Origin of the sequence: Enterobacter sp. BIDMC 26, from assembly GCF_000534435.1 — a bacterium.
Classification (GTDB): domain Bacteria; phylum Pseudomonadota; class Gammaproteobacteria; order Enterobacterales; family Enterobacteriaceae; genus Enterobacter; species Enterobacter ludwigii.
The window spans coordinates 2,548,422-2,606,092 of record NZ_KI973182.1; the positions used below are offsets into that span (position 1 = coordinate 2,548,422).

At 55.7% G+C, this 57,671-nt stretch carries 55 protein-coding genes (1 of these 55 only partly in view); 23 read left to right on the forward strand and 32 right to left on the reverse strand.

Translation table 11 applies throughout. From position 1 onward, the window contains the following. Positions 1-106 precede the first annotated feature (106 nt). From L462_RS11455 to xapA, 3 genes are all read right to left on the reverse strand, one after another. On the reverse strand, positions 107-994 hold the full coding sequence (locus L462_RS11455; protein WP_020883096.1) for a LysR family transcriptional regulator: 888 nt from the start codon (positions 992-994) through the stop codon (positions 107-109). Positions 995-1,062: 68 nt separating this feature from the next. Next, complete coding sequence (locus tag L462_RS11450) at positions 1,063-2,319, reverse strand: nucleoside permease (protein WP_032678653.1); 1,257 nt, start codon at positions 2,317-2,319, stop codon at positions 1,063-1,065. Between the two features lie 51 nt (positions 2,320-2,370). Then, a complete protein-coding gene (xapA, locus tag L462_RS11445; RefSeq protein ID WP_014171078.1) occupies positions 2,371-3,195 on the reverse strand; it encodes a xanthosine phosphorylase in 825 nt (274 codons plus the stop codon). 207 nt (positions 3,196-3,402) lie between these two features. Here xapA and L462_RS11440 point away from each other — a divergent pair, with 207 nt between their 5' ends. Then, the gene (locus tag L462_RS11440) at positions 3,403-3,744 is read left to right on the forward strand and encodes a FlxA-like family protein (protein WP_020883093.1); all 342 of its coding nucleotides are present in this window, start codon (positions 3,403-3,405) and stop codon (positions 3,742-3,744) included. Here the strand turns inward: L462_RS11440 and L462_RS11435 are convergent. After that, the gene (locus tag L462_RS11435) at positions 3,741-4,676 is read right to left on the reverse strand and encodes a LysR family transcriptional regulator (RefSeq protein WP_020883092.1); all 936 of its coding nucleotides are present in this window, start codon (positions 4,674-4,676) and stop codon (positions 3,741-3,743) included. The genes L462_RS11440 and L462_RS11435 overlap by 4 nt on opposite strands. Positions 4,677-4,765: 89 nt before the next feature. Here L462_RS11435 and L462_RS11430 point away from each other — a divergent pair, with 89 nt between their 5' ends. Further along, entirely contained in the window at positions 4,766-5,761 is a 996-nt protein-coding gene (locus L462_RS11430) for a bile acid:sodium symporter family protein (RefSeq protein ID WP_014171081.1), read from the forward strand. Here the strand turns inward: L462_RS11430 and L462_RS11425 are convergent. The 3 genes from L462_RS11425 to zipA all read right to left on the reverse strand — a co-directional run bounded on the left by L462_RS11425 (position 5,758) and on the right by zipA (position 9,046). Further along, a complete protein-coding gene (locus L462_RS11425) occupies positions 5,758-5,973 on the reverse strand; it encodes a DUF3820 family protein (RefSeq protein ID WP_014171082.1) in 216 nt (71 codons plus the stop codon). The genes L462_RS11430 and L462_RS11425 overlap by 4 nt on opposite strands. 1 nt (position 5,974) lies before the next feature. Beyond that, entirely contained in the window at positions 5,975-7,990 is a 2,016-nt protein-coding gene (gene ligA / locus L462_RS11420; RefSeq protein WP_032678654.1) for an NAD-dependent DNA ligase LigA, read from the reverse strand. Positions 7,991-8,059: 69 nt separating this feature from the next. Then, positions 8,060-9,046 carry a cell division protein ZipA gene (gene zipA, locus L462_RS11415; protein WP_020883089.1) on the reverse strand — a complete coding sequence of 329 codons (987 nt, stop codon included), beginning with the start codon at positions 9,044-9,046 and terminating at the stop codon, positions 8,060-8,062. A 230-nt stretch (positions 9,047-9,276) separates the two neighbouring features. Here zipA and cysZ point away from each other — a divergent pair, with 230 nt between their 5' ends. From cysZ to crr, 5 genes are all read left to right on the forward strand, one after another. Beyond that, positions 9,277-10,038, forward strand: coding sequence for a sulfate transporter CysZ (cysZ, locus tag L462_RS11410; RefSeq protein ID WP_032678655.1), 762 nt, complete (start codon positions 9,277-9,279; stop codon positions 10,036-10,038). Between the two features lie 163 nt (positions 10,039-10,201). Then, positions 10,202-11,173 carry a cysteine synthase A gene (gene cysK, locus L462_RS11405; protein ID WP_020883087.1) on the forward strand — a complete coding sequence of 324 codons (972 nt, stop codon included), beginning with the start codon at positions 10,202-10,204 and terminating at the stop codon, positions 11,171-11,173. Between the two features lie 317 nt (positions 11,174-11,490). Then, positions 11,491-11,748 carry a phosphocarrier protein Hpr gene (gene ptsH / locus L462_RS11400; RefSeq protein ID WP_000487600.1) on the forward strand — a complete coding sequence of 86 codons (258 nt, stop codon included), beginning with the start codon at positions 11,491-11,493 and terminating at the stop codon, positions 11,746-11,748. A 44-nt stretch (positions 11,749-11,792) separates the two neighbouring features. Beyond that, a complete protein-coding gene (gene ptsI / locus L462_RS11395) occupies positions 11,793-13,520 on the forward strand; it encodes a phosphoenolpyruvate-protein phosphotransferase PtsI (RefSeq protein ID WP_014171087.1) in 1,728 nt (575 codons plus the stop codon). A gap of 40 nt (positions 13,521-13,560) precedes the next feature. Next, entirely contained in the window at positions 13,561-14,070 is a 510-nt protein-coding gene (crr, locus tag L462_RS11390; protein WP_003861316.1) for a PTS glucose transporter subunit IIA, read from the forward strand. Between the two features lie 44 nt (positions 14,071-14,114). Here crr and pdxK read toward each other — a convergent pair whose 3' ends face one another. From pdxK to L462_RS11340, 10 genes are all read right to left on the reverse strand, one after another. Continuing rightward, positions 14,115-14,951: a pyridoxine/pyridoxal/pyridoxamine kinase gene (pdxK, locus tag L462_RS11385; RefSeq protein WP_014171088.1), complete on the reverse strand. Its 837-nt coding sequence runs from the start codon at positions 14,949-14,951 to the stop codon at positions 14,115-14,117. A 5-nt stretch (positions 14,952-14,956) separates the two neighbouring features. Then, a complete protein-coding gene (cysM, locus tag L462_RS11380) occupies positions 14,957-15,868 on the reverse strand; it encodes a cysteine synthase CysM (RefSeq protein WP_014171089.1) in 912 nt (303 codons plus the stop codon). Positions 15,869-15,980: 112 nt separating this feature from the next. Beyond that, entirely contained in the window at positions 15,981-17,075 is a 1,095-nt protein-coding gene (cysA, locus tag L462_RS11375) for a sulfate/thiosulfate ABC transporter ATP-binding protein CysA (protein ID WP_014171090.1), read from the reverse strand. Next, positions 17,065-17,940, reverse strand: a complete 876-nt coding sequence (gene cysW, locus L462_RS11370; protein WP_020883085.1) for a sulfate/thiosulfate ABC transporter permease CysW — start codon at positions 17,938-17,940, stop codon at positions 17,065-17,067. The genes cysA and cysW overlap by 11 nt, the downstream gene beginning before the upstream one ends. After that, on the reverse strand, positions 17,940-18,773 hold the full coding sequence (cysT, locus tag L462_RS11365) for a sulfate/thiosulfate ABC transporter permease CysT (RefSeq protein ID WP_020883084.1): 834 nt from the start codon (positions 18,771-18,773) through the stop codon (positions 17,940-17,942). Before cysT ends, cysW begins: the two co-directional genes overlap by 1 nt. Continuing rightward, positions 18,773-19,786 (reverse strand): thiosulfate/sulfate ABC transporter substrate-binding protein CysP, encoded by a 1,014-nt coding sequence (cysP, locus tag L462_RS11360; RefSeq protein WP_014171093.1) that lies wholly within the window; start codon positions 19,784-19,786, stop codon positions 18,773-18,775. The genes cysT and cysP overlap by 1 nt, the downstream gene beginning before the upstream one ends. A 175-nt stretch (positions 19,787-19,961) precedes the next feature. Further along, positions 19,962-20,861: a Dyp-type peroxidase gene (locus tag L462_RS11355; protein ID WP_020883082.1), complete on the reverse strand. Its 900-nt coding sequence runs from the start codon at positions 20,859-20,861 to the stop codon at positions 19,962-19,964. Between the two features lie 92 nt (positions 20,862-20,953). Next, positions 20,954-21,529: an RpoE-regulated lipoprotein gene (locus tag L462_RS11350; protein WP_020883081.1), complete on the reverse strand. Its 576-nt coding sequence runs from the start codon at positions 21,527-21,529 to the stop codon at positions 20,954-20,956. Positions 21,530-21,592: 63 nt separating this feature from the next. Then, on the reverse strand, positions 21,593-22,042 hold the full coding sequence (locus L462_RS11345) for a DUF2919 domain-containing protein (protein ID WP_032678656.1): 450 nt from the start codon (positions 22,040-22,042) through the stop codon (positions 21,593-21,595). After that, complete coding sequence (locus L462_RS11340; RefSeq protein WP_020883079.1) at positions 22,029-22,454, reverse strand: GNAT family acetyltransferase; 426 nt, start codon at positions 22,452-22,454, stop codon at positions 22,029-22,031. The genes L462_RS11345 and L462_RS11340 overlap by 14 nt, the downstream gene beginning before the upstream one ends. Positions 22,455-22,666: 212 nt before the next feature. Here L462_RS11340 and amiA point away from each other — a divergent pair, with 212 nt between their 5' ends. Together amiA and hemF are read left to right on the forward strand one after the other, a co-directional pair. Continuing rightward, positions 22,667-23,542 (forward strand): N-acetylmuramoyl-L-alanine amidase AmiA, encoded by an 876-nt coding sequence (gene amiA, locus L462_RS11335; RefSeq protein ID WP_014171098.1) that lies wholly within the window; start codon positions 22,667-22,669, stop codon positions 23,540-23,542. Then, entirely contained in the window at positions 23,542-24,441 is a 900-nt protein-coding gene (hemF, locus tag L462_RS11330) for an oxygen-dependent coproporphyrinogen oxidase (RefSeq protein ID WP_025203494.1), read from the forward strand. Before amiA ends, hemF begins: the two co-directional genes overlap by 1 nt. 18 nt (positions 24,442-24,459) lie before the next feature. On the opposite strand, the gene maeB is transcribed toward hemF, so the two are convergent. Continuing rightward, positions 24,460-26,739, reverse strand: coding sequence for an NADP-dependent oxaloacetate-decarboxylating malate dehydrogenase (gene maeB / locus L462_RS11325; protein WP_014171100.1), 2,280 nt, complete (start codon positions 26,737-26,739; stop codon positions 24,460-24,462). A gap of 290 nt (positions 26,740-27,029) precedes the next feature. Here maeB and tal point away from each other — a divergent pair, with 290 nt between their 5' ends. Together tal and tkt are read left to right on the forward strand one after the other, a co-directional pair. Then, positions 27,030-27,980: a transaldolase gene (gene tal, locus L462_RS11320; protein WP_014171101.1), complete on the forward strand. Its 951-nt coding sequence runs from the start codon at positions 27,030-27,032 to the stop codon at positions 27,978-27,980. A 19-nt stretch (positions 27,981-27,999) separates the two neighbouring features. Then, positions 28,000-29,988 carry a transketolase gene (tkt, locus tag L462_RS11315; protein WP_032678657.1) on the forward strand — a complete coding sequence of 663 codons (1,989 nt, stop codon included), beginning with the start codon at positions 28,000-28,002 and terminating at the stop codon, positions 29,986-29,988. On the opposite strand, the gene L462_RS11310 is transcribed toward tkt, so the two are convergent. The 3 genes from L462_RS11310 to aegA form a co-directional block, all read right to left on the reverse strand. Continuing rightward, on the reverse strand, positions 29,985-31,028 hold the full coding sequence (locus tag L462_RS11310) for a DUF1176 domain-containing protein (RefSeq protein WP_032678658.1): 1,044 nt from the start codon (positions 31,026-31,028) through the stop codon (positions 29,985-29,987). The two genes, tkt and L462_RS11310, sit on opposite strands and share 4 nt — an antisense overlap. 108 nt (positions 31,029-31,136) lie before the next feature. Next, entirely contained in the window at positions 31,137-31,727 is a 591-nt protein-coding gene (gene nudK, locus L462_RS11305) for a GDP-mannose pyrophosphatase NudK (RefSeq protein WP_020883075.1), read from the reverse strand. A gap of 67 nt (positions 31,728-31,794) precedes the next feature. Further along, the gene (gene aegA, locus L462_RS11300; protein WP_032678659.1) at positions 31,795-33,771 is read right to left on the reverse strand and encodes a formate-dependent uric acid utilization protein AegA; all 1,977 of its coding nucleotides are present in this window, start codon (positions 33,769-33,771) and stop codon (positions 31,795-31,797) included. A 152-nt stretch (positions 33,772-33,923) separates the two neighbouring features. On the opposite strand from aegA, the gene narQ reads away from it, so the two are divergent. Then, on the forward strand, positions 33,924-35,618 hold the full coding sequence (gene narQ / locus L462_RS11295) for a nitrate/nitrite two-component system sensor histidine kinase NarQ (protein ID WP_032678660.1): 1,695 nt from the start codon (positions 33,924-33,926) through the stop codon (positions 35,616-35,618). Positions 35,619-35,760: 142 nt separating this feature from the next. After that, entirely contained in the window at positions 35,761-38,874 is a 3,114-nt protein-coding gene (acrD, locus tag L462_RS11290; RefSeq protein ID WP_020883072.1) for a multidrug efflux RND transporter permease AcrD, read from the forward strand. A 109-nt stretch (positions 38,875-38,983) separates the two neighbouring features. On the opposite strand, the gene ypfM is transcribed toward acrD, so the two are convergent. Further along, complete coding sequence (gene ypfM, locus L462_RS25140; RefSeq protein WP_015572204.1) at positions 38,984-39,043, reverse strand: protein YpfM; 60 nt, start codon at positions 39,041-39,043, stop codon at positions 38,984-38,986. A gap of 387 nt (positions 39,044-39,430) precedes the next feature. On the opposite strand from ypfM, the gene L462_RS11285 reads away from it, so the two are divergent. Genes L462_RS11285 through L462_RS11275 form a run of 3 tightly spaced genes read left to right on the forward strand, consistent with a single transcriptional unit; the run spans position 39,431 to position 41,141 of the window. Continuing rightward, positions 39,431-39,781 carry an ArsC family reductase gene (locus L462_RS11285; RefSeq protein WP_014171109.1) on the forward strand — a complete coding sequence of 117 codons (351 nt, stop codon included), beginning with the start codon at positions 39,431-39,433 and terminating at the stop codon, positions 39,779-39,781. Between the two features lie 10 nt (positions 39,782-39,791). After that, positions 39,792-40,919 carry a succinyl-diaminopimelate desuccinylase gene (gene dapE / locus L462_RS11280; RefSeq protein ID WP_014171110.1) on the forward strand — a complete coding sequence of 376 codons (1,128 nt, stop codon included), beginning with the start codon at positions 39,792-39,794 and terminating at the stop codon, positions 40,917-40,919. Between the two features lie 24 nt (positions 40,920-40,943). Then, positions 40,944-41,141, forward strand: coding sequence for a YpfN family protein (locus tag L462_RS11275; protein ID WP_014171111.1), 198 nt, complete (start codon positions 40,944-40,946; stop codon positions 41,139-41,141). A 36-nt stretch (positions 41,142-41,177) separates the two neighbouring features. On the opposite strand, the gene ypfH is transcribed toward L462_RS11275, so the two are convergent. The 6 genes from ypfH to dapA all read right to left on the reverse strand — a co-directional run bounded on the left by ypfH (position 41,178) and on the right by dapA (position 47,661). Beyond that, complete coding sequence (gene ypfH / locus L462_RS11270; protein ID WP_032678661.1) at positions 41,178-41,873, reverse strand: esterase; 696 nt, start codon at positions 41,871-41,873, stop codon at positions 41,178-41,180. A 73-nt stretch (positions 41,874-41,946) separates the two neighbouring features. Next, positions 41,947-43,920: a tRNA(Met) cytidine acetyltransferase TmcA gene (locus tag L462_RS11265; protein WP_032678662.1), complete on the reverse strand. Its 1,974-nt coding sequence runs from the start codon at positions 43,918-43,920 to the stop codon at positions 41,947-41,949. Continuing rightward, entirely contained in the window at positions 43,920-44,789 is an 870-nt protein-coding gene (locus L462_RS11260) for a KPN_02809 family neutral zinc metallopeptidase (protein ID WP_020883068.1), read from the reverse strand. The genes L462_RS11265 and L462_RS11260 overlap by 1 nt, the downstream gene beginning before the upstream one ends. Positions 44,790-44,908: 119 nt before the next feature. Next, complete coding sequence (gene purC, locus L462_RS11255) at positions 44,909-45,622, reverse strand: phosphoribosylaminoimidazolesuccinocarboxamide synthase (protein WP_008501631.1); 714 nt, start codon at positions 45,620-45,622, stop codon at positions 44,909-44,911. Between the two features lie 109 nt (positions 45,623-45,731). Beyond that, positions 45,732-46,766 carry an outer membrane protein assembly factor BamC gene (gene bamC / locus L462_RS11250; RefSeq protein ID WP_020883067.1) on the reverse strand — a complete coding sequence of 345 codons (1,035 nt, stop codon included), beginning with the start codon at positions 46,764-46,766 and terminating at the stop codon, positions 45,732-45,734. A 16-nt stretch (positions 46,767-46,782) separates the two neighbouring features. After that, entirely contained in the window at positions 46,783-47,661 is an 879-nt protein-coding gene (gene dapA / locus L462_RS11245) for a 4-hydroxy-tetrahydrodipicolinate synthase (protein WP_032678663.1), read from the reverse strand. A gap of 145 nt (positions 47,662-47,806) precedes the next feature. Between dapA and L462_RS11240 the strand changes: the two genes are divergently transcribed. Both L462_RS11240 and bcp read left to right on the forward strand, forming a co-directional pair. Further along, complete coding sequence (locus L462_RS11240) at positions 47,807-48,376, forward strand: glycine cleavage system transcriptional repressor (protein WP_014171118.1); 570 nt, start codon at positions 47,807-47,809, stop codon at positions 48,374-48,376. Further along, positions 48,376-48,846, forward strand: coding sequence for a thioredoxin-dependent thiol peroxidase (bcp, locus tag L462_RS11235; protein WP_014171119.1), 471 nt, complete (start codon positions 48,376-48,378; stop codon positions 48,844-48,846). Before L462_RS11240 ends, bcp begins: the two co-directional genes overlap by 1 nt. 121 nt (positions 48,847-48,967) lie before the next feature. Here bcp and L462_RS11230 read toward each other — a convergent pair whose 3' ends face one another. Next, the gene (locus tag L462_RS11230; RefSeq protein ID WP_014171120.1) at positions 48,968-50,032 is read right to left on the reverse strand and encodes an AI-2E family transporter; all 1,065 of its coding nucleotides are present in this window, start codon (positions 50,030-50,032) and stop codon (positions 48,968-48,970) included. A 221-nt stretch (positions 50,033-50,253) separates the two neighbouring features. Here L462_RS11230 and bepA point away from each other — a divergent pair, with 221 nt between their 5' ends. Next, positions 50,254-51,717, forward strand: a complete 1,464-nt coding sequence (gene bepA, locus L462_RS11225; RefSeq protein ID WP_020883065.1) for a beta-barrel assembly-enhancing protease — start codon at positions 50,254-50,256, stop codon at positions 51,715-51,717. Positions 51,718-51,735: 18 nt separating this feature from the next. Then, on the forward strand, positions 51,736-52,092 hold the full coding sequence (gene arsC / locus L462_RS11220) for an arsenate reductase (glutaredoxin) (protein WP_014171122.1): 357 nt from the start codon (positions 51,736-51,738) through the stop codon (positions 52,090-52,092). Here arsC and L462_RS11215 read toward each other — a convergent pair. Then, complete coding sequence (locus L462_RS11215) at positions 52,089-52,913, reverse strand: homeodomain-like domain protein (protein WP_032678664.1); 825 nt, start codon at positions 52,911-52,913, stop codon at positions 52,089-52,091. The two genes, arsC and L462_RS11215, sit on opposite strands and share 4 nt — an antisense overlap. A gap of 145 nt (positions 52,914-53,058) precedes the next feature. Here L462_RS11215 and celB point away from each other — a divergent pair, with 145 nt between their 5' ends. Genes celB through L462_RS11200 form a run of 3 tightly spaced genes read left to right on the forward strand, consistent with a single transcriptional unit; the run spans position 53,059 to position 56,759 of the window. Further along, the gene (gene celB, locus L462_RS11210) at positions 53,059-54,378 is read left to right on the forward strand and encodes a PTS cellobiose transporter subunit IIC (protein WP_014171124.1); all 1,320 of its coding nucleotides are present in this window, start codon (positions 53,059-53,061) and stop codon (positions 54,376-54,378) included. Positions 54,379-54,381: 3 nt separating this feature from the next. Then, positions 54,382-55,341, forward strand: coding sequence for a N(4)-(beta-N-acetylglucosaminyl)-L-asparaginase (locus L462_RS11205; RefSeq protein ID WP_025203486.1), 960 nt, complete (start codon positions 54,382-54,384; stop codon positions 55,339-55,341). Beyond that, a complete protein-coding gene (locus L462_RS11200; RefSeq protein WP_032678665.1) occupies positions 55,338-56,759 on the forward strand; it encodes a leucyl aminopeptidase family protein in 1,422 nt (473 codons plus the stop codon). The genes L462_RS11205 and L462_RS11200 overlap by 4 nt, the downstream gene beginning before the upstream one ends. Positions 56,760-56,815: 56 nt before the next feature. Here the strand turns inward: L462_RS11200 and L462_RS11195 are convergent, their stop codons facing one another. Together L462_RS11195 and uraA are read right to left on the reverse strand one after the other, a co-directional pair. Further along, positions 56,816-57,517 carry a DnaA inactivator Hda gene (locus tag L462_RS11195; RefSeq protein WP_212479862.1) on the reverse strand — a complete coding sequence of 234 codons (702 nt, stop codon included), beginning with the start codon at positions 57,515-57,517 and terminating at the stop codon, positions 56,816-56,818. 95 nt (positions 57,518-57,612) lie between these two features. Continuing rightward, on the reverse strand, positions 57,613-57,671 hold the 3' portion of the coding sequence (gene uraA, locus L462_RS11190) for a uracil permease (protein WP_014171128.1). The gene runs 1,231 nt beyond the window's last position; only the last 59 of its 1,290 coding nucleotides appear in the window; its start codon lies beyond the right edge, outside the window; the stop codon is at positions 57,613-57,615.

Below are 57,671 nucleotides of genomic sequence, written 5' to 3' on the forward strand. Positions count from 1 at the left end.
CGTTTACGGCGACGGCCCGAAGGGCGAGCGAAGCGAGTCATCCTGCACGACCCACCAATGCAAAAAAGCGCCCTAAAGGCGCTTTTTTGCTATCTGCGGTATAACATCACTCTTCCGTCAACGTTGCTATCAACGACTTAATCGCCGGTGTCGCCTGCTTCTCGTCATACACCACATACAAATCTGCCGGTATACGTACCTGTAATGGACGAAATACCACACCGGGCCACTGCATTTGCGCATAGCTGTCAGCAGCTAACGTAATCCCCATTCCCATACTGATCATTGCCAGCACCGTCTGCGGTTCATCGGCTTCACGCACTATCATCGGTGAAAAACCGGCCTGCTGACACACTCGCTGTAAGAACGACCAGTCAGAATGCGCAGACGGCATAGTTACAAAGTACTCATTCTGCAGTTCGGTGAGCGCAATTGCGCTTTCCCCCACCAGCCGGTGATCCTCCGGCAGTGCAACCAGAAATGCCGCATCCCGTAAGCGGATACTGGTAAACCCTGCGGTGGGCTCGGTAGCCATTCGCCAGATCCCGACATCCAGCTCCCGGCGCTCTAGCAGCGCCATTTGCATTACCGGCGACTTTTCGCGAAAGACGACATCAACGTTCGGATGCTCTTTCAAAAATGTGCGCATGACCGTGCGCACTTCGCTCCACATGGCGGTACCGACAATGCCCAGCGCAATCCGCCCCGCCTCACCCCGTCCAATTTGTTCGACCCGCGCCAGTGCCTGGTTTGCACTGGCAAGCAGTCGACGGGACTCTTCCATCAATACTTTACCCGCATGGGTCAAGGCGACGCTTCGTGAGTGGCGAATAAACAGTAAGGTACCGAGCTGACTTTCCAGCTCTTTTATATGCAGGCTCAACGGCGGCTGCGACATATTGAGACGGGCCGCAGCCCGTCCAAAATGAAGTTCCTCAGCGACGGCCAGAAAATAGCGCAGCAGCTTAAGGTCGGTTCGGTAGACGCGTTCCATCAACACATATCCTGGCGATAACACTTATGCTCCCACCTTAAAGCCTTTCACCGCCTGCCGGGAAAACTTTAATGCGCAACTGTGCGCAACCCGCTGTTTTGACTGGTGTGGCGATAGTTAAAGCTGAAATAAAACACCACGGCGAGCACCAACGCATACGCCGCAAATACCAGCCAGATGGTCTGCCAGTCTTTCACCCCGTCCACGGAGAAATAATCTACCGCCGCGCCGCTCAATACCGATCCGAAATAAGCACCGATACCGTTAACGGTCGTCATAAACAGCCCTTGCGCGCTGGCGCGGATATCAGCGCTTACCTCCTGTTCGACAAACACCGAGCCGGAGATGTTGAAGAAGTCGAACGCGCAACCATAGACCAGCATTGACAGCATCAACAGCCCGACGCCTGTTGCGGAAGGATCGCCATACGCAAAGAGTCCAAACCGCAGCATCCAGGCCACCATGCTCATCAGCATCACGGTTTTTATGCCAAAACGTCGGAGGAAGAAAGGAATGGTCAGGATGAACAGCACCTCTGACATCTGCGAGACGGAGAGCAAAATAGAAGGATATTTAACGATAAAGCTTTCCGCATACGCCGGATTACGCGCAAAATCATGCAGAAAGGGGCTACCGAAAGTATTGGTGATTTGCAGCACGGCGCCCAGCAGCATCGCAAACAAAAAGAACACCGCCATTCGGGGCTGTTTAAACAGGACGAACGCATTCAGGCCAAGTTTGCTTGTCAGCGACGATGAGGTTTTATTCTTCACCACCGGAATGGCCGGTAACGTCAGTGAATAGAGCGCCAGTACCAGCGATGCGGCAGCAGCAATGTAGAGTTGAATGTTGGTTAACTCTGCACCCATCAGGCTTATGGCCCACATCGCCACAATGAAGCCTACCGTGCCATAGACCCGCACCGTTGGAAAATGGGTCACCGTGTCCAGCCCTGCCTGCTCAAGACAGGAGTAGGAAAGGGTATTCGAAAGCGCAATGGTTGGCATAAAGGCCATGGCATTAACCAGCATGACCCAGAACATCAGCCCCGGTTCATTGACCTGCGCGGCATAGCAAAGCGCAACGGCACAGACGAGATGGCAAATCACATATGCACGATCTGCCCGCAGCCACTTATCGGCAATAATGCCCACCAGCGAGGGCATCACGATCGCGGCAAGCCCCTTCGAGCTGTAGACCATACCCACGTCAGAGCCGGAAAAACCCAGGGTGTTAATCATGTAAGCGCCGAGAGTAACGAGCCAGCTTCCCCAGATAAAATATTGCATAAAGGACATCATCTTTAAGCGCGTCGTGATGTTCATACCCGATTCCTTATAGCAGAGTGGCCCTCACGGGCCACGGTGTTGTTTCGCTCAGGCAAGCTGGCGCAGAAAACCGCAGATAAGATCGATGAAGTTCTGGCGAGAGAGTTCGGCGGCGGCAAGCGTTTGTTCATGCGACAGTTTTACATCGCTCAGACCTTCAGCAAGGTTGGTTATGGCCGAAACGGCGACCACCTTCAGGCCACAGTGGCGCGCCGAGATCACTTCCGGCACCACTGACATTCCCACCACATCTCCGCCGATGATCTGCATCATGCGGATCTCAGCCGCGGTTTCGAAGTTAGGGCCTGGATAAGAGACAAACACCCCTTCATGCAATGGAAAGCCCTTCTCGCTCGCCACGGTCTGCAGCAGGGCACGGCAATCTGCATCATAAGCATTGGCCAGCGAGAAAAAACGGTCGCCAAAACGGTCATCGTTCAGCCCGACCATCGGGGTACCCGGCAGGGTGTTGATGTGGTCGCTGAGGGCAACCAGGCTTCCCGGTTCAACCTCCGGACGTAATGAACCGGCGGCATTGGTACTGAACAGCAGTTCGCAGCCCAGCAGTTTGAAGGTGCGGATTGCATCGGTCATGACGGCGATGCCGCGGCCCTCATAGAAGTGACCGCGCCCTTTCATGCAGGCGACCGGAACACCGGCAAGATGTCCCAACACCAGCTCACCGGCGTGACCGTGAACGGTGCTCACCGGGAAGCCCGGCAGTTTTTCATAGCTCAGTACCACAGCATCAACAATCTGCTCGGCGAGCGCACCAAGACCTGAGCCGAGAATAAACGCAACCCGCGGAGTGAAATCAGGTTTAGCGGCACGAATGATGTCGGCAGAGAACCAGGGATTATTCGAGAGGGTCATAAAAGCTCCTTGAGAATTAAGATCGCGATATCACCGATCGCATGACCTTAGTCTTATATCTGGAGCCTGCGGGTTACCTCCAATACACTTTCTCTGCACCATCAATACTGATTTGGTATCAATACCTTTCCCTGCCAGATATGGCAGTTTTGCTCAAGCTAATTGCGTTGGCGCCGATACCTCTGTTTTACAGCGAGAGGAAAAAGTATGACGACCATTCAGGCTACAACCCAGCCCATTCAAACCAGCGGTGGCGGGAGTCGTTCTTCCGGCGGCAACGATATCGCTGCCCAGATCAGCCGTATCACTGACAAGATAACCAAGCTGACTCAACAGTTAAAAGAGGTTGCGAACGGTTCCGGCAGTGCGGAAGAGAAGAAGAAACAGCAGGAGCTTATCCAGGTGCAAATCAAAGTGCTGCAGGCACAGCTCGCACAGCTACAGCGCCAGCAGGCGGAAGAAGCCCAGAAGAAACAAGAGCAAAGTCTGGTCAACGTGGAAGGTCCGAAGAACGCATCAGACAATCATCAAATAGACATCTACGTCTAACGCTCTGTTGAGTTAAACAGTGGATCGCGTATACGGGCCTCGGTTAATCGTTGCGCCTGGATACGCACTACTTCCCAGATAGCCTGCGCAGCCCCGGAGAGCGAACGGTTTTTTCGCCGTACCAGCATCAGTTTTCGCTCAATAGCAGGCGTCAGTCGCTTCACGACCAGACGGCTTCCCTGCGGCAAAGGGAGCGCCAGGGCGGGTAATACACTGATCCCTATGCCGGCCTCCACCATGGGAAACAGCGTTGCCGGGTGTCCAATCTCCTGCACAATGGTCGCCTTAACGCCCTGCGTCACCAGCGCAGAATCAATCAGCGGACGGCTGCCCGAGGCATAATCCTGTAATACCAGGTTCGCTCCCTGCAACGCCTGCCAGAGAACAGACGGCTGCGCGGCTAGCGGATCGTCGTCCCGGCAAAGCAACAGAAACGGCTCAGAAAGCACAATTTCACACTCCAGGTCACTCACCTGACCGGGATCGATAACAATACCAAAATCCACATCACCCTGACGGATGCTCTCCAGCACCCACTGCTGCGGCCTGTCATGCAAAACAAAATCAATATCCGGATAGCGATGATTACCCTCTGCAATACACTGCGGGATAAGGTGCGCGGATATCGTCTGGCTGGCCGCAACCCGCACGGTACCCGACAGCTGCTGCCCCAGTCGACCTACATCTCTGAGCGTACTGTTGAGTTCGTCCAGCAGCCGTTCAAGGCGCTGAGCCAGCTGCTGTCCGGCTTCCGTGAGCACGACTTCACGCGTGGTGCGATCAAGCAGCCGGACACCCGTCTGGCTCTCCAGCTCTTTCACGCTGTGGCTTACCGCGGACTGGCTCAGGCCGATGATCTCCCCTGCCCGGCTGAAGCTGCGGGCATGGGCTACGGTGACGAAGATGCGAAGCTGGCGTAAGGAATAATTCATCTGTTTAATTCATGAATGGATGCAATAAATCAATTTTATTTCTCAAACAGAAAAAAGCACAATAGCGATATCTGTTTTCAGGAGTCATTATGAAACTATTTCGTATTCTTGATCCGTTTACGCTTACTCTGGTTGTCACGGTATTATTGGCCTCCTTCTTCCCTGCGCGGGGCGGGTTCGTTCCTTTTTTTGAAGGACTGACGACCGCGGCCATCGCGCTGTTGTTCTTTATGCACGGCGCAAAGCTCTCACGCGAAGCCATTATTGCGGGGGGGAGCCACTGGCGACTGCACCTGTGGGTGATGTGCAGCACGTTCATCCTCTTCCCTGTACTCGGCGTACTGTTCGCATGGTGGGCGCCGGTGAATGTCGACCCGGCCCTTTATACCGGCTTCCTGTATCTGTGCATTCTGCCGGCCACCGTGCAGTCCGCTATCGCGTTTACCTCTCTGGCGGGCGGTAACGTCGCAGCCGCAGTCTGTTCAGCGTCGGCATCCAGCCTGTTAGGGATTTTCGTTTCGCCGCTGCTGGTGGGTCTGCTGATGAACATGCACGGCGCGGAAGGTAACCTGGAACAAGTAGGTAAAATCTGTCTGCAGCTGCTGCTGCCGTTTGTGCTGGGCCATCTCTCTCGTCCGTGGACGGGCGCGTTTGTTGCAAAGCACAAAAAATGGATCTCAAAAACCGACCAGTCATCGATTCTGCTGGTGGTCTATTCAGCCTTCAGTGAAGCGGTTGTGAATGGCATCTGGCATAAGGTGGGCGCAGGCTCGCTGCTGTTTATCGTGGTGGTCAGCCTTGTTCTGCTGGCGATTGTGATTGGCGTAAACGTCTTTGTGGCCCGCAAGTGCGGCTTCAACAAAGCCGATGAAATTACCATTGTCTTCTGTGGCTCGAAGAAGAGCCTGGCGAACGGCATTCCTATGGCAAACATTCTCTTCCCGACCTCAATGATAGGGATGATGGTACTGCCGCTGATGATTTTCCATCAGATCCAGCTGATGGTCTGCGCGGTGCTGGCGCGTCGTTACAAACGCCAGACGGAAAAACAGGCGCAGGAAGAGACCCGCGCCGCGAAAGCTTAAGGACGTTTCAGGGGCTGAACCAACTGCGTCAGCCCCTCGGTTTTAATCAGTAACGTGATAGCCATCAGTTCACCCAGTCGTCCGGCCGGGAACCCATCTTTGCGGGCAAACCACAGCAAATAATCTTCCGGTAAATCAATCAGCCTGCGGCCCTTATATTTACCGAATGGCATCTCCGTGTTGGCGATCTCAACGAGCTGCTCTTTCTCCACGTTACTCTCCTAACAGGCGCATCATTTCTGCTTCGTCGATAACCTCAATGCCCAGCTCCTGAGCTTTAGCAAGCTTCGAACCGGCGGCTTCCCCGGCAATAACCAGGTCGGTTTTCTTCGACACGCTGCCTGCCACTTTTGCGCCCAGCGCAACCAGTCGCGCTTTAGCATCATCACGTGAAAGCTGGCTCAGGCTGCCGGTCAGCACGACCGTTTTGCCGGCAAACGGGCTGTCGATCTCGTCAGCGTTGACCACGACCGGAGCCGGCCATCTGATGCCCTCTTCCAGCAGCTTGCCGATCACCTCGCGGTTGCTCTCTTCGGCAAAGAAGTTAAAGACATGCGTCGCGACGACAATCCCCACGTCCGGGACTCTCTGCAGCTCGTCAATACTCGCTTTTTCCAGAGCTTCCAGCGTACCGAAATACGCTGCCAGCCCCGCCGCCGTGGCTTCACCCACTTCGCGAATACCGAGCGCATAAAGGAATCGGGCAAAAGTCGTCTCTTTGGCAGCATCCAGGGCATTAACCACATTCTGGGCCGACTTCGGTCCCATGCGATCAAGACCCGTGAGTTTACCCGCGGTCAGTTTAAAGAGATCTGCAGGCGTATGAACATATTCTTTCTCTACCAGCTGATCGATAATTTTGTCGCCCATTCCGTCGACGTCCATCGCCCGACGGGAAACGAAGTGCTTCAGTGACTCTTTACGTTGTGCCCCGCAGATTAAGCCACCCGTACAGCGAGCCACCGCTTCACCTTCAACGCGCTCAACGTCAGATCCGCATACCGGGCAATGCGTCGGGAACACGATGGCGCGCGTATCGTCAGGACGCTCTGACTCAACCACGTTCACCACCTGCGGGATAACATCGCCCGCGCGACGAATCACCACTTTGTCACCAATGCGCAGGCCGAGACGTTCAATTTCATCGGCGTTATGCAGCGTGGCGTTACTCACCAGCACGCCGGCAACCTGCACCGGCTCCAGACGGGCAACCGGGGTAATCGCGCCCGTACGGCCCACCTGGAACTCCACGTCACGGACAAAGGTCATCTGCTCCTGCGCCGGGAATTTAAACGCCACTGCCCAGCGTGGCGCGCGCGCCACAAAGCCTAACTGCTCCTGCAGCACAAGTGAGTTAACCTTGATAACCACGCCATCAATATCAAAACCAAGCGTCGGGCGGTCTTCTTCCACTTTGTGGTAGAACGCCAGCACGGCTTCCGGGGAGTCGCACAGCTGAACACGGTTACTCACCGGCAGGCCCCACGCTTTAAACTGCAATAAACGTCCGAGATGGGTATCCGGCAGTTCACCGCCTTCCAGAATCCCGACGCCATAGCAGAAGAAAGTAAGCGGTCGCTTCGCGGTGATACGGGGATCAAGCTGGCGCAGGGAGCCTGCCGCCGCATTACGCGGGTTAGCAAACACTTTCCCGCCGGTACGGCGCGCCTCTTCGTTGATTTTCTCGAAGCCCGCCTGCGGGAGGAATACTTCACCGCGCACTTCCAGACGGGCTGGAATATTATCCCCTTGCAGCTTCAGCGGGATCGCACGGATGGTGCGTACGTTGGTGGTGATGTCTTCACCCGTCGTACCATCACCCCGCGTCGCGGCACGCACCAGCACACCGTTTTCATAGAGAAGGCTGACCGCCAGACCATCCAGCTTCAACTCGCAGCACCAGGTCAGGGAGTCGCTGCTTTTGAGGCGATCCTGCACGCGCTTGTTAAACGCGAGGAAGCTCTCTTCATCAAAGACGTTGTCCAGAGACAACATTGGCACTTCATGACGTACCTGACTGAAAGCACCCAGCGGCTCCGCGCCCACGCGCTGCGTGGGTGAGTCGGGCGTAATCAATTCCGGGTGCTGCGCCTCTAGTTCGCGCAGCTCGCGCATCAGACGGTCATACTCCGCATCCGGCACTTCCGGCGCGTCCATAACATGATAGAGGTATTCATGATGGCGAAGCGTGGTTCGCAGTTCAGTGAGTTGTTGTTCGATTGAGTCCATATCACACCATCAATGAGAAAAAACCCCCGACATGCGGGGGTTGAGGAGGAGTCGATGTAAACGCGATGATTACGCGTTGGCTTCCTTAACTTCGCGGATGCGGTCCTGATATTCGCGCAATTTCTGCGGCGTCATCATACGACGCTGATCGTCGAGCACCACACCACCGACTTCGTCAGCAATGTGCTGTGCGGACTGCAGCATCAGCTTAAAGTTTTGCAGTTCATCACCGTAGGACGGCACCTGCATGAAGATAGTGACACCCGGCGTCACGAAATCACCGGTCATTTCTGGGTCAAAGGTGCCAGGGTTGACCATATTGGCCAGGCTAAACAGCGCCGGACCGCTACCGTCAGGACTCAGGTGACGATGGAAAATATTCATGTCGCCAAACTTGAAGCCTGCCTGTTGAATGCTGTTAAGCAGGACATCGCCATTCAGGTGGGTGCCATGATGCGCAGCCACGTTCATGATGATGACCGCTTCTTTACGCTGCGGTTTTTCAACAACCGGTTCTGGCTCAACCACGGGCTCTGGTTCAACGAGCGGGGCCGGCGCAGGCTGAGGTGCAGGCTGCACGTGAACAGGCTGCTGCGGTTGGTGTACCGGCTGTGCAGGCTGTTGTGGCGCGGGTTGCTGCACAGGCTGTTGCTGAACCGGCTGTGGCGCAGCAGGCTGCTGATGGACAGGCTGTTGCGGCGGCTGACGCACCGGCTCTTCTCCAGGCTGCGGCGCCTGCTGGCGCGGCTGTGCAGAAGCATACGGCGGTTGATACTGGTGCTGCGGAGGCTGACGAGGGGCTTCATGCTCCCCATGAGCCGCGCCGGGCGCAGTATTGACCCGATGAACACGAACTTCACCCACGCCGTCGTCGTCGCTTCCGTCGATGTCATTTTCACTGTCATCGTCATCACGACTGGACTTCATGCGCTTCAGTGGGCGATCGCGAAACATAGAGGAACGCTCTTTACGGCTGGTCCAGAAACCATGTACCAGTAAAGCGATTATGGCGATCGCGCCAACAATGATTAATATCAGACGCAAATCCTGCATCATTATATTCTCTGTTGTTCTAACACCTTGCCACCACGGCAAACATTTACTCACTAAGAGTATTTGCCGTTTACGTCAAGTGCAAGTGTGTGCAGAGCATTCACAGCATAAAGATGAACTAAATCGTGCTTTTTGCTGTTTTTTCGAACATTTCCGAACTGGTCATTGGTCCGTAAGTGGATAATATAGGCGGGCAATTCCACTGGTTGTGAAAAAAGGAGTACAGCCTGGTTATGGTTTCAACATCATCTTCTCACCCGCGCAGCGGCGTCTGGTATTTTTCTCAGGGCTGGAAACTGGTCTCACTGCCGGGGATTCGTCGCTACGTCATTCTGCCGTTGCTGATTAACATTATCCTGATGGGCGGCGCGTTCTGGTGGCTGTTCACCAGACTGGAGAGCTGGATCCCTTCGCTGATGAGCCATGTGCCGGACTGGCTGCAGTGGCTGAACTACCTGCTCTGGCCGGTTGCGGTCATCTCCGTGCTGCTGGTGTTCGGCTACTTCTTCTCGACGATTGCAAACTGGATCGCTGCGCCGTTTAACGGCCTGCTGGCAGAACAGCTGGAAGCACGTCTTACCGGTGCAACGCCGCCGGATACGGGCATGCTGGGGATCATGAAAGATATCCCACGCATCATGAAGCGCGAATGGCAGAAGTTTGCCTGGTATCTTCCCCGCGCCATTGTGCTGCTTATCCTTTATTTTGTCCCTGGCGTCGGTCAGACGGTGGCCCCGGTGCTGTGGTTCCTGTTCAGCGCCTGGATGCTGGCAATCCAGTACTGCGATTATCCGTTCGATAACCACAAGGTGCCGTTCAAAACGATGCGCAGCGCCCTGCGCACGCAAAAAGTCGCGAATATGCAATTCGGGGCGCTGACCAGTCTGTTCACCATGATCCCGGTGCTCAACCTGTTCATCATGCCGGTCGCCGTTTGCGGCGCAACGGCGATGTGGGTTGACTGCTACCGTGCTAAGCACGCGTTATGGAAGTAATGCAAAAATGTGTAAAAAGGGGGTGGCTTATGCCGCCCCTTATTCCATACTGATCCCCATTATTTCCTTGCAGTATATAGATATGCGAATTCCTTACTTCCCCCTACCTGTTCAACAGGTATGCTGGGACGGTATCCCAATTTCATACAGTTAAGGACAGGCCATGAGTAAGATTTATGAAGACAACTCGCTGACTATCGGTCATACGCCCCTGGTTCGACTGAACCGTATCGGTAATGGACGCATTCTGGCGAAGGTCGAATCACGTAACCCGAGCTTCAGCGTAAAGTGCCGTATCGGTGCAAATATGATTTGGGATGCTGAAAAACGTGGCGTGCTGAAGCCAGGCGTTGAGCTGGTTGAACCGACCAGCGGTAACACCGGTATCGCACTGGCCTATGTTGCGGCGGCGCGCGGTTATAAACTGACGCTGACCATGCCTGAAACCATGAGCATCGAACGTCGCAAACTGCTGAAAGCGCTGGGCGCGAACCTGGTGCTGACCGAAGGTGCCAAAGGCATGAAGGGTGCGATTCAGAAAGCAGAAGAGATTGTTGCCAGCGATCCGGCGAAATATCTGCTGCTGCAGCAGTTCAGCAACCCGGCGAACCCGGAAATTCACGAAAAGACCACCGGCCCGGAAATTTGGGAAGATACCGACGGTCAGGTTGATGTATTTATCTCCGGTGTAGGCACCGGCGGAACCCTGACTGGCGTGTCGCGCTATATAAAAGGCACAAAAGGTAAAAAAGACCTGATTACCGTTGCCGTGGAACCAACCGACTCACCGGTGATCACCCAGGCGCTGGCGGGCGAAGAGATCAAACCCGGCCCACATAAAATTCAGGGTATCGGTGCCGGCTTCATTCCGGGCAACCTGGATCTGAAGCTTATTGATAAAGTGGTGACCATCACCAACGAAGAAGCTATCTCTACCGCACGTCGTCTGATGGACGAGGAAGGTATTCTGGCGGGCATCTCTTCCGGTGCTGCTGTTGCGGCAGCGCTCAAACTTCAGGAAGATGAGGCCTTTACCAATAAGAATATTGTGGTTATCCTGCCTTCATCGGGTGAGCGTTACTTGAGCACCGCACTGTTTGCCGATCTGTTCACTGAAAAAGAACTGCAACAGTAATGCCAGCATGTTAATAACGCGTAAAAAAGCACCTTTTTGGGTGCTTTTTTGTGGCCTGCTTCAAAGTTTTACCCCTCCTGGCATTGATTCACCCCGTTGGGTCTGGTATTTAAACCAGCAATTATTTTGATGCGTGAAATTAATCAGTGAACGAAATAGCCTTGCTGAATCGATTTTATGATTTGGTTCAAGTCTTGCTTTCACTGCATAATGTTTAATGACGATCGAAACGTCAGCGCTAACAATACAGGCTAAAGTTAAGTCGCCAGGCTAGACTTTAGTTCCACAACACTAAACCTATAAGTTGGGGAAATACAATGTTCCAGCAAGAAGTTACCATTACCGCTCCGAACGGTCTGCACACCCGCCCTGCTGCTCAGTTTGTTAAAGAAGCGAAAGGCTTCACTTCTGAAATCACTGTGACTTCCAACGGCAAAAGCGCCAGCGCAAAAAGCCTGTTCAAACTGCAGACTCTGGGTCTGACTCAGGGTACCGTTGTCACCATCTCTGCTGAAGGTGAAGACGAGCAGAAAGCAGTTGAGCATCTGGTAAAACTGATGGCTGAGCTCGAGTAAGTTTCCGGGTTCTTTTAAATATCAGTCACAAGTAAGGTAGGGTTATGATTTCAGGCATTTTAGCATCCCCGGGTATCGCTTTCGGCAAAGCACTGCTGCTGAAAGAAGACGAGATCGTCATCGACCGGAAAAAAATTTCTGCCGACAAGGTTGATCAGGAAGTTGAACGTTTTCTGAGCGGTCGTGCCAAGGCATCTGCGCAACTGGAAGCAATCAAGACTAAAGCTGGCGAAACTTTCGGTGAAGAAAAAGAAGCCATCTTCGAAGGGCACATCATGCTGCTCGAAGATGAGGAGCTGGAGCAGGAAATCATAGCCCTGATTAAAGATAAAAGCATGACGGCAGACGCTGCTGCGCATGAAGTTATCGAAGGTCAGGCAACTGCCCTGGAAGAACTGGATGATGAATACCTGAAAGAGCGTGCGGCTGACGTACGTGACATCGGTAAGCGCCTGCTGCGCAACATCCTGGGTCTGGCCATTATCGACCTGAGCGCTATTCAGGATGAAGTCATCCTGGTTGCCGCCGATCTGACCCCGTCTGAAACCGCACAGTTGAACCTGAAAAAGGTCCTCGGTTTCATCACTGACGCGGGCGGCCGTACCTCCCACACCTCTATCATGGCGCGTTCTCTGGAACTGCCTGCCATTGTGGGTACCGGTAGCGTCACCTCTCAGGTTAAAAACGACGATTATCTGATTCTGGATGCCGTAAACAACGTGGTTTACGTCAACCCAACTAACGAAGAGATCGAAAAACTGCGCGCGGTTCAGGAGCAGGTTGCGACTGAAAAAGCGGAACTCGCTAAGCTGAAAGACCTGCCTGCCATCACTCTGGACGGTCATCAGGTTGAAGTGTGCGCAAACATCGGTACCGTACGTGACGTCGATGGCGCTGAGCGCAACGGCGCGGAAGGTGTGGGTCTCTATCGTACTGAATTCCTGTTCATGGACCGTGATGCGCTGCCAACTGAAGAAGAACAGTTTGCTGCGTACAAAGCTGTGGCTGAAGCGTGTGGCTCTCAGGCGGTTATCGTCCGTACCATGGATATCGGTGGCGACAAAGAGCTGCCGTACATGAACTTCCCGAAAGAAGAGAACCCGTTCCTGGGCTGGCGTGCGATTCGTATCGCGATGGATCGTAAAGAGATCCTGCGCGATCAGGTTCGCGCTATCCTGCGTGCGTCTGCTTTCGGTAAACTGCGCATCATGTTCCCGATGATCATCTCTGTTGAAGAAGTGCGTGCACTGAAGAAAGAGATCGAAATCTACAAACAGGAACTGCGCGACGAAGGTAAAGCATTTGACGAGTCAATTGAGATCGGCGTGATGGTGGAAACACCTGCGGCAGCGACCATTGCGCGTCATTTAGCCAAAGAAGTTGATTTCTTTAGTATCGGTACCAATGATTTAACGCAGTACACCCTGGCAGTTGACCGTGGTAATGATATGATTTCACATCTCTACCAGCCAATGTCACCGTCCGTACTGAACTTGATCAAGCAAGTTATTGATGCTTCTCATGCAGAAGGTAAATGGACTGGCATGTGTGGTGAGCTTGCAGGCGACGAACGTGCTACACTTCTGTTGCTGGGTATGGGTCTGGACGAATTCTCTATGAGCGCCATTTCCATCCCGCGCATTAAGAAGATTATCCGTAACACGAACTTCGAAGATGCGAAGGTGTTAGCAGAGCAGGCTCTTGCTCAACCGACAACGGACGAGTTAATGACGCTGGTTAACAAGTTCATTGAAGAAAAAACAATCTGCTAATCCACGAGATGCGGCCCAAATTACTGCTTAGGAGAAGATCATGGGTTTGTTCGATAAACTGAAATCTCTGGTTTCTGATGATAAGAAAGACTCCGGAACTATTGAGATTGTTGCTCCGCTCTCCGGCGAGATCGTCAACATCGAAGACGTGCCGGATGTAGTGTTTGCTGAGAAAATCGTTGGTGATGGCATTGCTATCAAACCAACTGGCAACAAAATGGTTGCTCCAGTTGACGGCACCATCGGTAAAATTTTTGAAACCAACCATGCGTTCTCTATCGAATCTGATAGCGGTATCGAACTGTTCGTTCACTTCGGTATCGACACCGTTGAACTGAAAGGCGAAGGCTTCAAACGTATCGCGGAAGAAGGCCAGCGTGTTAAAGTTGGCGACCCGGTCATTGAATTCGATCTGCCACTGCTGGAAGAAAAAGCCAAGTCTACCCTGACGCCGGTTGTTATCTCCAACATGGACGAAATCAAAGAACTGATCAAACTGTCTGGCAGCGTCACCGTGGGTGAAACCCCGGTTATCCGCATCAAGAAGTAATTCTTGCCGCACAGAAAAATGGCGCCTTCGGGCGCCATTTTTGTTTATGCGGGCAGGATAAGCTCGTCGTAGCCTTTCGACTGCGTATAAATCATCACATCTGTGACGCGGTCTCCTGCCATGCGAATCGCATCGGCAACGGTTTTGCCCTCAACGATCCCGCTCACCAGCTCTGAACAGAAGAGGTCGCCCGTGCCTTTCAGGTCCGTTTCAACACGCGGATGCGCACTGACGGTCACACCGTCTCGGGTAACCAGCACCACGTGAATATTCTCCGGATCGTCCGCCACCGGCGCGCTGGTGATGGCCACCCATTTCAGCGTGTCGGAAAGTAACCCCTGCGCTGCCGCTATAGCACTTTCAGGCGTACGACACGGTTTACCGCTTAGCACTTCCAGCTCAAAGACGTTAGGCGTGATCCCCTGCGCCAGTGGCAGCAGGTACTCCCGATACGCTTCAGGGATATCAGGTTTCACATACATCCCACTGTCAATATCGCCAATAACGGGGTCAACCAACACCAGCAGGTCAGGATGCTGCGCTTTGATCGCGGTGAGCCACTGCGCCAGGCATTTTATCTGGCTGGCGCTGCCCATGTAGCCCGTGGTAACGGCTTTAAGCTCGCGCAGGATCTCGCGCTCTTCCAGCGCCTTAAGATACCCGCTGAACCACTCATCGGGGATCACGCCACCGTAAAAGGTATCGTAGTGCGGCGTGTTGCTGAACAGCACGGTCGGCACGGCGGTGACGGTCAGCCGGTGGGTACGAATGTTCGGCACCGCAATGCTGTTCCCCACGCTGCCGTAAACCACCTGCGACTGTACCGCGACAATATCGGTTTGCTGCGCCCGGGTGTTATCCCGGAATAAAATCATCTCCATGACGCTTAAATCCCCGCCCCCTGCGTATAACTCTCTTCACCAAAGACGCCGGTAGAAAGATAGCGATCGCCGCGGTCGCAGATAATCGCCACCACGACAGCCCCGGGATGTGCCTGCGCAACACGCAATGCTCCCGCTACCGCGCCACCCGAGCTGACCCCGCAGAAGATACCTTCACGCACGGCCAGTTCACGCATCGTATTCTCCGCCTCGCGTTGATGAATATCCAGCACCTGATCCACCAACTGGGCGTTATAAATACCCGGCATGTATTCCGCCGGCCAGCGGCGAATACCCGGTATGCTGCTCCCCTCTTCCGGCTGCAGACCCACAATCGTTACCGCCTTTTCCTGCTCGCGCAGAAAACGGGATACGCCGGTAATGGTCCCTGTCGTGCCCATGCTGGAGACGAAGTGAGTGATGCGCCCGTTGGTCTGCTGCCAGATTTCCGGACCGGTAGTAGTGTAGTGAGCGTACGGGTTATCCGGGTTATTAAACTGATCGAGCAGTTTGCCTTCACCGCGTTCGGCCATGGCTAGCGCCAGGTCGCGCGCCCCTTCCATCCCCTCTTCTTTAGAGACCAGAATCAGTTCGGCACCATAGGCGCGCATCGCCGCACGGCGCTCCTGGCTCATGTTATCGGGCATCAGCAACGTCATGCGATAGCCTTTCAGCGCGGCAATCATCGCCAGCGCAATACCGGTGTTACCGCTGGTGGCTTCAATCAGCACGTCGCCGGGCTGAATTTCACCGCGTTTTTCGGCCTGCACAATCATGGAGAGCGCAGCCCGGTCCTTCACCGAACCGGCAGGGTTATTGCCTTCGAGTTTGACCCAGATTTCGCTGCCGTTGTCCGGCCCCATGCGCTGAAGTTTGACCAGAGGGGTGTTGCCGATGGTGTGTTCTAATGTGTTCAAGATCGCTGTCCAATAAAAAGCCCGGTGGCGCGCAGCGCTCCGGGCATACGGAGATCATATTCCAGACCGGCTAAGCGCAGCGCCTCCGGTCAAACTACGTGTCATTAACCTATCAGGCTGACTCCGCCAGAGCAATATCCTCGCGCGTCTCTATGCGCTCATTGCCATGATAAATACGGGCATGCTGCAGCCCAACAAACAGGCGTTCGCCCCGGTACGGCGGCTCGTCATCACGCATCACCACCGTCAGCGGCTCGGTATACCAGCCCAGCGGCTGTACCACCAATTGGGTGTAGTGCCCTTTAGGGCTAGCTTCCAGCACCTGCACCGGCAGCGGTGAATCCAGACTCGTCCGGCGGCTCACGTCCACTTCCCAGGGACGCAGGAACAGATCGACCGGCCCCTGATGTGCGGAGGTGTATCCCAGCGGCCAGCGGTGTGCGCCCACGTGGAATTGCCCACCGCGGATGGTGCCCTGCAGCCGGTTAACTTCGCCCATAAACTCGAGGACAAATCGGGTCGCCGGTTCACGCCAGAGCTGCTCTGGCTCATCAACCTGCTCGATGTTCCCCTGACTCATCACCACCACGCGGTCTGCGACTTCCATCGCCTCTTCCTGATCGTGGGTGACGAAGACGCTGGTGAACTTCAGTTCTTCATGCAGCTGACGCAGCCAGCGGCGTAACTCTTTACGCACCTGCGCATCCAGCGCGCCAAACGGCTCATCCAGCAGCAGAATTTGCGGCTCAACGGCCAGGGCCCGCGCCAGCGCGACGCGCTGCTTCTGGCCGCCGGAAAGCTGCGCCGGGAAGCGGTCAGCCAGATGCGCAAGCTGTACCATCTCCAGCAGTTTGGTCACTTTCGCTTTGATGGTGGCCGCATCCGGACGCTCGCGGCGAGGCAGGACGGTCAGACCGAAAGCGATGTTATCGAACACGGTCATATGGCGGAACAGCGCGTAATGCTGGAACACAAAGCCCACTTTACGGTCGCGGGCGTGCAAACGGCTTACGTCGGTACCGTGAAAACGAATATGTCCGCTGGTCTGATGCTCAAGCCCGGCGATAATGCGCAGCAGCGTGGTTTTACCCGAGCCAGACGGCCCGAGCAGTGCCACCATTTGTCCGGAAGGGATATCCAGCGAGATATCATTCAGCACCTGGGTGCGACCAAAAGACTTCTTAATATTGGCAATCTCAATGCTCATGATTTCCCTCCTGGTGCTGACGTTTTTCCTGATTCTCTAAACGCCACTGCACCACACTCTTCAAAAACAGGGTCAAAATCGCCATCAGCGTCAGTAACGCTGCGGCAGTAAAGGAACCGACGGTGTTGTAGTCCTGTTCCAGTAATTCAATCTGTAACGGTAACGACAGCGTTTCGCCGCGGATGGAGCCCGAGACGACCGAAACTGCACCGAACTCGCCAATGGCGCGGGCATTGGTCAGCACGACGCCGTAGAGCAGCGCCCAGCGAATATTCGGCAGCGTCACGCGGCGGAACATCTGCCAGCCGGATGCGCCCAGCAGAATTGCCGCTTCATCTTCGTTGCTGCCCTGGCTTAACATCACCGGGACCAGTTCGCGCACCACAAACGGACAGGTTACAAACACCGTGACCAGCACCATGCCCGGCCAGGCAAACATGACCTGCAGGTTATGCTCATCCAGCCAGCCGCCCAGCGGGCCGTTAGAGCCGTAGAAGAGCAGATAAACCAGACCGGCCACCACCGGCGACACGGCAAACGGGATATCCAGCAGGGTCAGCAGCAGCTGACGTCCCGGGAAGTTAAAGCGCGTTACCAGCCAGGCCAGCAGCGTACCGAACACCAGGTTGACCGGCACCGTGATAAGCGCAATCAGGACGGTCAGCCAGATGGCGTGCAGCATATCCGGGTTCGCCAGGTTTTCCAGCGCGGGCATCAACCCCTTGCTGAACGCCTGAACAAAAATATAAATCGTCGGCACGACGAGAATGAAGGCGGACACCAGCACGCCCGTACCAATCAGAAACCATTTTCCCCAGTTGATACGGGGAGCATCGTATCGCTTCAATTGAGTAACTTCCGCCATCAGTGACCTACCACGCGTCGACCAAAGCGACTTTGCAGAGTGTTAATTGAGTAGAGCAGCAGCAGCGATGCGGCAAGAATGACCGAGGCAATCGCGCTCGCCGCCGGGTAATCAAACTCCTGCAAGCGGATAAAAATCATCAGCGAGGTGACTTCGGTTTTCCACGCAATGTTCCCGGCAATGAAAATAACCGCGCCGAACTCACCGAGGCTACGGGTAAACGACAGCGCGATACCGGCCAGCAGCGCCGGAGAAAGCTCAGGCAGGACGACCTTGCGGAAGCTCTGCCAGCGCGTGGCACCCAGCGTTTCCGCCGCTTCTTCGTATTCAGGGCCTAACTCTTCGAGCACTGGCTGCACGGTGCGTACAACAAAAGGAATGCTGGTAAACGCCATCGCGACCGCGATACCGAGCCAGGTATAGGTCACTTTGATATCAAGCTTCGCCAGCCACTCACCGTAAAACCCGTTCACGGAAAAGAGCGAGGCGAGGGTTAACCCCGCCACCGCCGTCGGCAGCGCAAACGGCAGGTCCATTAACGCGTCGAGCAGCGTACGGCCCGGGAAACGGTAGCGGGTTAAGATCCACGCCATCAGCAGGCCAAAGGCCCCGTTAAAAATGGACGCCACAAACGCCGACAGCAGCGTCACCTTATAGGCTGCGACGACCTGCGGGTTGGTTATCACTTCCCAGTACTGCGCCCAGCTCATTTGCGCAAGCTGCATCACCAGCGCGCTGAGCGGTAACAATAAGATCAGGCAGACGAACAGCAGGCTGGTCCCGAGGCTTAAGGTAAAGCCCGGCAGCACGCGTCTGGTAGAGACTGCAAACATTACTTACGCCCCGCCGCCAGCAATTTGTCTAACTCACCGCCGCTGGCAAAATGCGTTTTCATGACATCAGGCCAGGAGCCGAAATGGTCTTCCACGCGGAACAGCTCGGTCTGCGGGAATTTATCCTTCAGTTTGTTCATCACATCCGGGTTATTCACGCGGTAGTAGTAATCGGTAATGATCGTCTGCGCCTGTGGGCTGTACAGGTAGTTGAGGTAAGCTTTTGCCGCTTTCTCTGTGCCGTTGGACTGCACGTTTTTATCTACCCACGCTACCGGGAACTCGGCGAGGATATTGGTTTTCGGGATAACGACCTCGAAACCCTGCGCCTCGTACTGTTTGCGGATATTATTCACTTCCGACTCAAAGCTGATCAGCACATCGCCCAGGCCGCGCTCTGCAAAGGTCGTGGTCGCGCCGCGACCGCCGGTATCAAACACCTCGACGTTTTTCAGGAACTGGGTCATGAACTGCTCGGTTTTCGCTTTATCGTTACCGTCAGCTTTGTCCGCCGCGCCCCACGCTGCCAGATAGGTATAGCGCGCGTTACCGGAGGTTTTTGGATTCGGGAAAATCAGCTTCACGTCGGAACGCACCAGGTCATTCCAGTCGTGGATATTTTTCGGGTTGCCCTTACGCACCAGGAAACCCATGGTGGAGTAGAACGGTGAGCTGTTGTTCGGCAAACGACTCTGCCAGTCAGCGGCGATCAGCTTGCCTTTGTCGTGCAGGATCTGCACGTCAGTGACCTGGTTATAGGTCACCACATCCGCTTTCAGCCCCTGGAGAATGGCCAGCGCCTGCTTGGACGACCCTGCGTGTGACTGTTTAATGGTCAGCTTGTCGCCGTTGTTGTCTTTCGCCCACTGCTGTTCAAACGGTGGGTTAAGGGCGGCAAACAGCTCGCGGGAAACATCATACGAACTGTTCAGCAGCTCAGTAGCCTGCGCCTGTGCCACCAGCAGCAAACCTGCCAGTGCCAGCGATCCTTTTTTCAGTACAGTAACGGCCATTGCGCACCCTTATAAATGTGACGACTATCTTATAGTCATAATATTTATAACGAGGACGAAAGGAGTAACGGTTTTATATACCGTTTGGTGATTTACAAGCAGAAAAGAGAATAAGGGTGCAGCCCGTCGTGGTCCGCACCCCAGCCCTCTCCGTGCGGGAGAGGGTGGAAAGCACTTACAGCGCCAGCAGACGCTCGACGGACGGGGCGAAGTAGTAGCCGCCGGTCACCGGTTTGGTGAAGCGCAGCATGGCGTCGCGCTTGCCGTCGGTATCGCCAAACATGCTCAGCAGCTGCTGTTCGATGTTATGCAGGCGCGCGCAGTACGCACAGAAGTAAAGACCGTGGATACCGCTTGCTGTGCCGTATGGCAGGCTCTGGCGAACAATCTTCAGACCTTTCCCGTCTTCCTTGAGGTCAACGCGGCTCAGGTGAGAGGTGACAGGACGGGCATCGCCGTCGATCTCTTCGTTGGCCTCTTTCGTACGGCCAATCATCATCTCCTGGTCATGCACGCTCATGCGGTTCAGCTGCTTGAGGTTGTGCTCCCAGCGCTGGACGAACACATAGCTGCCGCCCGCGTCGACGCCGTCTTTGATCACTGCCACTTCACGACGCGTCTCTTCACCCGCCGGGTTTTCAGTTCCGTCAACGAAGCCGCTCAGGTCGCGTTCTTCCACCCAACGGAAACCGTGGATCTCTTCCTGAACGTCAATGCTGTCACCAAAAGCCGCAACCGCCGCCTGGGCAACGGAGAAGTTCACATCATGACGCAGCGAGAGAATGTGGATCAGCACGTCGAACTGCGTTGCGGGTGCCAGGCCTTTACCGTAAGGGATAAAATCCTTCAGCTCTTCGGCGCCTTCGCCGCCGCTCAGTTGACGCCAGACGTTATGACCAAAGGCAACGACCGCGCCCAGATGGGCGTCCGGGAATTTGGCCTGGAAGGTGGCCAGCTTATCAACGAACGCTTTACTGGCCGCACGCAGGGCATCCACATCCCCTTTAACATTGGCTTCAATCCAAATCGCCGCGCGGCAATGTTCTGGCAAAATGCCACTCTGAACCTGAGACATCGCTCCTCCTGAAATAAAGATGCCACGTCAGCGTGGCATTGATGGCGGCTATTATACCCGTATTTCAGCGAGACGGTTTGTCCAGGCGCAAATTACTGCTTCCAGATAATTTTGCTCACTTTCCAGCTCTTCAGCGTGTCGTCAGACGGCATTAAACCTTCCGGACCACTCCAGGTACCGGTGAAGAGATAGCTGATATGCTGGCTGCCCTGCGCTTTACATTCTACCGCCACGCCGTCGTCAGACGGGGCGCTGGTGCAGTTGCCGAAGGCCTGTTTATAGAGTTCGCTAAACGGGGTTCCCACTTTCACACCGCTTTCGGTTGGGATGTCGTCGTCCATCACAGCAATGCGGTTTACCGTGCCTTTATCACCGTTAATCACCAGCGCCAGCGTGTCACCCTTCAGCGCTTCGAAATAACGCACGATATTGCCGTTTTCTGTTTTCATGCCGCTGCGCAGGCGATAACCGCCACCCAGTGCATCCTGAAGGGCGTCCTGATCCAGTGCCGTCGCGGCGGTAATTTTACCCACGCCCTGCTCGGTCACTTCCGTTGAAGAGCCAAACCAGTTCCACGGATAGGCCGCAGACCAGTTAATTGATGAGAGCGTTGAACAGCCGGTTAACGCCAGCGGGAGAGCGCATAAAAGTAAACGCAGCGATTTCATTGAAACGTCCTTACGTGTTAAATCAACGCTTGTTGGAGTGCGGCATCGGCAAAAAGTGCCAGGTTAATCTTCCTGATGCGTAAAACAGGCGCGAAGGCGGGGATTCGTCAGCAGCCACAGCAGCGCCACGATATCCGCCACGACCAGCGCAATACCGATCCCCGTAAGCGGTTCACCGCTCCACCAGAGCACCGGTTGCCAGACGAGCAGCGCAAGCTGAGCGAGGATCAGCAGCCAGCGAAGCGCACCCCACAGGCGCGGGATCGTATGCCGTCGCCCGCTGCATAAAAACGCCATCACTGCCGGCACGCCCGGTAGCAAGCCGAGCCAGAAGGCATCGTGATCGGGATAAAAGAGCGTCAGAAGCGTATCGCCCTGCCCGCGCGACGCGGCGGCCATCACAAACAGCACCCAGGTACGGGCCTGCAGCAGCAGAACGCACCAGAACAAAAAGGGCAGCCTGACACGCCCTTGCGCATCATAATCTGCCGGATGGATCTCAGTACTCTTCATCTTCTATCAGGCGCTTACCTAAGCTCAGTACGTCCGCATGTTCATAACCCAGGCGTTCATACATGCCCAGCACCACGTCGTTATCTTCCCGCACCATGATCTGAATCTTCGGGCAGCCGCGGGCAATGAGTTTCTTTTCCAGCCGATTGAGCAGCGCATTGGCGATGCCGCGCGCACGAAATTCCGGGTGCACGCCCAGATAATAGGCCGAGCCGCGATGGCCGTCGTACCCGCCCATCACTGTTCCCACCACCTCGCCGTTGACTTCTGCCACCAGAAACAGACTGACGTCATGATTCAGCTTACGTTCAATATCCATTTCCGGATCGTTCCACGGACGCAGCAGATCGCAGCGCTCCCAAAGGGTGATCACCTCTTCGAAATCTTCCTGGCGAAAAACGCGTATCTCCATGGTATTAACCGCCTTTTCGGGTTTAAAAACAGTGATTATGGCGTGAACATCGCGTTTAGCCAATAACCGGGGAAAAACTCGCCAAAATTTGGCATAATGTCACTTTGTCACGTATTGAAATGAAAAGTAAAACAATTCTCAATAAGGACTGTCGTAACGCTAATCACGATACGATATAACACCAGGACCCCAATTTTTACAATTCAGGCCGCATGAGCACATTCAAACCATTAAAAGCACTCACATCGCGTCGTCAGGTTCTCAAAGCGGGGCTGGCGGCCTTAACGTTAACGGGCATCGCACAGCAGGCTCAGGCTAAAGAAGAGAGCACGCTCAAAACCAGTAACGGACACAGTAAACCGAAATCGAAAAAGCCGGGCGCGAAGCGTCTGGTCATGCTGGACCCCGGTCACGGCGGAATTGATACCGGCGCTATTGGTAAAAACGGTGCGAAAGAAAAGCATGTCGTGTTAGCGATTGCAAAAAATGTGCGCGCAATTTTACGCAGCAATGGCATTGACGCCCGCCTGACGCGTTCTGGCGACACGTTTATTCCGCTGTACGACCGCGTAGAGATCGCCCACCAGCACGGTGCCGATCTGTTTATGTCGATTCACGCGGACGGTTTTACCAACCCGTCGGCGGCGGGGGCTTCGGTGTTCGCCCTCTCCAACCGTGGGGCGAGTAGCGCCATGGCGAAATATCTCTCCGATCGTGAAAACCGGGCGGATGAGGTTGCGGGGAAAAAAGCCACCGACAAAGATCATCTGTTACAGCAGGTGCTGTTTGACCTCGTTCAGACGGACACCATTAAAAACAGCCTGACGCTCGGCTCGCATATTCTGAAGAAGATTAAACCGGTGCATCGCCTGCACAGCAGGAGCACCGAACAGGCGGCGTTCGTGGTGCTTAAGTCGCCGTCAATTCCGTCCGTGCTGGTGGAGACGTCGTTCATCACCAACCCGGAGGAAGAGCGCCTGCTCGGCACCACCGCGTTTCGCCAGAAGATCGCCAACGCCATCGCCTCAGGCATAATCAGTTACTTCAACTGGTTCGATAACCAGAAAGCGCACTCCAGGAAACGTTGATGAAACCCAATGCACAGCTGGTAAAAACATTCCTGCTGCAGCTGCAGGATGAGATTTGCCAGAAACTGGCCGCCGCAGATGGCGGTGAATTTCAGGAAGATAGCTGGCAGCGCGAAGCCGGTGGCGGCGGACGCAGCCGCGTGCTGCGTAACGGCGGCATCTTTGAGCAGGCTGGCGTCAATTTTTCCCACGTCCACGGAGACGCGATGCCCGCTTCCGCCACGGCCCATCGACCAGAACTGGCAGGCCGCAGCTTCGAAGCAATGGGCGTATCGCTGGTGGTTCATCCGCACAATCCATATGTGCCGACCAGCCATGCCAACGTGCGCTTTTTCATTGCTGAAAAACCCGGGGCCGATCCGGTCTGGTGGTTTGGCGGCGGTTTTGACTTAACGCCCTACTACGGGTTTGAAGAAGATGCCGTGCACTGGCACACCACCGCACGCGATCTCTGTCAGCCGTTTGGGGACGACATCTACCCGAAATTTAAAAAATGGTGCGATGACTATTTTTATCTGAAGCACCGCGATGAGCAGCGCGGCATTGGCGGGCTGTTCTTTGACGATCTCAACACGCCAGATTTTGATACCGCGTTCAGCTTTATGCGGGCGGTAGGTGAAGGGTATACCGGGGCCTATCTGCCGATCGTGGCGCGGCGTAAAGATACCGACTACGGCGTACGCGAGCGCGAGTTCCAGCTTTACCGCCGCGGGCGCTATGTAGAGTTCAACCTGGTATGGGATCGCGGCACGCTGTTTGGCCTGCAGACCGGCGGGCGCACGGAGTCCATTTTGATGTCGATGCCGCCGCTGGTTCGCTGGGAGTACAGCTACGAGCCAAAAGAAGGCAGCCCGGAGGCTGCCCTGAAAGACTTTATTACGATTCGGGACTGGGTGTAATACCGGCAGGCGCAGCGCTTACAGCGGCTGCGTCTGCGCTTCAACCACCGCCAGTGCTACCATATTCACGATACGACGCACCGAAGCAATCGGCGTCAACACGTGCACTGGCTTCGCCACGCCCATCAGCACCGGTCCTACGGTAACCCCTTCAGAGCTGGAGACACGCAGCAGGTTGTAGCTGATGCGGGCCGCTTCCACGTTCGGCATAATCAACACGTTTGCAGAACCTTTCAGCGGACTGTCCGGCATGCGTTCGTTACGAATGCTCTCCACCAGCGCAGCATCACCGTGCATCTCGCCGTCAATCATCAGTTCCGGCGCACGCTGGCGAACCAGCTCCAGCGTTTGGCGCATTTTGCACGCCGCCGCTGATTTCGACGAACCGAAGTTGGAGTGCGACAGCAGCGCTACCTTCGGTTCAATCCCAAAGCGACGCACGGTTTCTGCCGCCATCACGGTGATCTCCGCCAGCTCTTCCGGGCTCGGATCGTCGTTGACGTAGGTGTCGGCAATAAAGGTGTTGCCGCTTGGCAGCAGCAGCGCGTTCATCGCCCCGGCGGTGTGGACCCCTTCGCGATAGCCGAAGATCTCCTGCACCACGCTGAAGTGCTCGTGATAATCACCGATCGTGCCGCAGATCAACGCATCCGCTTCACCGCGGTGGACCATGATCGCCCCGATCACCGTGGTGTTGCTGATCACGGCCTTTTGCGCCTGCTCCTGGGTGATCCCGCGACGTTTCATGATCGCGTAGTATTCGTTCCAGTACTCTTTAAAGCGCGGATCGGATTCGTTATTAACGATCTCAAAATCCACACCCGCTTTGATCTGCAGCCCCAGCTTCTGAATACGCATCTCGATAACGCTCGGACGACCGATCAGGATTGGCTTCGCCAGACCTAAGGTGATCAGCTCCTGCGTGGCATGCAGAACGCGCGCCTCTTCCCCTTCCGCCAGCACCACGCGTTTCGCGTCGGCACGCGCCTGGGAGAAAATGGGCTTCATAAACAGGTTGGTTTTGTAGACAAACTCGGTGAGCTTATCGACGTAAGCATCGAAATCTTTGATGGGGCGCGTCGCCACGCCGGAGTCCATTGCCGCCTTAGCAACCGCCGGGGCGATTTTGACAATCAGACGCGGGTCGAATGGTTTTGGAATGATGTAGTCCGGGCCAAAGCTCAGATCCTGGTCACCATACGCTGAGGCGACCACTTCGCTCTGCTCGGCGTGCGCCAGTTCCGCAATAGCATGAACGGCCGCGAGCTTCATCTCTTCGTTGATCGCCGTCGCGCCCACGTCCAGCGCCCCGCGGAAGATGAACGGGAAGCAGAGAACGTTGTTCACCTGGTTCGGGTAATCGGAACGACCGGTACAGATAATGGCATCTTCACGCACGGCTTTTGCCAGCGGCGGCAGAATTTCCGGTTCCGGGTTTGCCAGCGCCAGAATCATTGGCGCACGCGCCATTTTCTTCACCATCTCCTGGGTCAGCACTTTCGGGCCTGAACAGCCAAGGAAGATATCCGCGCCGTCAATCACGTCCTCCAGCGTGCGTTTACCGTCATCTTCTACCGCGTAGGCCGCTTTGGTTTCCGCCATGTTCGGCTCACGGTCCTTGTAGATAACGCCTTTGGAGTCGCAGACCACAATGTTGTGCTTCTGCATGCCCAGCGCCACCAGCAGGTTCATACAGGCGATTGCCGCCGCGCCTGCGCCGGAGACCACCATACGCACGTCAGAGAGATTTTTCTCAACCACACGCAGACCGTTCAGAATGGCCGCGGTGCTGATAATCGCGGTACCGTGCTGGTCATCATGGAACACGGGAATGTTCATACGCTCGCGCAGTTTCTGCTCGATATAGAAACATTCCGGCGCTTTGATGTCTTCGAGGTTGATCCCACCGAAGGTCGGTTCCAGCGCGGCAACCACATTGATGAATTTATCAGGATCGAGCTCATCCACTTCGATATCGAACACGTCAATACCGGCAAATTTCTTGAACAGAACACCCTTGCCTTCCATCACGGGCTTACCGGCCAGCGCACCAATATTGCCTAATCCCAGCACCGCCGTCCCGTTAGAGATCACGGCGACCAGGTTGCCACGCGCGGTGTATTTATAGGCTGCCAGCGGATCTTTTTCGATTTCGAGGCACGGCGCCGCTACGCCGGGCGAGTAGGCCAGCGCCAGATCGCGCTGAGTCGCCAGCGGTTTTGTCGGGGAGACCTGAATTTTACCTGGGACAGGGAACTCGTGGAAATCGAGAGCACTCTGTTTTAACTGATCATCCATCTTATTTTTCCTTTCACGTATCGGTCAAAAGGGTGACGTTTGCGATCCTGAAGCACACCCTGGTGTGCCGCCTAGTATCGCCGCAGGCAGCCACATAAACTTTGAAGGCTGCCAAACTCTCACCATTGCAGAATAAAAATTGTTATCAATTTATAACAGCCATGTTACCCGTCTCAGAAAGCAATGCCTCCCCCGTCTGCTATGCTTTTTTGTTAAGTCCATCATGATTTTTGCAGAAGTGTGAACTAACGCACTCGAGTAACTCTTTTATTTCCAAGGAGTAATTATTTATGAACCAACTAGACGGCATCAAACAATTCACTACCGTGGTCGCCGACAGCGGTGATATCGAGTCGATTCGCCACTATCAGCCCGAAGATGCGACCACTAACCCTTCGCTGCTGCTCAAAGCGGCCGGTCTTGCTCATTTTAGTCATCTGATTGATGACGCTATCGACTACGGTAAACAGCGCGGTAAAACACAGGAGCAGCAGGTCGCCGAAGCGAGCGACAAGCTGGCCGTTAATTTCGGTGCGGAAATTCTGAAAAGCATCCCGGGACGCGTCTCTACCGAAGTGGACGCCCGCCTCTCCTTCGACCAGGAGAAGAGCATCACGAAAGCCCGCCGCCTGGTTGAGCTCTACCAGGAGCAGGGCATCGATAAATCGCGCATTCTGATTAAGCTGGCCTCAACCTGGGAAGGGATCCGCGCGGCGGAAGTTCTGGAAAAAGAGGGGATCCATTGCAACCTGACGCTGCTGTTCTCCTTTGCGCAGGCGCGCGCCTGTGCCGAAGCCGGCGTCTTCCTGGTATCTCCGTTCGTCGGGCGAATCTATGACTGGTATCAGGCTAAACAGCCGATGGATCCGTACGTGGTGGATGAGGACCCGGGCGTGAAATCGGTGCGTAATATCTACGACTATTACAAACAGCACCGCTACGAAACCATCGTGATGGGCGCCAGCTTCCGCCGTACCGAGCAGATCCTCGCCCTGGCAGGCTGTGACCGCCTGACCATCTCCCCTAACCTGCTTAAAGAGCTGCAGGACAAAGAGGAGACGGTTATCCGCAAACTGGTGCCCACATCAACCGTCCTCCCCAAACCTAAAGCCATGACCGAAGCGGAATTCCGCTGGGAGCACAATCAGGACGCAATGGCCGTCGAAAAACTGGCGGAAGGCATCCGCCTGTTCGCCGTCGACCAGCGCAAACTTGAAGATCTTCTTGCCGCCAAACTTTAACCTTGCCACGGAGTGAATTATGTCCCGTAAAGAGCTAGCCAATGCCATTCGCGCCCTCAGCATGGATGCCGTGCAGAAAGCCAATTCCGGCCACCCTGGCGCCCCCATGGGCATGGCTGACATTGCCGAAGTGCTGTGGAATGATTTCCTGAAGCACAACCCGAACGATCCCAGCTGGTACGATCGCGACCGTTTTATTCTCTCTAACGGCCACGCCTCCATGCTGCTCTACAGCCTGCTGCACCTTTCCGGCTACGACCTGCCGCTATCCGAGTTAAAAAACTTCCGCCAGCTGCACTCAAAAACGCCGGGCCACCCGGAGATAGGCTATACGCCGGGTGTGGAGACCACCACCGGGCCGCTCGGCCAGGGGTTAGCCAACGCGGTCGGGCTGGCGATTGCCGAACGCACGCTGGCGGCGCAGTTTAACCAGCCAGACCACGAGATTGTCGATCACTACACTTATGTGTTTATGGGCGACGGCTGTCTGATGGAGGGGATTTCTCACGAAGTCTGTTCGCTGGCGGGCACGCTGGGGCTGGGCAAGCTGATCGGATTTTACGATCACAACGGTATCTCCATCGACGGGGAGACCAAAGGCTGGTTTACCGACGACACGGCAAAACGGTTTGAGGCCTACCACTGGCACGTAGTGCATGAAATTGACGGCCACGACCCAGAAGCGGTGAAAAAAGCGATTCAGGAAGCGCAAAGCGTGAAGGACAAACCGTCCCTGATCATCTGTCGCACCACCATCGGTTTCGGCTCACCGAACAAAGCGGGTAAAGAGGAAGCCCACGGTGCGGCGCTGGGTGAAGAAGAAGTGGCGCTGACCCGGCAGAAGCTGGGCTGGAAATACCCGCCGTTTGAGATCCCGAAAGAGATCTACCGAGAGTGGGACGCCCGCGAAGAGGGTGAAAAAGCCCAGCACGCGTGGAATGAAAAATTTGCCGCCTATCAAAAAGCCCACCCGGAACTGGCCTCTGAATTCTCGCGCCGCATGAGCGGTGGCCTGCCGGAGGACTGGGATGCGAAAACCCAGGCGCTGATTGAAAATCTGCAGTCTAACCCGGCAAAAATTGCCACCCGTAAGGCCTCGCAAAACACTCTCAACGCCATCGGCCCCCTCCTGCCTGAACTGCTGGGCGGCTCCGCGGATCTGGCTCCAAGTAACCTGACCATCTGGTCTGGCTCAAAATCGCTGAAAGAGGATATTGCCGGGAACTATATCCACTACGGGGTGCGTGAGTTCGGGATGACCGCCATTGCCAACGGCATTGCCCATCACGGCGGGTTTGTGCCCTACACTGCTACCTTCCTGATGTTCGTTGAGTACGCCCGTAACGCGGCGCGTATGGCGGCATTAATGAAAGCGCGGCAGATCATGGTCTACACCCACGATTCGATTGGTCTGGGTGAAGACGGTCCCACGCACCAGGCCGTTGAGCAGCTGGCGAGCCTGCGTTTGACGCCAAACTTCAGCACCTGGCGTCCGTGCGATCAGGTCGAAGCGGCGGTTGGCTGGAAGCTGGCGGTTGAGCGCCACACGGGGCCAACGGCATTAATTCTGTCTCGGCAAAACCTGGCCCAGATTGAACGCACGCCGGAGCAGGTAAAAAATATCGCCCGCGGCGGGTACATCCTGAAAGACAGCGGCGGCAAACCGGATGTCATCCTGATTGCTACCGGTTCTGAGGTGGAAATTACCGTGAAGGCCGCGGAAAAACTGACCGCCGAAGGTCATGCGGTACGCGTGGTATCCCTGCCGTCCACCGACATTTTTGATGCTCAGGATGAGGCCTACCGTGAATCGGTCCTGCCCTCTAACGTCGCAGCCCGTGTGGCCGTCGAGGCGGGTATCGCCGACTACTGGTACAAATATGTCGGGCTGAAAGGTGCTATCGTCGGGATGCGTGGGTACGGCGAGTCGGCGCCTGCCGACAAGCTGTTCCCGTATTTTGGCTTTACCGTTGAGAATGTGGTTGAGAAGGCGCTGAGCGTAATTTAGCGCGTGATCCACAACGTGGGCCAGGCATCTGGCCCATTCCAGTTATCGCAGCTGGGCTCTTCTGCATAACGCACCAGGCGGAAACGCTGGCCGTCAAAACGCCAGCGCGTCTGGACCCCACAATCGCCAATACCGCGACCCAGCGCGAGCGTAGTCAGCTCGCGCGTTTTCTCATCAAAGCGGGCATTCATCAATTCGATTTCACTGCTATCGTCTGCAAGGGTGAAAGGCAGACGCAGCCTTACGCTGCGGGAAGAAAACGGCTTTTTGCGCGATACCAGCCAGGCCAGATCGACCGTGTTATACGCCCCCGCCTCACAGCTAATAATCAGCAATGCTTTTTCATCGGTTAACGCGGTGACGCGCACTTCACGGCGGTTAGGATCGAGCGAGCACTGGCTGTTGTTCATCCGCCAGGTGCCATAATCCAGCAGGTCGTTCAATTCGGCGTGGGAGAGCGGCGTCGGCGTCGGATTGACTACCGCCACCTTTTTTAAGGCGGGTGCAGGCGGCACGCTTAACGGCGGATCGTCACCTTTTTTAATCCAGGCCGTTTCACTCCCGACACGTTTCTGCTGCGCGTCAATAAACAACAGCGCGGCTTTCAGGCCGTTCAGAGAGATAACCTGGTCACCGCCGCGCAAGGTCAGGGCTTTTCCTTCCTGGATATTTTTCAGAAACGCCGTGATGGTGGCGGCATCATCACTTTTCAGATGCCACGGGGTTAACTGCCAGTGCTGCCGATCCAGCTTGAGAGGAACCTTATCCAGCAACAACCGTGGCGCAATATCCGCTTCTTTCACGGCAGGGTCAGCAAGGCCGCCGAGATCGATACGCAGCGTAGCGTCGGTTTTCGCGCCGGCACTGCGGCTGAGCGTCATGACCAGCCCCCGGTGTTCACCGGTATTGCGTGCGAGGCAAAAATTCTGGTTATTGCAGGTCACCTGCCAGTCAGAAAATAATTGCTGGGCAGGCGCAGCCCACACCTGCGAGGAGGTGAGCACGCAAAACAGGCAGAGAAGAGAGACGCAATAGCGCATGAATGGCACAATCCCGGAACGAAAACGCTTAACTGGGCTGTATCTTCGTGTTCCCGCCCGGGTTGCTCAATCGGATTTATCGGATAGATTTATCCGAAATACAATCTATCACCGTTCGAAAGAGGCGTTCATCAGCCCGGTCGTTTGAAGATACTGTAGTAATATCACAGCTTTACCATCCCTGATTTCCCCGGCATGCATCATCTCCAGCGCCCGGGAAAACGGCAACTCCAGCACTTCAATATCTTCATCTTCCACGCCACCGCCGCGGTGAGTACGCTGCGCATCGCTGTATTCCGCGATGAAGAAGTGGACGATTTCCGTCACGCCGCCAGGAGACATAAACAGCTCGAAGACCTTTTTGACCTCTCCCACTTCAAAGCCAGTCTCTTCGACGGCCTCTTTGCGGATGCACACTTCCGGCTCGTCGTCATCAAGCAGGCCCGCACAGGTTTCAATCAACCTTCCGTCAGGGTTGCCATTGACCCATGTTGCTACCCTGAACTGACGGATCAGCACCACACTCTGCTTTTCACGGTTATAGAGCAAAATGGTGGCGCCATTGCCGCGGTCATAGACCTCGCGTTTATGGCGGATCACTTCACCGTTATTACGGGTTAAATCGTAAGTGATGTTACGCAGGACAAAGTAGTTTTCAGAAAGGATTTTGTCTTTGATAACGTCAATTTTCAGGGTCATACGGGCTCCACGACACAATGAGTTTTCCTATAGTACGCCGTGAAACCCGCTTTGTCGCCCGCCTGGTTTAGTGCATTTTCGGCACACTGACCTCAAGCCAGTCGAGGATCCCCCGCGCCGCATGACGCCCTTCCGCCATCGCCGTCACCACCAGATCAGCGCCGCGCACCGCATCACCGCCGGCGAAAATTTGCGGGTTAGACGTCTGGTAACGATAGCGGCTTTCCACCGAGGCAATGATTCGCCCCCAGTCATCGGTGTTGACGCCCTGACTCTCCAGCCAGGGCATGGCATGTGGGTTAAAACCAAAAGCCATAATCACCGCATCGGCCGGCATGACAAACTCGCTGCCCTCCACCGGGACGGGTCGACGACGCCCCTGCGCATCCGGCTCTCCCATCCGGGTGCGCAGCATCCGGATGCCGTTAACCTTGCCGTCAGCAGCAAGGGTCAATTCAACGGGCTGGACGTTAAATTCAAATGCGGCTCCCTCTTCTTTCGCATTCTTCACCTCTTTTTTCGAGCCCGGCATATTGGCTTCATCCCGGCGATAGGCGCAGGTGACTTTTGCCGCGCCGTGACGTAACGCGGTGCGCACGCAGTCCATTGCGGTATCGCCCCCGCCCAGCACCACCACGTTAAGCCCACGGGTGTCGATAAACGGTTCGTTGGCCGTCGCGTCCAGCCCCATGACGTGGCGCGTGTTCCCCACCAGGAACGGCAGCGCATCGTAGACGCCCGGCGCATCTTCATGGGGGATGCCTGCTTTCATCGAACGATAGGTTCCCACGCCAATGAACAGGGCGTCGTAATCTGTTTGCAACTGAGACAACGACACATCGCTGCCCACGTCGCAGTTCAGCTCGAAGTGAACCCCCATCGCAGTAAAAATCTCTCTGCGTCGTGCGAGCAGGGATTTATCCAGCTTAAAGGCCGGAATGCCGAAGGTCAGCAAGCCGCCGATTTCGGGATGCCTGTCATAGACCGTCACGCTCACCCCACTGCGCACCAGCACATCCGCGCATGCCAGTCCGGCAGGGCCCGCGCCGATAATCGCGACGCGTTTTCCCACCGAAGAAACGCCAGACATATCCGGTCGCCAGCCCAACGCCAGCGCCTGGTCAGAGATGTAGCGCTCGAGGTTGCCAATGGTCACCGACCCTGACACATCGCGCACGGTGCAGGCACCTTCACATAACCTGTCCTGCGGGCAGACCCGGCCGGTAATTTCAGGTAAACAGTTGGTCTGATGAGAAAGTTCGACCGCGCCGAGGATGTCACCGGCGTTAATCCGTTCAATCCACTGCGGAATGTGGTTGTGCAGCGGGCAGGTCCATTCACATATGCTGTGCTCTCCGCATTTCAGGCAGCGCGATGCCTCGCGTCTGGCCTGTTCGGTCCGAAACGGCAGGTATATTTCATTGAAATGGCCAACCCGCTCTTCGGCAGCCAGTTTGTCGGGCTCGCCGCGTGGCGGTGTGTTGTGCATCTGCTGCAGTTTGGTGGGTGCTGTCTCCTCGCTGACTGCCTCACTGTGCCAGGGCTGCGCCTTCAGCCTGGCGGTGCGCTGACGGCGCGATTTTGCCAGGTTATCCAGCACGTCAGGCGTCGCCAGCGTCAGCACATCTGCCGGGCAATTTTCGATACAGGCCGGGCCCTGCGGGCGGGTCAGGCAGAGATCGCATTTATACGCCGAGGCTTTTGCACTGCCGTTGTCGAGCGGCGTAATGATAATCTCCATTGTGCCGAAGGGACAGGCAACCACGCAGGCTTTACAACCGATGCATTTTTGTTGATTCACCTGTACGCTGTCATCGCGTTTGCTGATGGCGCCGTTCGGGCAACTGAGTGCACACGGGGCATTTTCACAGTGGTGACAGGTGACGGGGCTGTTCTGCGCGCCAGAGTTAAGGACCATAATACGGGGATGGAAATGGCGCTTGCTCAGGACATGTTGCTCATCATTATGCGCCATTACGCAGGCAACTTCGCAGGCGTGGCACCCAATACATTGCTGGCTGTTAGCCATAATAAAACGATTCATAACGACACCTGTTTTTGGTTCAATAACCTTATTCTTTGTATGAATATGGTATTTACTCATCACAGCGTCGTCAGGCAATGTTCAATTGCCCGGAATGCCAAACTATTTCCAGTGAACCTGTGGCAGATCAATTTTATTCAGGAAGCCGTTCTGTGACCGTTAAACGCCCTGTTTCCGCAAGCCTGGCCTGGGCTTTCTTTTCGATGATTGTGTTATCCGTTCTGACCAGCACCGTCGCGCTGCTCACGCTTGCCAGCAGCCAGCGTGACGCCGAAGCCATCAATATTGCGGGTTCACTGCGTATGCAGAGTTACCGGCTGGGCTATGAGATGCAGCGCAACAGCCCTTCCCTGACACAGCATCGCCAACACTGGCAACACACCCTGAGCGCACCTGCACTCCAAAAGCTGAACCGCTGGTACGTGCCGGACGATGTCAAACAGCGCTACCAGCAGCTGCATCTGGCCTGGCAGGAGATGGATACGCACATCGCCCACGGCGATCTCGTGTGGTATCAAACCCATATCGAAGATTTTGTTGGCCGCATTGATGCCTTTGTGCTCGCCCTTCAGCACTATACCGAACATAAAATTCAGACGGTGACCCTGCTCTCTCTGGCTGGCGCGCTGGGGATCCTGCTGCTGACGGTGTTTACCCTGCGAGGCATCCGTCGTCAGGTGGTCTTGCCGCTCAACAATCTGGTCGCCGCAAGCGAACGCGTTGAACGGGGACAATTTGATACCCCGGCACCGGATACCGCTTTGCCGAATGAACTCGGTCAGCTGTCCCGGGCCTTTAACCATATGTCGGCGGAGTTACATACCCTCTATCGCTCGCTTGAAGATTCAGTTGCGGAAAAGACCCGGCACCTGAACGAGGCGCACCAGCAGCTCGAAATGCTGTTCAAATGTTCGCAGGCGCTCAACACCGGACAGATAGACAGCCACTGTTTCCGGCATATATTGCAAATCGTCCATGAATACACCCGGATGAATTATCTGGAGTTACGGACCAGCGACGACTGGCGTCTGTGTGAAGGGAGTGAGGCAGTCGACATGCCGCTGCAAAACCTGCCGGTGCTGATGCAGGACACGCTCTACGGCGAGCTGCGCTGGCAGAGCGAGACGGACAGCGTCCCGCTTCCGCTGATGAGAAGCGTGGCGACAATGCTCGGGCGCGGGCTTTACTTCAACCAGGCACAAAAGCATTACCAGCAGTTGCTGCTGATGGAAGAGCGCGCGACGATTGCCCGCGAACTGCATGATTCCCTCGCGCAGGTGTTGTCGTATCTGCGGATCCAGCTTGCGCTGCTTAAGCGTGCCGTACCGCAAGAGAATGCCCCGGCGCAGACCATCATCACCGACTTCTCCCGCGAGCTTAACAATGCCTGGCATCAGCTTCGCGAGCTGCTCACCACCTTCCGCCTGACGCTCAACCACGCTAACCTGCCGGCAGCCCTTCAGGAGTCACTCGACGGCCTGCAGAGCCAGACGCAGGCAAAGCTGCATCTTGACTGTCGCCTCTCCTCGCTGGCCCTTGACGCACAAAAGCAGGTGCATCTGCTGCAGATCGTGCGTGAAGCGGTGTTGAACGCAATCAAGCACGCGCAGGCCAGCGAGATCACCGTAAGCTGTATCACCGCCGTGGACGGCACGCACAGCGTGAGCATTCGCGACAATGGCATCGGGATTGGCGAAGCCAGCGAGCCGCCGGGACATTACGGGCTGAATATTATGCGTGAACGCGCGGAACGGCTCGGCGGTACCCTGCACTTTTCGCAGCCACAAAATGGGGGAACGCAGGTGAGCGTGACATTCCCTTCGTCGCTGGCGTTAACAGGTAAATAACCGTAAAGGGGGCAGCGCAGAGAAACGCGCATGATAATTTACATTATCTCCTTTATTTCTCCACGTTTGGTCTTCGTCTTGCCGCTAAAGTGGTGCGGGCAATAAACAATAATGACGTGCAGCAAAACGAGGTCAATTTTTCATGGCGAATTTTTTCATCGATCGCCCCATTTTTGCCTGGGTACTTGCCATTCTGTTGTGTCTGACAGGTGTCCTGGCCATTACTTCACTTCCCGTTGAGCAATACCCCGATCTGGCACCTCCTAACGTGCGTGTCACAGCAAACTATCCCGGCGCCTCGGCACAGACGCTGGAAAATACCGTGACGCAGGTTATCGAGCAGAACATGACGGGTCTGGATAACCTGATGTACATGTCCTCACAAAGCAGCGCCACGGGCCAGGCGACGGTGACCCTGAGCTTTACGGCCGGGACTGACCCGGACGAAGCGGTGCAGCAGGTACAAAATCAGCTGCAGTCAGCCATGCGAAAACTGCCGCAGGCAGTGCAAAATCAGGGCGTTACCGTACGTAAAACGGGGGATACCAATATTTTGACCATCGCGTTTGTCTCCACCGATGGTTCCATGGATAAGCAGGATATTGCGGACTACGTTGCCAGTAACATTCAGGACCCGCTCAGCCGTATTAACGGCGTAGGGGATATCGACGCCTACGGGTCACAATATTCAATGCGCATCTGGCTCGATCCTGACAAGCTGAACAGCTTCCAGATGACGGCGACTGACGTGACGGACGCCATCAAGTCGCAGAACGCCCAGATTGCCGTAGGGCAGTTGGGAGGAACGCCTTCCGTCGAAAAACAAGCCCTGAATGCCACCATTAACTCGCAATCGCTGCTTCAGACTCCGGACCAGTTCCGCAACATCACCCTGCGCGTGAATCAGGACGGTTCAGAAGTGCGGCTGGGCGATGTCGCCACGGTGGAAATGGGCGCGGAAAAGTACGACTACCTGAGCCGCTTTAACGGTAATCCCGCCTCCGGCCTGGGGATTAAACTGGCCTCCGGCGCAAATGAAATGGCGACGGCGAAACTGGTGTTAGACCGCCTGGACGAGCTGTCGAACTATTTCCCTCACGGCCTTGAATACAAAGTCGCCTACGAAACCACCTCCTTCGTTAAAGCGTCGATTGAGGATGTGGTGAAGACCCTGCTGGAAGCCATCGCGCTGGTCTTCCTGGTCATGTACCTGTTCCTGCAAAACTTCCGGGCGACGCTGATCCCGACCATAGCCGTCCCCGTGGTCCTGCTGGGCACCTTCGCGGTGCTTTACGCGTTTGGCTACAGCATCAACACGCTGACGATGTTTGCAATGGTGCTGGCAATTGGCCTTCTGGTGGATGACGCCATCGTGGTGGTTGAAAACGTCGAGCGCATCATGAGCGAGGAAGGTCTTTCCCCGCGCCAGGCCACGCGTAAATCGATGGGGCAAATACAGGGCGCGTTAGTCGGCATCGCCATGGTGCTTTCGGCGGTCTTTATCCCGATGGCCTTCTTTGGTGGCACAACCGGTGCCATTTACCGCCAGTTCTCGATAACCATCGTCTCGGCAATGGTGCTTTCGGTACTGGTGGCGCTGATCCTGACCCCTGCGCTCTGCTCTACCCTTCTTAAGCCTTTGCACAAAGGCGAGCAGCATGGTCAGAAAGGGTTCTTCGGCTGGTTTAACCGCATGTTTAACCGCAATGCCGCACGTTATGAATCCGCCGTCGGTAAAGTGCTGCACCGCAGCCTGCGCTGGATGCTGATTTACGTAGTGCTGCTGGGTGGAATGGTCTGGTTGTTCCTGCATCTGCCTACCTCGTTCCTGCCAATGGAGGACCGGGGAATGTTCACCACCTCCGTGCAACTTCCGAGCGGCGCGACGCAGCAGCAGACGCTGAAAGTGGTCGAAAAAGTCGAACAGTACTTCTTTACCCAAGAGAAAGATAATGTGGTGTCGGTCTTCTCCACCGTGGGCTCTGGCCCGGGCGGTAACGGGCAGAACGTCGCCCGTATGTTTGTACGCCTGAAGGACTGGGACGAGCGCGACACAAAAACAGGGACCGCGTCGGCCATCATTGAACGCGCCACCCACGCGTTTACGAAGATCAACGAAGCGCGCGTCTTTGCCAGCAGCCCACCGGCCATTAGCGGGCTGGGCAGTTCTGCCGGGTTTGACATGGAGCTGCAGGATCACGCCGGTGCAGGCCACACGGCGCTGATGGCGGCGCGCGATAAGCTGTTAGCGCTGGCGGGCAAAGACGCTGACCTGACCCGCGTTCGTCATAACGGCCTGGATGACAGCCCGCAGCTGCAGGTGGATATTGATCAGCGTAAGGCGCAGGCTCTGGGTGTTTCCATCGACGACATTAACGACACCCTGCAGACGGCCTGGGGCTCAAGCTATGTGAATGACTTTATGGATCGTGGGCGTGTGAAAAAAGTGTATGTCCAGTCCGCCGCGCCGTTCCGTATGTTGCCGAATGATATTAACCGCTGGTTTGTTCGTAATAACGCAGGCGGGATGGTGCCGTTCTCGGCGTTCGCCTCGTCGCACTGGGAGAGTGGTTCGCCGCGTCTGGAACGCTATAACGGCTATTCGGCGGTAGAAATCGTCGGTGAAGCTGCGCCGGGCGTCAGTACCGGTACCGCCATGGACACCATGGAGAAACTGGTGCAACAGCTGCCTGCCGGGTTTGGGCTGGAGTGGACGGCGATGTCTTATCAGGAGCGGCTCTCCGGGGCACAGGCGCCTGCGCTTTACGCGCTTTCCCTGCTGGTGGTCTTCCTCTGTCTTGCCGCGCTGTATGAAAGCTGGTCCGTTCCATTCTCGGTCATGCTGGTGGTGCCGCTTGGCGTCATCGGTGCGCTGCTGGCGACCTGGATGCGCGGTCTGGAGAATGATGTGTACTTCCAGGTTGGGCTGCTCACCGTGATCGGCCTGTCGGCGAAAAACGCGATCCTGATTGTTGAGTTTGCCAACGAGATGAATGCCAAAGGCCACGAGCTGATGGCGGCCACACTGCACGCCTGCCGTCAGCGCTTGCGTCCGATCCTGATGACGTCGCTGGCATTTGTCTTTGGGGTATTACCGATGGCAACCAGCACCGGTGCGGGCTCCAGCAGCCAGCATGCGGTAGGTACAGGGGTGATGGGAGGAATGATTTCGGCAACCGTCCTGGCCATTTATTTTGTACCGCTGTTCTTTGTGCTGGTGCGTCGCCGCTTCCCGCTGAAGGAACGTCCTGAATAACAGTACGTAATAAAAAAGGCGGCTCTCAGGGCCGCCTTTTAGGGTGTGTGATTAATTCACACTATGGTTATTTTACTTATTTAAGTGCTCTTGCAATTCTTACTGAATGTCATTTACGAAGCATGCCTTCGATAAAATCTTTCCAGTTCCCCAGTTCACGTTCAATCATAACTACCTCTCTTATTATTATGCGCATTCTACGAAAACGTATCATCATTGTGAAGACCGTCTAACCTATCGCTGTGATTGTACCCCGCTACTGTCAGGGATTTATGATAAATATGAACGCAGGGCCTTAAATTTTGTGTGACGCTCAGCAATATTTTGAAATAACCATACAGGCAGGTGAGATTTAAATTACCGCCTGAGTTCATTAGCATTTTCGGTCTTATGGACATCTATGCTTAAATGATGAAAGAATATTCAGCGTACAGTTGTGAGTTGAATTAAGAAGAAGTGTAAATCAAGACAATTCCTGAATGTGTTATATTCCACTTAAGGATATATCTTCGAAATTACTGAACATTTAATCATCATAAGAACAAAAGGATTCACCATGGTTGTGATGTACGGCATTAAAAATTGCGACACCATCAAAAAAGCACGCCGCTGGCTGGAAGCGAACAACGTGGAGTACCGTTTCCATGACTATCGCGTTGACGGGCTTGATGCAGAATTTCTGCATACCGCTATCAAGGAACTGGGTTGGGAGGCGCTGCTGAATACCCGTGGTACCACCTGGCGTAAACTGGATGAAGCCGTCCGGGCTGGCATCAACGACGCCGACAGTGCCGCCAAACTGATGCTCGAAATGCCGGCAATCATCAAACGCCCATTGCTCTGCGCGCCCGGGCAGCCTATGCTGCTGGGTTTCAGTGAAACCCTTTATTCCGACTTTTTTCGTTGAGGTGTAGTTTATGTCATGCCCGGTCATTGAGCTGACTCAGCAGCTTATTCGCCGTCCCTCCCTTAGCCCGGACGACGCAGGTTGTCAGGCATTAATGATTGAGCGCCTGCGTGCCATCGGTTTCACCGTTGAACGCATGGACGTTGGCGACACCCAGAACTTCTGGGCGTGGCGCGGTCAGGGCGAAACGCTGGCCTTTGCCGGACATACCGACGTCGTTCCCGCAGGTGATGCGGATCGCTGGATCAACCCGCCGTTTGAACCGACCATCCGCGATGGCATGTTGTTCGGGCGCGGTGCGGCAGACATGAAAGGCTCGCTGGCGGCGATGGTCGTGGCGGCAGAGCGCTTCGTTGCCCAACATCCGAACCACAGAAACCGCCTCGCGTTTCTGATCACCTCTGACGAAGAAGCCAGCGCCCACAACGGCACCGTGAAGGTCGTTGAGGCGCTGATGGCCCGCAATGAGCGTCTCGACTACTGCCTGGTTGGTGAGCCGTCCAGTACGGAAGTGGTGGGAGACGTCGTCAAAAATGGTCGCCGTGGTTCGCTGACCTGCAATTTGACCCTTCATGGCGTTCAGGGGCACGTTGCCTATCCACACCTGGCCGATAACCCGGTCCATCGCGCGGCACCGATGCTGAACGAACTGGTGACCATTGAGTGGGACAAAGGCAATGAGTTCTTCCCGCCGACCAGCATGCAGATTGCAAACCTGAAGGCCGGTACCGGCAGCAACAACGTGATCCCGGGTGATTTCTTTGTCCAGTTTAACTTCCGCTTCAGCACTGAACTGACCGATGAGATGATCAAAGCGCGCGTTATCGCGCTGCTGGAAAAATATAATCTGCGTTACACCGTGGACTGGTGGCTTTCCGGCCAGCCGTTCCTGACCCAGCGCGGCAAACTGGTGGATGCGGTAGTGAACGCCATCGAGCACTATAATGAAATTAAGCCACAACTGCTGACGACAGGTGGCACCTCAGACGGACGCTTTATTGCCCGGATGGGGGCCCAGGTTGTCGAACTGGGGCCGGTGAACGCAACCATTCATAAAATAAATGAATGTGTGAATGCTGCTGATTTGCAGCTGCTGGCCCGTATGTATCAACGAATTATGGAGCAACTCGTCGCCTGACGAACGCTCTGAGAGGAATAGCGAATGGACTGGCTTTCAAAGTACTGGTGGATTCTGGTGTTAGTGTTTCTGGTCGGCGTGTTACTTAACGTCATTAAAGATCTTAAGCGCGTTGATCACAAAAAGTTTCTCGCCAACAAACCGGATCTTCCACCGCATCGTGATTTTAACGATAAGTGGGACGATGATGACGACTGGCCGAAGAAAGACCAGAAGAAGTGATTCTCTGTCCCCTCTCCTGTGGGAGAGGGGGCTACATCACATAAACTCGACGATATCATCGTCATTTGGCTTGCCGCCGCTGAGCGCTTCATCAAAGTAGTGCTTCGGTACGGTATAACGCAGATGATCGAGCGCAAACTGCATGCTGCGGTCATCAATCGCGTGCCCCAGATCGTCTACAATATCCAGCGTCACATCCCCGCCTTCGCGGATCAGTGCTTCCTGCGCGGCAACCGCATGCGAAAGTTCAATCACACGGTCTTCACCACCGTGGATCAGATGGATCGTGGTCTGCGTCGTCGCACGTTGCGGTAACGTCGCAAAGCGACCGTTAAAAGCAATCACACGCGACACCAGACCTGGCTGCGCTTTTACGCTCTCCAGGGACATGATAGACCCCTGCGAAAAGCCAATCAGCGCGGTCGCATCGGCACCAACGCCGCTCTGCTGCTGCCAGTAACGCACGGTGTCGATAAAGACAGGCATGACGGCGTCAATACGTGCCTGACGGTTCTCTTCCGTTACGCCCTGAACGGAGAACCACTGCCGTCCGTTCGGACCACACGGCTCCAGTCCGCCAATACTGACAATCAGCGCCTGCGGAAATATCGGGGCAAACCAGCTGCCAATCTGGCCCATATTGACGGCGTTATCGCCAACACCATGAAACAGAAGCAGTAACTGTTTAGCCGGTTTATCAGGGCTTTGAACAACAAAATGATCGTGTTTCATGACGGTCTCCTTATTTGATGGCCTGGATTCTACGCCTCTCAGGAGGAATAACCATGCCACTTTACTGAAGAAGTCATTGAAAAAATTGCCATTGCAAAATGTCGTCTTTCAGCTGCTGACAGCGTGCAGGTTCAAGGCTTTCAAGCGCTTGCGCCGTTTCACTGCGAAGCCTGGCCAGTAACGCTTTTCGCCCCGAAAGAAGCAGTTCAGCGCTGAGCCGGGCGTCATCACTTCTCGCCTCCACTTTCCCGCGCAGGGCGGGCAGCGGCATGTCCACGCTTAGCAGCAACCGTGTTAACGCCGCGACGGAGGTAGAAAACGCGCGGTGGGCAAAGGCAAAGCCCGCCAGCTCCAGCCAGTCGTCACTATTAAGGGTAGCCTCCCAGCCATCGTCCACCGGGATCTTTTCACCGTTCAGGGCCGATAACACGCGCGCATCGCGGCGCAGTCGCTGATGCGCCTGCTCACACAGCTGTCGCCCCGCGTCGCTGAGGGGCAGCAAGGCCATTGCGGTATAACAGCCGCTGCTGGCTTCGCGATGGCTGCCCATGCGCACCAGCACAAAGCCGCATCGCTGCCAGAAACGCCACAGTTCATCGGTATAGCCAAAGCTCACCGACAGGTAATCCTCGCCGCTTGCGTTGCGGATCAGTGCCTGTCCGATGCCTTCCCGTTGACGACGAGGATGTACCGCTATTCGGGTCACCCGTCGGCCTTTGAGCGTCGCCGCCAGCGGGGAGCCGCCATGCGCGGCAAGGGACTGCGCCACCAGGTTCCCGCGAGGACGGCGGAACCCCGCCCAGACGGCACGGCTGAGCTGTGCCGTTAATCCCCCCTCTTCCACCAGCCAGAGCGCCCCGGCAATGACAGAGTCCGTTTGGGCGACGGCGAAGTGCTGGCCGGGCGCGTCCATCATGCGGCGTAAATCAAGCGGTGAGGTGCGGTAATGTGCCGCACAAAGCAGCTCATACACACTCGCCGCCAGCGCCGGGTTGCTCGCCCAGGCTTCCGGAGCCAGAGAGGTCAACTGTATGGCGCCTGTTGGGCTGCGATCGATAAGCGTATCGTCAAACAGCAGTGCGCTGGCGACGACCCGCTCAAGAGGACATCCTGCAGCCCAGCGTACCGGGGTTGATAAGGTATACCGCTGCAACCCGCTGAACCGGCTACAGAACTTAAGCAGAAAGCCTCTTCCTGTTCCTTCGTAACCCTGCACCGTTGTGGTCAGCAGGACGCACGGGAAACGGTCGACCAGCTTTTCAAGCAGCGGTCCGGGGATAGCGGCGGCTTCGTCGACAATCAGCCAGTCGGCCTGCTCTTCAGAGGCCAGCAGCGCGTCCGGGGCCATAAAGTGAAAACGTTCGCCGGCAAAACGGGCGATAACCTCCGTCGCCCCTTTTGATGGCGCGGTGACAATGGCACTGCCCTGCGTGCGGCTCAGCAGCATTCCCGCCAGCGCAGACTTCCCGCGTCCGCGCGGGGCCGTAACGGCCACAACGCCGCGTTTCATGGCCAGGAGTGCTGCCAGGATCTCAGCCTGCTCGCGCTGCGGCGCACCGCTGGCGGGCTGCCAGTCAGGGGCGTCGGATCGTGCGGGAAGCGATAAAGGCTGGTGCTGAAGCCAGACTATCGCCTCAGGATCCTCGGCAATCGTCCGGCAAAAGTGGTGAATAAAATTTGGCGTGGCGATGGGTTCGGCGCTGTCACTCCAGCGCAGGGAATCGCTGTCAGGTTGTTCCGCCCACACGTCAGGGGGCGGTACCAGCAGCACCAGAAGGCTACCGGCACGCAGCGTCCCGCTCAGGGCCGCAAAGGCTGAGACGTCAAACCCGGCGCGGGCATCAAAAATTGCGTGCCGGAACTCGCGTCCCAGCAGCCCGCTGATGGCTCTGGACGCGTTATCCGCCAGCCACAGCCAGTCTCCGGGCAAGGCATCACGCAGGGCTGATGCCTGCGTGAATGTCCACTGCTCATCGCCGCTGAGCACCACCAGCTGACGATGACCTTTGTGCTCAAGCTCGCGAATCAGATGTTCAAACGCCACCATTACATGGCTTTGCCGAAGGTATTACACTGCGCCGGGTCACCGCTGTCGAAACCGCGTTTGAACCAGCTGTATCGTTGTTGTGACGTGCCGTGAGTAAAGCTGTCCGGCACGACGCGGCCCTGGCTCTGCTGCTGAAGACGATCGTCACCGATAGCCTGCGCGGCATTGAGCGCCTCTTCCAGGTCACCGGATTCCAGTACGCCCTGCTGCTGCATATTGTGCCCCCAGACGCCCGCGAAGCAGTCCGCCTGCAGTTCCATGCGTACGGAAAGACGGTTTACCTCAGCCTGAGAGGCGTTTTGCTGAAGCTGGCGTACTTTGGGTTCTATCCCCAGCAGTTTTTGCACATGGTGCCCGACTTCATGCGCAATGACGTAGCCCTGGGCAAAATCGCCGTCAGCGCCAAGCTTGCGTTTCATGTCATCATAGAAAGAGAGATCGATATAGACGGTGCTGTCTGCCGGACAGTAGAACGGCCCCATCACCGACTGTCCGGTGCCGCATCCGGTACGGGTGGCGCCACGGTACATCACCAGCTTGGGTTGCTGATAGGTACGCCCCATTTTCTCGAACAGCTGACCCCAGGTTTCTTCTGTGGTGGCGAGAATAACGGAGGTAAATTTGGCCGCTTCATCCTCGTTCGGGCTGATTGAGCGCTCAGAATGCTGCTGTTGCTGCAGAGGCTGGCCGGTCATTAAACCGGTCAGATCGACACCGTAGTACCCCGCGACCAGTACCACAATCAGCAGAATAATCCCGCCCTTTCCGCTGGGTAACCGGAAGCCAGGCCCACCCATTGAAGGACCGCCGCCGCTATCGCTGCGCCTGTCTTCTACATTGTCACTTTCACGACGCCCTTGCCAGCGCATAACCACCTCGAACTATTCCATTAATAATAGCTATGATCGTAGGCGGTTAACGGCAAGATTACCATAGGAAACAAGGGTAAGACGCCAAAGGATATACATATCCTTTGGCGATGAGGGAGTTAGTCGAGCTTAACGCCTAAACGGTGAGCAACCGCTTCGTACGCTTCAATCAGGCCACCCAGGCTCTGACGGAAACGGTCTTTGTCCATTTTATCCAGCGTTTCTTTATCCCACAGACGGCTGCCGTCCGGAGAGAACTCATCACCCAGAACCACTTCGCCTTTGAACAGGCCGAACTCCAGCTTGAAGTCGACGAGGATCAGACCCGCGTCATCAAACAGTTTTTTCAGCACGTCGTTGGCTTTGTAGGTCAGTTCTTTCATGCGCGCCAGGTTCTCTTTATTCACCCAGCCGAAGGTTTCGCAGTAAGAGTCATTGACCATCGGATCGTGCATGGCATCGTTTTTCAGGAACAGGTCAAAAAGCGGTGGATTCAGCTCAATACCTTCTTCAATACCAAGACGCTTCACCAGGGAGCCTGCTGCGCGGTTACGAATGACGCACTCAACCGGAACCATATCCAGTTTTTTCACCAGACATTCCGTATCGGACAACAGCGCTTCCATTTGGGTCGGGATACCCGCTTCGGCCAGTTTGGTCATAATGAAGTGGTTGAACTTGTTGTTCACCATGCCTTTACGATCGAACTGCTCAATGCGTGCGCCATCCCCTGCTGACGTATCATTGCGGAACTCGAGCACCAACAGATCCGGGTTTTCCGTGCTGTATACGGTCTTCGCTTTGCCACGATACAACTCAGCTTGCTTCTGCATCTTCATTACTCCTGGTGTGATGATTGGTGTTCAAAACTGGGGATATTATGCCACGCACACGTTTGCGTAGCACGAAAATAAAAAGGGCTGGATTAACCAGCCCTCGTATTTATTTGCTGAATGCAGCCTGGAAGACGGCCACCAGCGCATCGTTCTGCGACTGGGTCAGCGTGTGGCCTTTCGGATCGATAAACTGCAGACTGCTGCGGTTATCGAGGTCACCTACTTGAATCTTGTAGTCGCCGGAAGCCAGCTGTGGATCGGTGGCGCCCAGTTCCTGCCATGCACTGTCAGACAGCGGCTTATAGGTTGCCGTCATGCTACCGGTTGAACGGGTGCTGTCGGTCACTTTCATGCCCACTTTTTCCAGCGTCGCTGGCAGGCGCTGCCAGGTCTGGTTAAACGGTGCACGCACAACCAGCATTGGCAGACCGGTGTCATCCGCACCGCTCTGAACGTCAAACGTCGCGCCGTTGCGGCTCTGCGCTGCGTTAGCGGCGTCGCTGGCGTTCTTATCCAGACCCGCGGCAATCACGTTCAGCATTTCAGTGCTATAACGCTGCATTGATGCGGCATCCGCAACCGGTTTACCCGCCTGCTCCAGGTTCAACAGCTTAACGGTAACCGCCTGCTGATAACCCTGAGGTTTAACGGAGACTTGATAACGCCCACGGTACTGCTGATCTTCGTCCAGACGGTTCCACTCGATCCAGTCGGTGGTTAAGGTCTGGCTGGCATCATCGCGTTTATCGATGGTGTAGTTCTTCGCCTGAATGACGCTCACAACCTGCGGCCACAGGGTGGTACCGCGGGCGCTTTCAACCAGCAGCGACGCCGTATCACCGGTGAACTGGGTACGCGCCCCGCTCACCAGCGCCAGAGGCTGTGCTGGCGGACGAATATCGAGCGCTTTACCGACCAGGCCGCTGCCGTTGGTCACGGGAATATTGTAATCGCCGTTCTGAATCGGCAGGATCATACCAGCCGGTGCGTGAAGTTCAGCAAGCGGGGTCGCATCCAGATAGGATTCATCACCGCTCACCTGGCGCTTGTAGCGCGAGTCTGAACTACAGGCAGCGAGCAGCATAACAAGCGAAACACTCGCAACCTTCGCCAGGCGCGACTTCTGTACTGAATAAGCCATCAAATCTCCCTAAACTCTACAGCAAACCGGCATGCTTCAGCGCTGCTGTGACAATTTCACGACCGTGGTCGGTAATCGGTGTCATTGGCAGACGCAGCGTATCGGTTGCTACAAGTCCCAACTCCTTACACGCCCATTTCACGGGGATCGGATTGGGTTCGACAAATAATTTATTATGCAACGGCAGCAGACGCTGATTAATCACGCGAGCTTCATCAAAGTGACCGGCAGCCGCCAGTTTGCACATTTCAGCCATATCGCGGGCCGCAACGTTCGCCGTTACGGAGATCACGCCATGGCCACCGAGCTGCATAAAGTCCAGTGCGGTCGCATCATCGCCGCTCAACAGGATAAAGTCGTCTGAAACCAGCTCTTTGATCTGATGAACGCGGCTTAAGTTCCCTGTCGCCTCTTTAATCCCGATAATATTTTTTACTTTCGAGAGACGACCAACGGTTTCCGGCAGCATATCGCAGCCAGTACGGGACGGCACATTATACAGAATTTGTGGCAAGTCAGTATGTTCTGCGATGGCTTTGAAATGCTGGAACAGACCTTCCTGAGTAGGACGGTTGTAATAAGGGGTCACCGTCAGACAGCCCACGATGCCGCTGTCGTTAAAACGTTTGGTCAAACTGATAGCTTCTGCCGTGGCGTTAGCGCCTGTCCCTGCGATGACCGGGATACGCCCGTCAGCCAGTTCCAGGGTCAGCATCACCACATCGCCGTGCTCTTCGTGGCTTAGCGTTGCAGATTCACCGGTAGTCCCTACCGAAACGATCGCCGAGGTTCCATTGGCGACATGGTAATCAATCAGCTTCTTCATGCTTGACCGGCAGACATTACCTTTTTCATCCATCGGTGTAACAAGCGCGACAATACTTCCCGTGAACATGAGCCATCCTCTGTGCGAACAAGAGCCTCAATGGTACGTTTGGAACTGTAATAAAAGCAAGCGACCTGAGGCCCTCAGGCGGTTGTATGCATGTTTTTTTTATGCTTTCCTTAGGAAGACTTAACCATGCAAAGGAAGAACAGGTTTGACAACCTCATCACAACATTACCTGGTTATCACTGCGCTGGGTGCTGACAGGCCGGGTATCGTGAACACCATCACCCGCCATGTGAGCAGCTGCGGCTGTAATATCGAGGACAGCCGTCTGGCTATGCTGGGCGAAGAGTTCACGTTTATTATGCTGCTGTCCGGGACATGGAATGCCATTACCCTTATCGAATCGACCCTGCCGCTCAAAGGTGCGGAGCTGGATTTGCTGATCGTGATGAAACGCACTACTGCTCGCCCACGTCCGGCCCTGCCCGCGACCGTCTGGGTGCAGGTTGAAGTCCCCGATTCCCCCCATCTGATTGAGCGCTTCACCGCGTTATTTGACAGCCATCAGATGAATATTGCCGAACTCGTTTCCCGAACGCAGCCGGGTGACGGCAGCGCCATTCCCACCCTTTTTATTCAGATTACCGCGCACAGCCCTGCCTCGCAGGATGCGTCAAATATCGAGCAAGCGTTCAAAGCCCTCTGTACAGAATTAAACGCGCAAGGCAGTATAAGCGTCGTCAATTATTCGCAGCATGAACAGGATGGAGTTGAGTAATGAACCCACTGAAAGCCGGTGACATCGCACCGAAATTTAGCTTACCTGACCAGGATGGTGAGCAAGTAAATTTGACCGACTTCCAGGGACAGCGTGTTCTGGTCTATTTTTACCCGAAAGCCATGACCCCGGGCTGCACCGTACAGGCCTGCGGCTTACGCGACAACATGGACGAGTTGAAAAAAGTCGGCGTGGAAGTGCTGGGTATCAGCACCGATAAGCCAGAAAAGCTGTCACGATTTGCTGAAAAGGAGCTGCTTAACTTTACGCTGCTTTCTGACGAAGACCACCAGGTATGCGAGCAGTTTGGCGTCTGGGGCGAGAAGACCTTTATGGGCAAAACCTACGACGGCATTCACCGTATCAGCTTCCTGATTGACGCTGACGGTAAAGTTGAACATGTGTTTGATGACTTCAAAACCAGCAACCACCACGACGTGGTGCTGAACTGGCTCAAACAAAGCGCCTGATCGTTGGGCCGCGGCTTCGCCTGACCCGACCTACGCGGTAAATGCAATACGGTAACGCAGGTTACCGTTTTTGATATTTGCCCCTCTCCCCACGGGAGAGGGTATCAGGCCGCACAACTATCTACTTATCCTCAACCGCAGGCACATCCGGCCACGCGTGAACCACTGCTTTGATCAGCGTTGCCAGCGGAATGGCAAAGAACACGCCCCAAAATCCCCACAGCCCGCCGAAAATCACCACGGATAAGATAATCACCAACGGATGCAGGTTCACCGCTTCGGAGAACAGCACCGGCACCAGCAGGTTGCCATCCAGTCCCTGAATGATCAGGTACACCGCGAAGCAGCTCCAGAACTCGGTCCCCAGACCAAACTGGAACAGCGCAACGCCGACAACCGGAATGGTCACCACAAAGGCACCGATGTAGGGAATGAGCACCGACAGCCCCACCAGCACCGCCAGCAGCAGCGAGTAGTTAAGCCCGAAAATTAAAAAACCAATCCAGGTAGCCACACCCACCACAATCATCTCCAGCACTTTGCCGCGAATGTAGTTGGTGATCTGCTGGTTCATCTCTTCCCACACCTGCCCGGCCAGCCCGCGATTACGCGGCAGAATGCGCCGCACCGCGTTCAGCATCTGCTCTTTATCTTTGACGAGGAAGAAAACCATTAACGGAACGAGGACAAGGTAGACGGCCAGCGTGAGCAACCCTACCAGCGACGCCAGGGAATATTTCACCACGGAATCGCCCATTGTCATGATGCGGGCGCGCATGTTTTCGGCCATCGCATCAATGATCCCGGCATCCATCAGGGCGGGATATCGGCGCGGCAACGTGGCGGCAAAATCAGAAAGCTTATTCAGCATGCCGGGCATATCGCGGATAAGGTAAATCCCCTGTTGCCAGGCCACAGGCATAACAACAAACGACATTAACAGCAGAATGCCGACAAACAGCACCAGGACGATACTGGTCGCCCAGCGACGGGAACAGCCTATATTTTCCAGACGCGCCGTTGGCCACTCCAGCAGGTACGCCAGCACAATCGCGACCAGCAGGGGGGCGAGAAGACCGCTGAAGAAGAACAGAATGCCGAACCCGGCGACGAGAATAACCAACAAAGCAATGGCTTCCGGGTCGCTAAACCGACGGCGGTACCACTGCATTAACATTTCGAGCATACAACCCTTCCCTGAATCGGATGGCGGGAGTGAGAACGTGAATTGTATCTAACTGTCACAAAAAAGACTTTCGCTTTTTGTCTCCCTGCCACGATCCGCAAAACCCTGATGAATGGGATTTTCTTCATGCCTCAACACGGCTACACTCGCAGGGCAGTGGAGATGAACGATATGCCGGTTCATCGGTCAAATTAGCACATCCCAAATACAGGACAGTGGTTATGTTCAGGCAGTTGAGAAAAACACTGGTTGCGACACTGATTGCCGCACTGACGGTCGGTCAGGTGTTGCCAGCTTTCGCTGACTCGTCCGATTCATTGCCGGACATGGGCACTACAGCAGGAAGCACGCTCTCCATTGGGCAGGAAATGCAGATGGGGGATTATTACGTTCGTCAGCTGCGTGGCAGCGCGCCGCTGATTAACGACCCGTTGCTGGTTCAGTACATTAACGGGCTGGGCATGCGCCTGGTCGCGCACGCCAACTCGGTAAAAACCCCCTTCCACTTCTATTTAATCAATAATGACGAAATCAACGCCTTCGCCTTCTTTGGCGGCAACGTGGTGCTGCATTCGGCGTTATTCCGCTACTCTGATAACGAAAGTCAGCTGGCCTCGGTCATGGCGCACGAAATCTCTCACGTCACCCAGCGCCACCTTGCCCGGGCAATGGAAGACCAGAAGCGTAACGCTCCGCTGACCTGGGTGGGCGCATTGGGTTCCATTCTGCTGGCAATGGCCAGCCCGCAGGCCGGGATGGCGGCGTTAACCGGTACGCTGGCGGGAACACGTCAGGGGATGATCAGTTTCACCCAGCAAAATGAACAGGAAGCGGATCGTATTGGCATTCAGGTGCTGCAACGTTCGGGCTTTGACCCGCAGGCCATGCCGAGCTTCCTCGAAAAGCTGCTCGACCAGGCGCGCTACTCCTCCCGCCCGCCGGAAATTTTGCTGACGCACCCCTTACCGGAAAGCCGTCTGTCGGATGCGCGTAACCGTGCGAACCAGATGCGCCCGGTCGTGGTACAGTCGTCGCAGGATTTCTACATGGCAAAAGTGCGAACGCTTGGCATGTACAATTCCGGGCGTAACCAACTGACCAGCGACCTGCTGGATGCGCTGGCGAAAGGCAACGTGCGTGAGAAAAACGCGGCTCAGTATGGCCAGGCGTTACAGGCGATGGAAGCCAGCAAATATGACGAAGCGCGTAAAACGCTGCAGCCACTTCTCGCCGCCGATCCGAATAACCCGTGGTATCTCGATCTGGCCACAGATATCGATCTGGGGCAGAAAAAAGCCACCGATGCGATTAATCGCCTGAAAGGGGCAAAAGAGGTGCGGACTAACCCGGTGCTGCAGCTTAACCTGGCGAATGCTTACTTACAGGGTGGTCAGCCTGCTGAAGCGGCGAACATTCTGAACCGCTACACCTTTAACAATAAAGACGATCAGAACGGCTGGGATCTGCTTGCCCAGGCAGAAGCGCAGCTGGGCAACCGCGATCAGGAGCTTGCGGCACGCGCCGAAGGCTTTGCCCTGGTGGGACGTCTTGACCAGGCGATTTCCCTCCTGAGCAGTGCCAGTTCACAGGTTAAGCTCGGCAGTCTGCAGCAGGCCCGTTACGATGCACGTATCGATCAGCTTCGCGGTCTGCAGCAGCGCTTTAAGCCGTACGAGAAGATGTAATAAAGGAGAATTCAGGTCATGACAGACGCGGTAAAAATCTACCACAACCCACGCTGCTCGAAGAGCCGTGACACCCTTAGCCTGCTGAAGTCGAACGGCATTGACCCGGAAGTGGTGCTGTATCTGGAGACACCGCCAGATGCACAGACGCTTCGTCAGCTGCTGCACATGCTGGGAATGGGCAGTGCCAGAGAGCTAATGCGCCAGAAAGAGGACCTGTATACGTCGCTCAATCTGAATGACAGTCGTCTAACCGAGGCTGAGCTGATTCAGGCGATGGTTGAAAATCCAAAACTGATTGAGCGCCCCATTGTGGTCGCAAACGGTCAGGCGCGTATTGGACGCCCGCCGGAAGAGGTGCTCGAGATTCTCTAATCCTTACGCCGCAGCGCTTCCAGAAAGGCCTGCGGCGTGCTCTCTCCCAGCTTTTTCTGCGCTTTACCCCGATTGTAAAACTCGCACATCTCGATCAACACCTGCCCTAACGGAACAGCATTCACTCGTGGAATGATGTCGCCGAGCGGTACCGCAACCTGCACGGCCTTGTGCCTGGTCGGCTGTACTTTTACGACAGGTTCACCCGCAGGTAAGTCGGGCTCAAAACCGAAAGTCTCAATAGATTGGATATCAGCCGGACAGGCGTTCAGCAACTCACACATCCAGTTGTTCAGCAGCTGTGATGAAATTCCCGCATAGAGCCGGGCATAACACCAGCCGCTCACCGGTTCGCGCCCCCACAGCAGATGTTGCTCCCCGCCATCATCCATATGCAGCGATAAAGGCTGGTGATGCACCAGCAGTTTTGTGGGTAAAACGCCTGCCTTTAGCGCTTTTTTCCCCTGAAGTTCAACGCCTTTGCGTTTCGCAGGAGCGGGACGGAGATAACGGTTCAGCGTCGCCCGCGAAACGGAAATCCCCAGCACCGCGTTAACCAGCAGCAGCAGTTCATCCAGCGGTGCGCCCGTGATATCACGCAGCGCATTAACAAGATCAACCTGCTCTTGTCTCATCGCTTTGTGTATCACTTTTGGGGTCGTATGGTTGTCAGAAACCCGATCGCGATTGCGCCATCGCCGCACGGTCGTCACGGAAATACCTAGATCCGTAGCCAGTTCTCTGTCGCTTTTATCGGATTGTTGCAGATAGCGACGGATCCGCGGCGTGGTGGTGGCATTGGCGTGCAATTTGATTTCCATCGCTGTAACTCCATAATCAATCTCATGAGATTTATAATATCTTAGCGAGTGCTTTGTGACCTGTTTCACCTTTCAGCCACCGCGCTTCACTGATAATCCACAGACATAACATAACAACACCCCTCAATCTTGTACGGAGTTCACAATGAACAATGTTCTGGGATTTCTTGAAGCAAAACTGATGCCGCTGGCGGCCAAAACCGCGCAACAGCGGCATCTGGGCGCCATACGCGGGGCCTATGTTTCCTTCATGCCGTTTATCATCGTCGGCTCGATTCTGCTGGTCATCTCCTCTTTTCCGAACCAAACCTATCAGCAGTTTATGTCTCAGGCATTTGGTGAAAGCTGGAGTGCCATCATTGAAATTCCGTTCAACGCGGTGTTCTCAACCATGTCGCTGTTTATCAGCTTCCTGGTGGCGTTTCGCCTGGCTGAACACTACGGCGAAGATCGCATTTCCTGCGGCATTCTGGCTCTGGTCGCCTTTTTAATCCTGACACCTTTTATCAAAGTGGCCGAAAACGGCGGTATCACGGTCATGCCGGTGGAGTGGATTGGCAGCAAAGGGCTGTTCGTGGCGATGATTGGCTCTCTGCTGTGGACGGAGTTGTTCTGCTGGCTGAAGCGCAAAAAGCTGGTCATCAGAATGCCTGATGGCGTGCCGCCGGCGGTGCAGGAGTCGTTCGCCGCGCTGATCCCGGCCCTGCTGGTAATGATTCTGGTGCTTATTATCCGCATCATTTTCGAAAACACTCACTACAACACCATTCACCAGTTTATTTACGAGGTGGTCGCCACGCCGGTTCGCCACTACGGGACCTCCTATTTCGGCGCGCTGATGACGGTGTTCAGCATCACCATTCTGTGGTCTGTGGGCATTAACTCAGGCTCAATGATCAACGGCATCATTCGCCCGCTGTGGATGGAGAACCAGACCGATAACATCGCCGCCATCCAGGCGGGTACGACGCCGCCGCACATTATCACCGAACAGTTTTTTGACATGATCTGGATGGGTGGCGCAGGGGCAACGCTCTCGCTGGTGATTGCGATGCTGATTTTTGCCCGCAGCAAAAACATGCGCGAGGTGGCGCGTCTCGGCGCGGGGGCCTCGGTGTTTAACATCAACGAGCCGATTCTGTTTGGTCTGCCGGTTATCATGAACCCCATCATGCTGATCCCGTTCAATCTGGTGCCGCTGGTCCTGGTTACCGTGCAATATGCTGCGATGAAAATGGGTGCCGTCGCTGTGACCACCGGGGTGTTTATCCCCTGGACGTTACCGCCGGTGATCAGCGGGTTTATCGTCACGGGGCATCTCAGCGGCAGCGTGATGCAGCTTATCAACCTGCTGATTGGCGCCATGCTGTATCTGCCTTTCATGCGTATCGTGGATAAACAATACCGCGCCGCGGAGATTGCCACCGTGACGCAAACCGACCCAACCCTTGCAAAACAGGAGTAAAGCATGTGGGGAATTATCGCAACCTGGCGAATGGCGCTTGAAGGGGTCACGGAGTCTGCGTCTGCGCTGGCTGCGGGGAAACCGGTAGCAGAAGCGGTGGTCGATGCCGTTGCTGCCGTCGAGGACTTCCCGTTGTATAAATCCGTCGGCTACGGCGGGCTGCCAACCGAAAATGGCGAAGTCGAACTGGACGCGGCGTATATGGATGGCGATACGCTTGCGTTTGGGGCCGTGGGAGATCTGGTTGATATTGCGAACCCGGTGCGTGTCGCCCATGCGCTAAGCCGCCAGCGCTATAACAGCCTGCTGGTCGGCCAGGGCGCGCGCGAATGGGCGCTGAGTCAGGGGTTTGCCAACAAAACCATGCTTACCGACCGCGCGATGCAGCATTACCGTAAGCGCTGCCGGGAGACGCTGGACAAAGGCTTAAGCCCGTACGATGGGCATGACACCGTCGGGATTATTGGCCTCGACAAAAGGGGGTCGATGAGCGTGGCGACCTCCACCAGCGGTCTGTTTATGAAAAAGCGCGGCCGTATTGGCGACTCGCCGATTATCGGCTCCGGCTTTTACTGCGACAGTGAAACCGGTGCCGCCACCGCCACCGGCGTGGGGGAAGACCTGATGAAAGGCTGCACCAGCTACGAAATTGTTCGCCGCATGGCACAGGGCATGTCACCGCAGCAGGCGGCGGACTCGGTGGTCTTCGAACTGGAAGACAAACTGATGTCGCGCTTTGGCCGCGCGGGCGATCTCTCGGTGGTGTGCATGAATAATAAAGGCGAATTCGGCGCCGCAACCAACATCAAAACCTTCTCATTTGTGGTGGCAACGGCCCGCCAGCCTCTCACCGTATTTCGCGCCGAGCGCCTGCGGGAAAAAACGCACTATCAGCCCGTGGATGAGGAATGGATGCAGGCCTATGCCGCGCGGATCCGCGCGCCAGTTGAGGAGTCACAATGATTACCTTTGAGCTTATCACCGACCTTGCAGACGCAAAGCCCCAGAGTCATCTTATTGCCCGGGCCGCCTGCGCGTTACTGCCGGACACCGCACTCATCGCTGAAATGCGTGAACAAAACGCCGTCGCAGATACCCGCTTTGGCTGTGCTCCGTTTGCCAGAATCACGCTGCTGCCGGATGCGCTCTGGCAGGACAGTCTGACAGAAGGGTTACTCGCCGCCCTCCGTCCACTGCTGGCAGCCCCGGTCAGCGCCGATGTGGTACTGGATGTCACGGATATTGACGAGGTGGTGCTGACGCAGGTTCTGCGTTTTCTCTTTAACCAGGCGTATGACCTTCGCGATCTGCAGCTTAAGAAAACCGATGGCAAAAGCGTTCGCCTTCGCCATGTCACCGCCCTGTGTCATCCGCAACAGCGTGAAAGGCTGGACGCTCTCTTCCAGCAACAGCAGGCCATTGCCCGAGGAATGGTCGCCGCGCGACGTCTGGCGGATATGCCGTCCGATCGCTGTACGCCGCAGTATGTCGTCGACGAAGCGCAAAAGCTGTGCGCCGCCTTCCCCGCCCTGCGGTGTGAAGTGCTTGATGAAAAGCAAATTATTGAACAGGGTCTGGGGCTTCTGCATGCCGTCGGTAAAGGCGCGACCTGTCCACCGCGGCTGCTGGCCATTCACTATAACGGCATCGCTGATGGCCCGGTACGCTGTTACGTGGGCAAAGGCATAACGTTTGATACCGGTGGCCTGTGGCTGAAGGAAGGCGCGGGCATGTACACCATGAAATATGACATGTGCGGGGCAGCGAACGTGCTCGGGTTGATGCTGAGCGTGGCAGAACTCGGCCTGCCGGTTCGTATTATGGGCGTACTGGCGCTGGCGGAAAACGCCATAGGACCGGATGCGATGCAGCCGGGCACGGTGGCCAACGCCTGCAACGGTATCACGGTTGAAATCAACAATACCGATGCCGAAGGCCGGCTGGTACTGGCGGATGCGATCGCCTGGGCCAGCCAGCGTCATCCGCAGGCTCGCTATATTATTGATATGGCGACTTTAACCGGTGCCGTCGTGAAAGCGCTGGGGTACGAGCTGAATGGGTTAATGACGCAGGACGAAGCGCTGCGTCAGGCGCTCACCCGCGCGGGGAAACGGAGCGGTGATGAGGTGTGGTCCCTGCCGCTGGATGCACGGTTAAAAAAACAGACCGACAGCGCCATCGCCGACCTGTGCAATACCCCACCCAATAATGCGGCGATCAGCGCATCGGCGGCCTGGCTGTTACACCATTTTTGCCCGCCGACCATTCCATGGGCCCATCTGGATATTAGCGGCACGGCGCTGTGGCGTGAGAACGGAAAAAGCGTGGCCTCGGGCAGACCCATTCCACTTCTGGTTGAGCATTTGCTGGAAGACAGGTGAGTTTTAGCCAGTGGCACTGGTTCTCCCTCTGCGCCAGGCAGAGGGAGAAAAGCGCATCACAGCTTCAGAATATCTTTTACAAAAGGAATGGTCAGCTTGCGCTGCGCGGTAATCGAAGCGCGATCGAGCTGATCGAGCGTATCAAAGAGCGTGCGCATTTCCCGGTCCAGGCGCTTGAGCAGGAAACGCCCCACGTCTTCCGGGAGTTCAAAGCCGCGCAATCTTGCGCGCAGCTGTAACGCCTGAAGTTTGTCTTCATCCGACAGCGGCTGCAGCTTGTAGATTTGCCCCCAGTCCAGACGGGAAGCCAGATCCGGCAGCCCCAGATTCAGCTGGCGCGGCGGACGATCGCCGGTGATCAGCAGCCGGGTTTTCCCCGACTCCAGAATGCGGTTATAGAGGTTAAAGATCGCCATTTCCCACGGCTCATCCCCCGCCACACATTCGATATTATCGATGCAGACCAGTGAGAGATGTTCCATTCCCTCCATGACTTCAGGCACAAACCAGGTACGTTTATCCAGCGGCACATAGCCTACCGCATCACCCCGCGCGGAAAGCTCCGCACAGGCGGCATGCAACAGGTGGCTGCGCCCCGCGCCTTCGCGTGACCAGATATAGATGTATCCGCTGTGTTCCTGACGCAGCACGTTTTGCAGTGCAGCCAGTAAAGAGGGGTTATCACCCGGCCAGAAACTCGCAAAAGTTTCGTCGTCAGGGAGATAGAGTGGCAGAGAGAGCTGTGCCGGTCCGTTCAGAAGTACCTCAACCAGATCTTACATAAAATCGGCGGTGAGTTTAGCACGGAACGTGCAAGGAGAGAACCGGGCGGATCGTCCGCCCGGTTTTACGATCAATGTGACGCTTTTTCGCTGTCTTCAGCATCCAGCACCACTTCTTCCGGGCGCAGGA

Coding starts and splice junctions, on each gene's coding strand:
- pdxK (WP_014171088.1), bottom strand. CDS start 14,951: ATGGAGATGATTTTATTCCGGGATAACACCCGGGCGCAGCAAACCGAT.
- cysT (WP_020883084.1), bottom strand. CDS start 18,773: ATGTTTGCAGTCTCTACCAGACGCGTGCTGCCGGGCTTTACCTTAAGC.
- L462_RS11230 (WP_014171120.1), bottom strand. CDS start 50,032: ATGCTCGAAATGTTAATGCAGTGGTACCGCCGTCGGTTTAGCGACCCG.
- dapE (WP_014171110.1), top strand. CDS start 39,792: ATGTCATGCCCGGTCATTGAGCTGACTCAGCAGCTTATTCGCCGTCCC.
- cysP (WP_014171093.1), bottom strand. CDS start 19,786: ATGGCCGTTACTGTACTGAAAAAAGGATCGCTGGCACTGGCAGGTTTG.
- acrD (WP_020883072.1), top strand. CDS start 35,761: ATGGCGAATTTTTTCATCGATCGCCCCATTTTTGCCTGGGTACTTGCC.
- ptsI (WP_014171087.1), top strand. CDS start 11,793: ATGATTTCAGGCATTTTAGCATCCCCGGGTATCGCTTTCGGCAAAGCA.
- L462_RS11275 (WP_014171111.1), top strand. CDS start 40,944: ATGGACTGGCTTTCAAAGTACTGGTGGATTCTGGTGTTAGTGTTTCTG.
- L462_RS11215 (WP_032678664.1), bottom strand. CDS start 52,913: ATGGAAATCAAATTGCACGCCAATGCCACCACCACGCCGCGGATCCGT.
- L462_RS11200 (WP_032678665.1), top strand. CDS start 55,338: ATGATTACCTTTGAGCTTATCACCGACCTTGCAGACGCAAAGCCCCAG.
- L462_RS11260 (WP_020883068.1), bottom strand. CDS start 44,789: ATGCGCTGGCAAGGGCGTCGTGAAAGTGACAATGTAGAAGACAGGCGC.
- ypfH (WP_032678661.1), bottom strand. CDS start 41,873: ATGAAACACGATCATTTTGTTGTTCAAAGCCCTGATAAACCGGCTAAA.
- zipA (WP_020883089.1), bottom strand. CDS start 9,046: ATGATGCAGGATTTGCGTCTGATATTAATCATTGTTGGCGCGATCGCC.
- amiA (WP_014171098.1), top strand. CDS start 22,667: ATGAGCACATTCAAACCATTAAAAGCACTCACATCGCGTCGTCAGGTT.
- hemF (WP_025203494.1), top strand. CDS start 23,542: ATGAAACCCAATGCACAGCTGGTAAAAACATTCCTGCTGCAGCTGCAG.
- bamC (WP_020883067.1), bottom strand. CDS start 46,766: ATGGCTTATTCAGTACAGAAGTCGCGCCTGGCGAAGGTTGCGAGTGTT.
- L462_RS11430 (WP_014171081.1), top strand. CDS start 4,766: ATGAAACTATTTCGTATTCTTGATCCGTTTACGCTTACTCTGGTTGTC.
- maeB (WP_014171100.1), bottom strand. CDS start 26,739: ATGGATGATCAGTTAAAACAGAGTGCTCTCGATTTCCACGAGTTCCCT.
- ligA (WP_032678654.1), bottom strand. CDS start 7,990: ATGGACTCAATCGAACAACAACTCACTGAACTGCGAACCACGCTTCGC.
- L462_RS11310 (WP_032678658.1), bottom strand. CDS start 31,028: ATGCGCTATTGCGTCTCTCTTCTCTGCCTGTTTTGCGTGCTCACCTCC.
- L462_RS11355 (WP_020883082.1), bottom strand. CDS start 20,861: ATGTCTCAGGTTCAGAGTGGCATTTTGCCAGAACATTGCCGCGCGGCG.
- arsC (WP_014171122.1), top strand. CDS start 51,736: ATGACAGACGCGGTAAAAATCTACCACAACCCACGCTGCTCGAAGAGC.
- L462_RS11450 (WP_032678653.1), bottom strand. CDS start 2,319: ATGAACATCACGACGCGCTTAAAGATGATGTCCTTTATGCAATATTTT.
- xapA (WP_014171078.1), bottom strand. CDS start 3,195: ATGACCCTCTCGAATAATCCCTGGTTCTCTGCCGACATCATTCGTGCC.
- aegA (WP_032678659.1), bottom strand. CDS start 33,771: ATGAATCGTTTTATTATGGCTAACAGCCAGCAATGTATTGGGTGCCAC.
- L462_RS11265 (WP_032678662.1), bottom strand. CDS start 43,920: ATGGTGGCGTTTGAACATCTGATTCGCGAGCTTGAGCACAAAGGTCAT.
- cysK (WP_020883087.1), top strand. CDS start 10,202: ATGAGTAAGATTTATGAAGACAACTCGCTGACTATCGGTCATACGCCC.
- crr (WP_003861316.1), top strand. CDS start 13,561: ATGGGTTTGTTCGATAAACTGAAATCTCTGGTTTCTGATGATAAGAAA.
- bepA (WP_020883065.1), top strand. CDS start 50,254: ATGTTCAGGCAGTTGAGAAAAACACTGGTTGCGACACTGATTGCCGCA.
- L462_RS11345 (WP_032678656.1), bottom strand. CDS start 22,042: ATGAAGAGTACTGAGATCCATCCGGCAGATTATGATGCGCAAGGGCGT.
- L462_RS11205 (WP_025203486.1), top strand. CDS start 54,382: ATGTGGGGAATTATCGCAACCTGGCGAATGGCGCTTGAAGGGGTCACG.
- nudK (WP_020883075.1), bottom strand. CDS start 31,727: ATGACCCTGAAAATTGACGTTATCAAAGACAAAATCCTTTCTGAAAAC.
- cysA (WP_014171090.1), bottom strand. CDS start 17,075: ATGAGCATTGAGATTGCCAATATTAAGAAGTCTTTTGGTCGCACCCAG.
- celB (WP_014171124.1), top strand. CDS start 53,059: ATGAACAATGTTCTGGGATTTCTTGAAGCAAAACTGATGCCGCTGGCG.
- cysW (WP_020883085.1), bottom strand. CDS start 17,940: ATGGCGGAAGTTACTCAATTGAAGCGATACGATGCTCCCCGTATCAAC.
- L462_RS11455 (WP_020883096.1), bottom strand. CDS start 994: ATGGAACGCGTCTACCGAACCGACCTTAAGCTGCTGCGCTATTTTCTG.
- tkt (WP_032678657.1), top strand. CDS start 28,000: ATGTCCCGTAAAGAGCTAGCCAATGCCATTCGCGCCCTCAGCATGGAT.
- L462_RS11285 (WP_014171109.1), top strand. CDS start 39,431: ATGGTTGTGATGTACGGCATTAAAAATTGCGACACCATCAAAAAAGCA.
- L462_RS11340 (WP_020883079.1), bottom strand. CDS start 22,454: ATGGAGATACGCGTTTTTCGCCAGGAAGATTTCGAAGAGGTGATCACC.
- L462_RS11440 (WP_020883093.1), top strand. CDS start 3,403: ATGACGACCATTCAGGCTACAACCCAGCCCATTCAAACCAGCGGTGGC.
- bcp (WP_014171119.1), top strand. CDS start 48,376: ATGAACCCACTGAAAGCCGGTGACATCGCACCGAAATTTAGCTTACCT.
- dapA (WP_032678663.1), bottom strand. CDS start 47,661: ATGTTCACGGGAAGTATTGTCGCGCTTGTTACACCGATGGATGAAAAA.
- L462_RS11350 (WP_020883081.1), bottom strand. CDS start 21,529: ATGAAATCGCTGCGTTTACTTTTATGCGCTCTCCCGCTGGCGTTAACC.
- tal (WP_014171101.1), top strand. CDS start 27,030: ATGAACCAACTAGACGGCATCAAACAATTCACTACCGTGGTCGCCGAC.
- cysZ (WP_032678655.1), top strand. CDS start 9,277: ATGGTTTCAACATCATCTTCTCACCCGCGCAGCGGCGTCTGGTATTTT.
- ptsH (WP_000487600.1), top strand. CDS start 11,491: ATGTTCCAGCAAGAAGTTACCATTACCGCTCCGAACGGTCTGCACACC.
- L462_RS11435 (WP_020883092.1), bottom strand. CDS start 4,676: ATGAATTATTCCTTACGCCAGCTTCGCATCTTCGTCACCGTAGCCCAT.
- purC (WP_008501631.1), bottom strand. CDS start 45,622: ATGCAGAAGCAAGCTGAGTTGTATCGTGGCAAAGCGAAGACCGTATAC.